Source organism: Brucella sp. NBRC 12950 (assembly GCF_030268145.1).
Taxonomy (GTDB): domain Bacteria; phylum Pseudomonadota; class Alphaproteobacteria; order Rhizobiales; family Rhizobiaceae; genus Brucella.
Genome location: NZ_BSQC01000022.1, coordinates 1 through 46822, shown reverse-complemented (window position 1 = coordinate 46822; position 46822 = coordinate 1). Strand labels below are relative to the sequence as shown.

Sequence of the window (46822 nt, the reverse complement as noted above, 5' to 3'; positions counted from 1 at the left end):
GAGAACCCGCTTTCACGTTTGCATGAAGTTCTCAGCTGAGAACCCGCTTTCACGTTTGCATGAAGTTCTCAGCTGAGAACCCGCTTTCACGTTTGCATGAAGTTCTCAGCTGAGAACCCGCTTTCACGTTTGCATGAAGTTCTCAGCTGAGAACCCGCTTTCACGTCTAGCAAGATTTGAGCCGAATATAGCGCTTTTCCTCGGACATGTACTTAAAGATCGATAGCATTCCGCTTCAGTGCATTCCCCCCTCTTGCTGAATCGGCGTTGTTGGAATAGCAATTTCTTTAGCTGGTACCGTTGGCGAGTCCTAATGGCATGAATGTCCAACGGCAGTGGAAGATTAATTACCGAAGTCCAGCCTTTGAGAGAGGTATCGTCACATTGAGGGCTGAAAACTTAAGTGCCGTTCGGCACTTTGTGTTTTCATTGCATGAACTAGCAGTGATTTCAGACGCATTCAAAACGGTTCTGCGATCAGCTTTAAGGTGATTTAAAAGGTTGGGGGCAGTGGGTGAAGGCGCGTTACTTGTCCTATCCATGAATTCCGCGGGGAAATTCGCTTTGGGTAAAAATCCTATCTCCACTCGCGCACTGAGGCATTCAACGCTGGTCTGTCTTTCCGAATTGTTGCACTTTAAAGCGCGTTAATTAGAGCGGCGATTCTAGTCAGCTGACACGTTAGCGTTTTTAACGTCTGGGGGCATTCTTGAAAATTGAATTACTGCACAAATACAAGTCCATCTCGCCTTTTGAGCCTGTCGATTTACCACCCTTTGCGGTGATCGTGGGTTTGAACGGGACGGGAAAGTCACAACTGCTAGAAGCTATTCAACACCAAATCGTAAATTGTGATTTGTTAGCGGATTCCGATGGACCTCAGGGCACCGAGGGCCACCCGGGGGTGGTGAAGCTAACAAATTCGTCACTTACTCTACATTCAGAAATGTTTGATAGCGCAAACTCTAGGGGCACTAGATTGTCCGAGGAGGTTTTCAATGCGCATCGAAACACAGTATTTCAACGAATTCCCACAGGGTTAGTCAGTACTTTCAAAGGTGTGCTCCCGGGGAACGAGATTCTCTCAGATATATTTGGCTTATCGCGAGAAAAACTATTGTTGGGGGAGGGTGGAACACCTCTCGAAGACCACGTCTTGCGCCAGCGAACTCAGGCGTTAGACCAACTCAATCAATTGCTATCTGAAAGCTTTTTCATTCAAGGACATCAGGCTGCCCAGCAGGCGATAAAGCGTTTCATTTCCCACAATGATACCGAAGCACGTTTAATAACGTACGAGGAGGCCGCAAACTTCGGTTCTTGGGGTGATCATGCTCTGTTCAATGCTCAATTGCCGATGCTATTCGCAGGATATCGCACTCAGCGTAATGCTAACAAGCGATTGAGTGCCCACAAAGATAGACCTGCAAACGCGAACTGGCTGGATCAAGAACAGTTCACCAAAGAGTTTGGAATTCCACCTTGGGATGAGCTCTCCGCGATTATGGCTGCGCTTGGCCTGAACTATCAAATGGCTGCTCCTGGTGAGCGCGACATCGATCCAGTAACGCTGTACTTCGAGAAAATTGACGACCCTCACACTCACGTAAAATTCGCTTCACTCTCAGCTGGGGAAAAGGTTCTCACCATCCTCGCTATAGCATTATTAAACGTACATCCGTTCAGAGCAGCGGTTCAAAGGCCTCAGTTGCTTTTATTGGACGAGATTGATGCATCTCTGCACCCGGGCGTTCTCAATGAATGGATGCGGACAATCCAAGAAAAGGTTGTTGGAGATATGGGGATACCTTGCGTCATGACAACCCATTCACCTATCACAGTCGCCCTCACTCCTGATGGCTCCCTTTTCGAAATGAAACGCAACGATGTTCCGTTGCAGCAAATTGCCAAGCATGAAGCATTAAACAAGTTGACCGTGGGTTTACCGTCCATGGAAGTGGAGTTCACAAAGCGTCGACAGATCTTTGTGGAAGCGGATGTTGATGCTCAGGCATATGATCGGTTGCATACGTTGATGAAAGCTGAGTTACAGCTCTCGTGTTCGCTAAATTTTCTTTCAACCGGAATAGTTAATAAAGCTGGTGTAGAGCAGGGTACCGGCTGCTCGGCGGTCGAAAAGGTTGTTGGACAGTTGGCCGGTTATGGCAATCTCTCGACATTCGGACTGCTCGATTGGGATGGAAGTAGAGAGGACATCGACCGTATACACGTGCTTGGACATAACAGTCATTATGCGTTTGACAACGTAATTCTGAATCCGCTTTTAATTGGGGCGCTTCTTATCAGAAGGAACTCGCCGCCAGCTGAGAACTTACCAAAGTTTGTTGATATTGGAAAATATGACCAATCACTCCTTCAGAATATAGCGAACTCGGTCCAATCCAAAATTGCTTATCCGGCAGGAGCTTCCACTGGCCAAACTCAAACGCATTTTCATTGCGGGATTGAAATTCTTACGCATGAGGCCTTCTGTCTATCCAATGGGCACAAAATTGAAGAAGCAATCAAGGCTGCGTTTCCATCGCTAAAGGCATTCTCACAGAGAGGGAAATTGGCTCTCGCCGTTATCGAAGGTATTATATCTGATTATCCGGGTTTGTGTCCCAAGCCGATTGTCGAAGCGTTTCAGAAACTGGCGAATGCAACCCCGGCACCATAGCAGCACCTTCTCCTTGAAGCACGGAGCAGTACAGTCACCTCTGTCTGCTCCAAGCGTTTCTCGTTTTGCTACAACAGCCGTGACGCCCGTCCGCTGCGCCGCTTGGCATCGTTATAGTAATCGGATGCCTGCTGCACAGAGCGATGGCGCGATTGTTCCATGGCTTCCGGAAGAGGAACACCGCGATTGGCCGCTTCCGTGAGATAGCCGGAGCGCAAACCATGAGCGGAAAACTCCTCCGGCTTAAGCCCTGCCATTTGCGCACGCTGCTTGACGATCCGGTTGATGGCGCTGGGTTCGAGCGCTCGTAGAGAAACATTGCCCCAACGATCGATTTTGCGAAACACACTGCCATTTTCGATCTTTGCCGCTTCCAGCCAGCGGTTAAGGGCTTCGACGGGCCGGCCGGTCAGATAGACGGTTTCATCGTGATCGGTACCACTGGTTTTGGTGCGTCCGAGATGGATGCCGAGCGAGGGGAGGGAGGAACCATCTTCGTCAGCGACAGGCACCTGTTTGACAAGCTGTTCTACGCGCAAGCCGGCGACTTCGCTGCGCCTGCGCCCGCCCGAGGCAAAGGCCACCATCAGGATAGCTCGGTCGCGCAAAGCGGTCAGATCCTCGCCGGAACAGGTCGCGAGCAACTTGCTCAGAATATCGCCGGTAATGGCATTGGCGCTCTTGCGGCTGCGCGGCCGGTTGATGGCGCGCACCGCGAGGCGGATTGCCGATTTGACGGACGGCGATGAAAACGATCCTCCCAGACCGCGCCAGCGGGTCAGCGTCGACCAGTTGGCGAGACGACGACGGACCGTTGCCGGTGCATGCGGCCCGGATACACGCAGAAAGCCTTGTTGGCGTAGTTCATCTTCCACGTCGGCCGGCATGCCGTGACTGGGTTCGATCTCGCGTTGCTCTGGCCGCCACAGATGATGAGCGACAAACTTCAGCACTAGGGCTTCAGGTGCCGGGAAGGGGAGGGGGCTGCCGGTTGCAGCCATTGACCAGGCTTCGAGATAGGCCAGATCCGAAGTCAGCGCGCGCAGGGTGTTTTCGCCCATGCCTTCATTGACCAGATGGCGCAGGGTTTCGATATCCTGATCGGTCAAAATGCCGGCCAGCATGTCGCGGCGGTTCGTCGGTAAGACAGCGGCAATCGTGTCGAGTGTTTCTGCCCGGCTCTGAACATTCAAAGACATGGGGTGCAGTTTTGTCATTGCGTCACGCTTCCTAATTCAAAACTTGCGGAAATTCCGTATATTACGGAAAACGGAAGTTAATCATGACATCCACAGTAACGGCAGCAACTGTTTCGAAGAATTTTGGCGCCTACCAGGACGCCGCTGTGCGCGATCCGATTATCATTACCAAGAACGGTCGTCCACGTACCGTTCTGCTCGCCTACGAGGACTATCTGCGTCTAATGCGGCGCGAGCGCCGCGTGGAATTAACCGCTACGCTGACCGACGATGATCTCTCGGCTGTTGAAGTTGCCTCGATGGAGGCGGGCCTTGAACATCTCGATCGCGAACTGAACGAAAAATAGCATGATTCCAAGTGGGCCCAAGGTTGGTTTGATCTTCAGATACACCTATTTGTGGCACTGGCAGTTCGAGCAGGGACGGGAGGAGGGCGACAAGGATCGCCCTTTACTGGTTATGGCTATCACGACAACACTGGAAGACGGATCTCCAGTCGTCAGGGTTTTGCCGATTACCGATACGCCACCGCAACGGGCTGACGAAGCAATCGAAATTCCCGCCGCTACCAAGCGCCGTCTTGGTCTGGACGATGAGCGCTCCTGGATGGTGCTGAGCGAAAGTAATCGCTTTGTATGGCCGGCCGGGACCGGATCCGCGTCCGGTCGATGGTGAAACAGGCTATTACGGTCCGGTACCACCGGCGCTGTTTGCTGAGATCCGGCAACGTTTTGTCGCGCTCGCTCGCAGTGCCCGTCACCGGCAAACGCATCGCTCTGAATAGGTTTTCGCGCGTCTTTTTCGTCCGTTTAAACAGCTGCTCTTTGCCCGGACATTTACCGATTTGCGGCTTCAAATCGATCACCTCCGATAACCTATACTTATCGGAGGTGATTAACAAGCATGGTTAATGTCGCAGTAACGATACTTACGGGATGATTCAATTTAATGTGGTAGAAATTTATCCGTTATTTCAATCATTAACGGACTTCCAATTCAGTTCGTAGCGCGTAAACCGTAACTGGCCGCTACGCGTCAGAGCGCCTTTGTCGACCATATCCTGCAGATCGCGGGTGGCAGTAGCGCGCGAGGTTTTTGTCATGGCCAGATAATTGTCGGCGCTTAAGCCACCAACAAAACCTTCGGGCCCGGCTTCAAACAACCGCGCCACAACCTTCTTCTGGCGTGGATTGAGTTCACCACGAAACCGATCATAAAAATGCGCTTTGGCGATATAGAAGCGCACCCGGTGCAGGGTGAGCTGTTGCGCTGCCAGCACGGTTTGCCCAAACCAAAGCAGCCATTCTGTCACATCAAGGGTGCGCTGATGCCGTTCCAGTTGTGTGTAATAGGCTTTGCGGTTCTGCTCGATGGCAAAACTGAGCAGGATCAGACTGGGCTGGCCCAGCGATTGTGCGAGTCCTTTTTCGGCCAATGCCCGGCCAAGACGCCCATTGCCGTCTTCAAAGGGGTGAATGCTTTCAAACCAGATATGGCTGAGTGCAGACCTGGTCAGGGCGGGGAGGGAAGATGCGCCATTGGGTGCCGTCTCATTGAACCAGGCAATGAAGCGGTTCATTTCGACCGGCACCTGTTCTGATGGTGGCGCTTCAAAATGAATCGTCGGAAGGTCCAGATTTCCGGAGACGATCTGCATTGCGTCAGTATGCGTTCGATAAGCACCAATGGTTTCAAGATGCCGGTTGGTGAAGGTATCTCTGAAATGAGGATCGACTACGGCCCCGGATATCGCGTTTATTTCATGCGCCGGGGGCCAGTAATAATTGTGCTGCTTTCGGGTGGTGATAAAAGCAGCCAGAAGCAGGATATCGTGCTAGCAAAGTCTATTGCTGCGCAATGGAAGGAGTGATAACGATGGAAGTGCAATTCAGACGATATGACGCGGCGAATTATCTGAAGGACGAGGATGACATTGCAGCCTATCTTCATGCTGTGATGGAAGACGGCGATCCCGGATTGATCGCGGCGGCTCTTGGAGATATAGCCCGCGCCCGCAATCTTAGCCAGCTCGCCCGAGATGTAGGAATGAGCCGTCAAGGGCTGGATAAAGCTTTATCCGGCGATGGTAATCCGAGTCTCGCAACGGTGATGAAGGTCGCCAATTCTCTCGGGCTGCGGTTTTCCCTGCAAACTGCGGGCACATCTGCCGAGCATTAAAGCGGGATGATGGCGTTTCTGCTGGCAAGCAGATTGCAGGTCATTCTCACGTCCAGGGAAACTTATTCGTCAGCTTTAGTGCCGCTGTAGCACCGGTTCATCCCGACTGATACAACCTTGATTGCGCTGGCTGTTTCTTTAGCGACCAGCCTGCTGAAACAGCAGCCTCAATCAGACCACGAACGCCCACAATTGATTGGAATGAACGACCTGACGTGCCCCCGAACTTCTGGAGCATATCTCGCCGCTGGCTGGGTCCACATATTACTGACCGGCAAATATCTCTGGACTAAGGAAGAAGCGGCTTAGAGTGTAATTACGCCCCCAACCTGAGCCAACCCCACTCTAGGCGGCAGAGATTTGGCTACCCGACATGACGTGAATCGGGCACAAGCCGTTCTGGGGAATGTCGCATCACGAACGGTGCCTACATATCGGCTTCGCAAGCTACTGGTACTCATGAGAGTGGTTTGATTTTACTGGCGATAACGATGCCTTGGATTTGCTGCTGGAGGGCTTCACGGCGTTTAGCGATGATAGCCCGGACAGAAACTTCGCGGATTTCATTTACTGGTTCAATGGCGAGAGCATGGCGGAATTTCTGATCGAACAAGCAAACCAAAAGCTATCGCTGCCGAGATCTCAGAAGCAGCAATCAGTGAACCAGAAGCCGCAGCGCTAAGTTTTCAATCACGAACTGTTGCTTCCCCTAGGATGTCCAAGCTTATAAGAGAGTACCGCAATTATAGCCTTGGGCCGTTGCAAGCGTTATTGGGTAGTTTGAATAAGGAACATGCCACTCTGAGGGCTCCCATAATTTCAAAGGGTTAGAATTTAACTAAACGGGACGGAAGTTCGTATTCTTTCAAGGCGAAATGATATCGTCCTGTCTAATGAAACGCAGCACCGTTTTCTATGCTGCTACCAAGTCTTTGACGAGTTGGCTCACCACACCCCTAAGCCACCGGTGCGCCGGATCGTGACGATATCGGACATGCCACGCCATCTCGACCGGGAACGTTCCGAGGTCGACAGGCGCTTCGACCACCTTCAGTCGGGGGTCACGTTCAAGGCTGCGGCAGATCAGCCGCGGCAGTGTCGCGCAGTAGTCGGTGACAGCGACCATTTCAGGGACCGCCAGGAAATGTGTGACGGACACAGCAACCTCGCGCTTGAGGTTTTGCTGCCCTAAAGCCTGGAACAGGCCTGCGCGGATTCGACCAGGCGGCAACACATTGACGTGTTTCAGGCTCTCATAAATGTCCCGCGTCAGGTTCGTTCTCACATCCGGGTGATCGTGACGTACGATACAGGCAAGGCTGTCGTCCATTAGGTGCTGAACCACCAAGTTGTCCGGCGGGTCGATGACCCTTCCCAGCACCATTGCGGTAGTCCCTGACACTACGCCGGTCTCGGCTAGATCATTGCCAAAGGGGGTCATTCGAAGCTTGATCCCGGGGGCTTGCTCGCGCAGCCTGGCCACCAACGCTGGCATCACGACCAGTTCTACATAGCTGTTCGGCGCGATCAGGAAGAGGCGCTCAGCGCTTGCCGGATCGAAATCTTGCTGGTGGACGATCAGATCATCGAGCTGCGCCAACGCCGTCTCGATTGTCGGCGCGATTTCCTCGGCAAGCTGAGTAGGCCTGATACCGTAACGTTCCCGGATGAACAGGGGATCTTTCAGCATGTCGCGAAGGCGGTTCAGCGAATTTGACAGCGCAGGTTGGGTGATGCCGAGACGGCTGGCAGCGCGGGTGACGCTCCGCTCCTCCATGAGCGCCAGGAACACTGGCAAAAGGTTCAGATCGTATTTCATCCAGATATAATCACACGTGAATATCTAAAATCCAACAAGTAAATTTCTCAAATATCTTTCCAGATGACATGATCATTTCATCGAAAGGCCAGCAGCGCTGATCGACAATCCAGGCCGATCCGGCCGCCATCATCAAAGGATAAGACGATGAAAGTTCTTATGGTACTGACTTCGCACGATACGCTCGGCGACACCGGCCGCAAGACCGGATTCTGGCTCGAGGAACTGGCAGCTCCCTATTACGTCTTCAAAGACGCCGGCGCCGAGATCACGCTTGCTTCGCCGAAGGGCGGCCAGCCGCCGCTCGACCCGAAGAGCGACGAACCGATGTTCCAGACCGAGCTGACGGCTCGTTTCAAGGCAGACGCCGACGCTAACGCTCAGCTCGCCCAGACCGTGCGCCTCGACAGCGTCGACCAGAAGGATTTTGACACGGTCTTCTATCCCGGCGGTCATGGGCCAATGTGGGACCTGGCTGAAGACAAGAACTCTATCGCGCTCATCGAATCCTTCATCGCCGCCGGCAAGACCATCGCGCTTGTCTGCCATGCTCCGGGCGTGCTGCGCCATGTCAAGAATGCCGATGGCACCCCCTTTGCGACAGGCCGGTACCTAACTGGCTTCACCAACACCGAAGAAGACGGCGTCGGCCTGACCAAGGTCGTGCCTTTCCTAGTCGAGGACGTGCTCATCGCCCAAGGAGCCGTATTCTCCAAGGTGAAGGACTGGGGCGTTCACACGGTCGTCGATGGCCAACTCATCACCGGGCAGAACCCGGGATCTTCCGCCGAGGCCGCCGAAGCTCTGCTCACAGCCTTGAGCCAGACGCGGGTCCGGGCAACTTGATCACTCAGCATCGCGGGCGGCGGCCGCGGACGGCGGTCGGCCACCCGAAAATCGGATATCGAAATGATCAGCCTCACACCAACGCTCTCGTCTGCGCATGCCCGCCAGATGATCGAGACATCAAAATCAAAGGCGAACGAGTTGAATGTCGCATGCTCGATCGCAGTCATTGGTCCGGACGGCTACCTGTTTTCCTTCGAGCGCCAGGCCGGAGCCATGTCGGGATCCGTTGAACTGGCGATCAACAAAGCGTTCACTGCTCAGATCCTCAACAACGGGACTGACAGACTGAGCGTGTTGGCACAGCCAGGAGCGGAGCTCTTCGGAATTCAGCATTCCCACAATGGTCGCGTCGTCGTGTTCGGGGGAGGCATCCCTACCCAATTCCAGGGGCAGGCGATCGGCGCGATCGGCGTTATCGGTGGTACCGTCGCATAAGACGTGGCCATCGCGGAGGCCGGCGGGGTTTCGCCAAACCAATATTTATGAAGCGATTTGACGCTTTCATCGCGCCACCTGATATAAAACCGTCGCGCATCTTGGGCCGTCGATCCTTCAATCTGGCGAAGGCGAACCGTGAAATTTTGTCATGTCACAAAGCTAAGCAACAGATATGACTGGATAATTTGCAATCTTCCTAAAAAAGTAGCCTGCTCACACAATGCATACGTATGCAGAAAGATGCTCATTATTATGCGATGAAAACGTGCAGCTCATGCGATACATCGAATTGAGGTTACGGCAGGAACTCAAAAGAAATCTGATAAAACAGTTAGTTAGCAAAAATTTATCTGAAATCAAGCGGCTCTGGACATGTGCATAGAATGCAAATAACGTATGCAAAGGAGGAGGGTCGTATTGGTTTTGCTTGCTTCATTATCACGAGAACAACCGGGACAGACAACGGCCCCTGACGAGCATAAAAATTATACTTTGGGAGAGAGAGTATGAAAGCTACCATTGTCACAGCATCTATTGCCTTACTGTGTGCTAGCGCCACAGCAGTTGTTGCGGAAACCAATCCTGACATTATTTCTGATGCCCGGAAGTACGTCGAAAACGCGATCCGCGTCGACGGCCCATGGAACGGACCCGCGTCCTCTCCGCCGGTTGCGTCAGATAAGACGATCACAATCATCTCATGCCATCAGGCATCTAACTGCGCCGTTGACGCAGCCGGTGCCCTGGAAGCTGCGACCAAGGCGGGGTGGAAGGCAACAATTGTTGATGGAAAAGGCGATCCCGCAATCTACAACGCCGCCATACGCACTGCTGTGAACTCCGGAACGGACGGAATACTGACAATTGCCATTGCACCCCAGCTTATCCGGGATGGCTTAAGATATGCCCACGAACGCGGAATCCCCGTCGTCAACGGCGCGGAAATCGCGTCAAAAGATGATCTTTTCGCTGCCAGCGTCGATCGGGAATTTGCAGCACAGGGCGAACAGCTCGGAAAGTGGATGATCGCCGACAGCGGTGGGAAGGCGAAAGCAGTACTGCTGCGCGCTGACGAATTTCAGGCAGTGGTTATCCGCCAGACCAACGTCCGGAAAGCACTGGACGCCTGTGCAGACTGCAAAGTTCTGGATTCGGTAAATCTGACTGTCGCCCAGGGGGCCAATCCCTCTTACATCCAGCAGCTCGTTCAAAGTCTGACGGCACGATTCAGCGATGACCTCAACTACATTGTTGCCCCCTACGGGACAATTGACGGACTTGTCGTTCCTGCGTTGAGAGCTGCCGGGCGAAGCGACGTCAAAGTCGTTGGCTATGACGGCAATGCGCAACAGGTTCAGCTGTGCCGCTCGGGTCAGGTCGGAGCTGTCGCAGTCACGATGCTGTCATGGGCCGGGTGGGCTGGTGTTGATCAGCTGAACCGCGTCTTTAATAAGTCTGAACCGCAGCCGCAGAATATTCCTGCCTTTCTTGCAGTCCGGGAAACCTGCAAAGAGGGCCTCGCGGAGCAGGCATACAGCCTGGATTTTCGCGACCACTACCTGCAGATCTGGGGCAAAAAATGATGAGGCCCGCGACCGGCGCTGTGGGTGCGCTCCTGCATGCTCAGAACGTTAGTAAGTCTTTCGGGGCGACACAGGCATTGAGCGCGTTTTCGATGTCAGTGATGCCAGGAGAAATCCACGCTCTCATCGGCGAAAACGGTGCTGGAAAATCCACGTTTATCAAAATTCTCGCGGGAATCTACCAGCCGGATGCAGGCACCCTCCGGTTTGCTCCCAAAGAGACCGAACGCGCCGATATTGCCTTCATTCATCAGGATCTCGGACTGATATCCTCTATGACTGTCGCTGAGAATATTGTTCTGGGCGCCGGCTATCCCAAAAGGCATGGCCTTATAAACTGGAGTACTGCCAGCAGAACAGCGGAAACCAGCCTGCGACAGCTGGGCGTTGAACTTGACCCGCGCAGAGAGGTTGCCGATCTCAGCGTCGCTGAACGAGCCCTTGTCGCCATCGCGCGGGCGCTTACGCGTAACGCCCGCTTACTTGTTCTCGACGAACCCACTGCAACTCTGCCCGGCCGCGACGTCGATCTTCTGTTCAAAGTGCTGCGCCATCTCAGCGCGCACGGAATCGGAATGATTTATGTCAGCCATCGGCTGCGAGAAGTCCTTGCGATCGCCAGCCAGGTTACTGTGGTTCGTGATGGTTTGTGTCATCATTCAGGACCTACGGCGGGTATGTCCGAAGCGGACCTTATCTCGCTGATGTCAGCCAGAAGTGACCAGGTGATCGAAGAGCGGAATTTCAGTCCGGACGGTTCACCACCAGTTCTCACCTTGCGGAACATCACATCTGATGGTGGACTACGTGGTGTTGATCTTCATGTTAACCGTGGGGAAATTGTTGGGTGTGTCGGACTGCGAGGTGCGGGTCAGGAAGAGCTTTCAAAAGCGCTATTCGGACTTTCGGGGCCCAGGGGCCGGATTGAGTTTGACGGCAGAGCTTATCGTCCCGTCTCCCCCGCCTCATCCATGAAGCAGGGCATTGTTCTCGTGAGTGGCGATCGTACACTTACCACGGCGGGAACCATGAACCTCACGGAGAACCTGTTTCTTAACCCCCGGACATCCTCCCTGCCTAGCTTTTTGCGCTCGCGGCGGCGGGAAAAAGAAACAGCGAATGACGTGATACAGAAATATGGGGTGAAACCTGCTGACCCGGATGCATTCATATCGGATTTGTCCGGCGGGAATGCCCAGAAACTGGTTGTTGCACGGGGTTTCGATGCCGGCCCTAAACTGGTCATCCTCGACGAACCAACGGCCGGTGTGGATATGCCGACTCGCAGCGCCCTTTATTCCCTTATGCGCCGTAAGGCCAGGGAAGAAGGCGTAAGCTTTCTTCTTACCTCGTCAGATCACGATGAGGTGGCCGCAGTCTGCGACCGAATATACGTGTTCGCCAATGGAAAGATCGGGCGAGAGCTCGAATGCGGACCGTTCGATCCCGAAACGCTGGCTCAGCTTACCCACGAGGTTGCCCGATGACATCTGTTCCACTTAATACAAAACAAAACGCTCAGACGACCATCAAAACACTGGAAGTGTTTCTCGCTCGTTATGGCCTGGTTCTCATCGTTCTGGCGCTGCTTGGTACTTTCGCGGTGTTGCGTCCTGATACCTATCTTACAGTCCGCAATCTACTGTCGATCGCAAGCTCGCAGGCAATTGTCGCATTGCTCTCACTCGCTATCCTGGGTGTGCTCATCGTCGGGGAGTTCGACCTTTCCTTTGCAGCGCTGATGGGCCTTTGTCAGGTCCTGATCATCGGAATCGTGTCACAGGCGACGTTGCCGTGGGCAACGATTGCAGCTGGCCTCATCCTTGTCGGCTGTGCAGTCGGGCTCTTTAATGCGTTTCTCATCCGCAAACTGTATGTCAGTTCATTTGTGGCGACCATGGGTCTGGCCACTATCCTTGGCGGTATCGGCATGGGCTATTCCGGGGGCGCCATTCTCACCGGAAATCTGCCGGATTCCTTTTATTCATTTGGTCAGGGAAGCCTGCTGGGGATAGATTTCCCGGTCTGGTATGTCGTTATTGTAGCGATCGCCCTTTACATTCTTTTTGAGCACACTGTCGTTGGACGGCATATGCGTGCTGTTGGTGACAACCGCGCGGCGGCGCGCCTGATCGGCATCAACATTTCCAGAGTCGTTGCAATTGCCTTTGTGCTGGCAGGCGGGATTTCTGCGTTTGCAGCAGTCGTGAGTGGAAGTCAGCTTGGCTCCGGACAGCCAATGATCGCGATGGGGTATCTGCTCCCGGCCTATGCCGGAGCATTTCTTGGCCTGACAACGATTACACCAGGCAGGTTCAATGTCTGGGGCACTTTGGTTGGTGTTTTTCTGCTGGGCGCCGGCGTCAGTGGGTTACAGCAGCTCGGTTTTGCTCCATGGGTTCAGGATCTATTCAACGGCGCGATGCTGCTGATTGCGGTGTCGCTGTCCGGTTTTCTCAACAAAAGCCACAGGCGCAGAGCACTGTAACCCCGACAGCTAATCCGCAAGAGAGTGTTAATTTATGTCAAAGAAAATTCATCCGACCCGAATTACGGGTTATGCGGATCGTCTTAGCGCACGCGCGGGCGAAGAACTTACATTCTATGTTAGCACTGCCGAAAGCGCATTCAAAGCCGAGGTATGGCGAATTCAGAGTATTGATGACCGGGAGGGCGCTCCCGGGCGAAAACTCCACCCGGTTGATGCCCGGATAGCGGCCGATTATCCCGGACGGCACCAGAAATCGAAAATTGGCTCATTCCTCACCTTTGAGGACACAGCTGGCAGGCTGGCGCAGGAAAGCAGCACAATCTGCTTTTCGTTCCTGCCGACATTCGTGCAAAGTGACGTGCCCCAGACGCTGTTGTCTGTCGAAGCCGTTGAAGAGCTTGCGCTCCGTCTGCATCATGCCAAACTTCAGCTGGTTCTGAATGGCACCGTTGTCCAGGAAATTGACACCGACATTGAAAACCACCGCTGGTATACGGTCGTTTTGCGCGTTGAGGCAAGTCTGATCAAACTTTACCTTGGCGGCCATTCGCGAATAGGTTATTCACGACAGACTATAGTCCGGAGCTATTCCCATACTGAGCGCGTGTTCAAATCAAAAGCTCATCGCTCCGTCACGGTTGCTGCCACACAGACGCTGGCAGGCGTGAAAAACCATTTTACCGGGAAAATCGCGGAACTGGTTTTTGCAACCGGGAAAGTTAACGAAGGGCTGGCGGACCGTATTTGTCAGGGAGAATCTGCTAAAAATGCGCTTGGGACTGCCGTGTGGGCGGCATGGGCCTGGGGAGCCAGGCCGGCATCCTTTACGATATCATGCCTGATTGAAGGCGGGCCGCCCGCGAGGCTTGTGAACGCGCCCATGCGTGCTGTCACCGGGCCGCGCTGGAGCGGACGATATCATCACTACCGTCTGGCTGAAGATGAGTATGATGCAATTCACTTTCGTGCTGATATGGTTGTCGGTGGTGACTGGCAAAAGAGCCTTGTACTTCCGGTCGCTAAAGAGTGGGCGAGCGGTGTTTATGCACTGCGCGTGAGGGACAATGAGTCTGAAGACTGGATTCCGTTTTATGTGCGTCCCGCACTCGACGGTGCGAAAGCGAAAATAGCTTTTCTGGCACCTACAAATACATATCTCGCATATGGAAATGAAACCAATTCGCTCAGCGAGATTGGCGTCGCTGAGTTATCGCTCATGAAAAATGATGCAGTCGAGCCTCAGGCAGCAGATGAGTATGTCGCAGCCCATCCTGAGCTTGGTCTGTCGATCTACGATAATCATCTCGATGGCTTTGGTGTTGCTTATGCATCGCGACTGCGTCCGCTTCTCAACTTCCGTCCGTTTCACCGTAACTGGCTTAACAGTTCTTACCGCCATTTTGCGGCGGACTTTTATTTACTGGACTGGATGACTGAGCTTGGCTTCGAATATGATGTCCTGACCGACGAGGATCTTCATCTTGAAGGCCGTCAGGCGCTGGAAGATTATAACGTTGTTCTGACGGGATCACATCCGGAATATGTTTCTGAACGGATGCTGGATGCTGTCCAGGAATATATTTCTGATGGTGGAAATCTGATGTACCTCGGCGGCAACGGATTCTACTGGACAACGACCTTCCATCCGGAGGACAGCGCGTTGATCGAAGTGCGTCGGGGCAACACTGGCGCGCGCAACTGGACGTCACCTCCGGGCGAAACGGTACATGCTTTCAGTGGTGAGATGGGCGGTATATGGCGTGTCAAAGGGCGCAGCCCGCATCGACTTACAGGAATTGGTATGGGTGCCGTAGGCTGGGGTCGAGCGTCACCCTACCGGATCGCCGATTCCGCGCGTTCCGGTCCGCGCTCCTGGATTTTTGAAGGGGTTTCCGACATGATCATCGGAGAAGAGGGCCTCATGCTGGGTGGTGCAGCGGGCGATGAAATAGATCATACTGACATTTTACAGGGAACGCCGGTTCAGACGGAGGTGCTTGCCTCTTCGATCGGGCACAGCGATTACTTTCAGCCTGTCATTGAGGATTACACAAATATGTTGCCAATGCAGGGCGGTTCGACGAATCCGCTGGTACGGGCCGATCTCACCTGGCTTGACACGCCGGATGGGGGCTCGGTCTTTTCGGTCGGTTCAATTTGCTGGATTGGATGTTTGCCAGTCGGGAATTATAAAAACGGGGTCTCAAAAATTACTGAAAATGTTCTTCGGCGGATGTCCGGAATATCGGTTTAAAGCAGCTCCTTCTGCTGGCGTGTCATGCCGTCAGGGATCCGTGCGGTTCCCCGTATGACAAACTCTCCGGCCACAGTGATCCGCCGGGGAGATTGCGACGGATCCCGTACGAAATCGCTGATTATACCGATTGTCAGATCTACCATTGGTGCAACTGGCTGGGCATAAGTAGTAAGATCATAGCAGGGGAGTCGTGCCTGTGCCATGTCGTCGAAACCAATGATCGAAAGATCATTCGGTATATTCAGTCCAAATTCGTAGCGCGCGACGTCAAGGCAGATAATTGCGGTTGAATCATTGGCGCAGAATATGGCGTCAGGGCGATCTTTTCTCTTCATCAGGGTCCGCATCGCTGACGCTGTTGTGTGGATATTATAATCCCCTTGCGCTCGCAGGGGGGTAGGCAGACCGGCATTTAAAACTGCGCGCGTAAAACCGCGCTCCCGATCGTAACTCCCAACGGAATGCTCGTGTCCAGCCATGAAGGCCAAGCGGCGGTGTCCGCCGCGAACGAGAAAATTTCCTATTGTTTCGCCGGCCCGCTCGTTCTCACCGAGTACAACAGAAACGTTCGTATCCTGGAGTGATGGGTTGAACATTATTATAGGAACACCCACCAGCTGGCACTCACTGGCTTGTAATGGAGTCAGACCTGTGGAACCCAGGATTACCGCTTCAACCTGATACTGTAACACTTGCTCCAGCAAAAACGGCGAACTAGAACCATGAGGCGCAGTAAACAACAGCACCTGATAACCCTGATCCTGCAACCTTTGTGTGAGCGTCTCGATCAGTTCCGCATTGTAAGGATTGTGCATAGGTGCGATTGTTACGGCCACTAGACCAGAGCGGCGTCTTATCAGTGAACGGGCAATCGCGTTTGGTCTGTAACCCAGTTCGTTTGCGGCTTTCATCACCCGTTTGCGTAACTCAGAAGATACGCTTGCACCTTCAGTAAAAACGCGGCTCACGGCTGACTGGGACGTCCCGGCGCGAGAGGCGACATCATTTGCTGTCGGCCGTTTCTTTACGATGTTGGTCTGACCAGCCAAGAATGTTACTCTCGTTTACATGTTTCGCAATTAAGTAAACTGCGTTTACCAGTTGGATATCGTGCCGTCGACCGCTTATGATAAGGATGATCTCAAAACATGCCAAGATGTTTTAGGTCTCTTTCCCCCCCTGATTTCTGCCAATCATTCCAAATGACTACGGTCTCACCGCGTAGTGAAGCGAGTAATGGGTACCCCCGGCAAATTGCCGGGGTTTTCTGCATTCGGGGATAGGATTACTTGCGCTTTGCAACTGGCACGTAATCGCGTTCTGGAGCACCAGTATAGAGCTGGCGCGGACGACCGATCTTCTGCTGTGGATCTTCGATCATTTCCTTCCACTGAGCGACCCAGCCGACGGTGCGGGCGAGGGCGAACAGAACCGTAAACATTTCGGTTGGGAAGCCGAGAGCCTTCAGCGTGATGCCGGAGTAGAAGTCGATGTTTGGATAGAGCTTCTTTTCGATGAAATATTCATCGGTCAGAGCGATCTTTTCGAGTTCCAGAGCAACGTCGAGAAGCGGATCGTCCTTGATGCCGAGTTCGCCGAGAACTTCATGGCAGGTCTTCTGCATGATCTTGGCGCGCGGATCGTAGTTCTTGTAAACGCGATGGCCGAAGCCCATCAGACGGAACGGATCGTTCTTGTCCTTGGCGCGTGCAATGAATTCTGGAATGCGGTCAACAGAACCGATTTCAGCCAGCATGTTGAGCGCTGCTTCATTTGCGCCGCCATGTGCAGGGCCCCAGAGGCAGGCAACGCCAGCAGCGATACATGCAAATGGGTTTGCGCCTGACGAACCAGCGAGACGAACAGTCGATGTCGAAGCGTTCTGTTCGTGGTCAGCGTGCAGAATGAAGATGCGGTCCATGGCGCGTGCCAGAACCGGATTGACCTTGTAATCTTCGCAAGGAACGCCAAAGCACATGTGCAGGAAGTTCGACGCGAAATCGAGGTCGTTCTTCGGATACATGAATGGCTGGCCGATGTGGTACTTATAGGCCATTGCAGCGAGCGTAGGCAGCTTGGCGATCAGACGGATCGAAGCAACCATGCGCTGATGCGGATCAGTGATGTCGGTCGAGTCGTGATAGAATGCTGACATTGCGCCGACGCAGCCGACGATGACAGCCATTGGATGCGCGTCACGACGGAAGCCGGTGAAGAACTTCGTCATCTGCTCGTGGATCATCGTGTGACGGGTCACGCGGTAATCGAAATCGGCCTTCTGGGTTGCTGTAGGCAGTTCACCGTAAAGCAGCAGGTAGCAGGTTTCGAGGAAGTCGCCATGTTCAGCAAGCTGATCAATCGGATAGCCACGATACAGCAGCACGCCTTCATCGCCGTCGATATAGGTGATCTTGGATTCGCAAGAAGCGGTCGAAGTGAAACCTGGATCGTAAGTGAAAGCGTGGGCGTTCTTATAAAGTGGACCGATGTCGACGACGTCCGGCCCGACAGTGCCTTGTCGTACAGGCAGGTCGAACGTTTTGCCGTAGAGGGTAAAGCTAGCTGTCTTATCTGACACCGTGTTTCCTTCTTATTCACTCGGAGATTAAAAGGCGTTGAGCCCAGGCAATCCTCGTCAAATTCGGGCAGAACCGCGGGTCAATTTCCTTGTTTGCTTCCTGGATATTCAGATGAATTGATCTTACTGATCGACTGATGATAGCAGTCGCAGGCGATTCCTTATCAATTAGAGGTAGCTTTTGCAAACTTCTCATTGAAAATCATGGGTTATATTGTCTGCATTTTCAGACTGATCTCGGAGTTATCGGCATAAGCCTCCCAGATTCATAAAATAATTCCATGTGAGTTTGGCCCAATCTCGTAGTACCTGACCGACCGAAAGAAAAGCAAAGATGACGACCGTTTGAAACCGCCATTGTCAGAGTGTGACTTTCCTGAATTCAGCCGGCAGAAGACGTACTGACGTTCAGTGGACCGCAGTATGTTGTGGTCGTGATGCCCAGTCGCTGTAATCCGCGCTGGACGTCTTGGCAATCCATGAACAAAGACCAGAGCGACCCTGTTCGGTAGTTTTCAATCATCGCGATGATAGGTCCCTGATTAATTGCGAGATGTGTTTTCGCTTCCCAGCTTCCATCCGGCCGAAATGCGTCTACGAACCCAAAATCCTTGAAAAGAGCACCGCCCTTATAGCCCAAAAAAGCGCGCAGTGCTTGTCCGGCTTCGGCAGGCAGAAAAGGAAAGCTGGACAAAGCGGCGGTCGGGGCGAGTATCCCGCTATCGGTTGCTGGACAATTCACGGAATACCCTGAAGGCGTATCACAGGCTGTTAAGCCCCAACCGTGCTGACCATATCCCGTGTATCGGTTTGGGTTATGCAGGCAATGCAGGTAATTTATCTGACTATGGGCCCGAGCCTGCTGTTCATAGTTCATATTGGAATCAACAAGACCACGCGGATCCAGGCAGCAAAACGAATATTGTGAGAGAAACAGCGGCCCGCCAAACGGCACACCAACGGGTAAAACTGTGTTGTAATACTGCTGGCCATTGAGAAAATTTCCCTCATTGGTCCATCCGGAATGAAATGCTTCGGCAGGAATTTCAAAGTTTTTCGATCCTGCAGCAAGAATGTAGACGATCAAAGCCTCATTCCACCCGGTAATCGGCATATTCATCTTCCATCCGTACTTTGGGCTCCAATGCCAGTACAGTGAGGGACGTTTGCGAGAGCGGACATACCAGTTCCACTCCACGCTGTCGCAGAGAGAGGTGATCATGGTGCGGATTTGACGTTCTGCAGGATCATCATTTGTGAAGAAAGAGCGTGAGCAGATCAGGCCTTGGAGCAGGAGCCCTGTTTCGACAAGATCGCCACCATCGTCGTAGCGCGAAAACGAGCGTACATTAAGCGATCTGTGTGCTACAAAATGAGGAAAAGCACCGTGAAACCGGTCGATTTTCTGCAGCGATCTGAGCATTTGTAGTGTTCTTGCAACAGCGTCTGACCGGGTTATCCAGCCCTTGGAAATCGCAACAAGGATTGCGAGGAATCCAAATCCACATCCTCCCAGCGATATGATGCCATTCGGTGACGAACCGTTGAGGCGCAGGCGGTCATAAGCAAGTCCGCTCGAAGGATCACTGGCATCCAGAAAATATCGGACTGATCGGCGCTGTACGACGTCGAGAAGCTGTTCTGTGCTCAGGTTTGCTGCGTGTTGCAGGCAGAAATGTTTCGGGCCGGGTTCGCCTTGGCGATCCCGTGTGAGGTCATCGGTCAACAAGAATCAGGGCCCTGCAGCAAGTCGGTCTGAGCGCCTAACAACAGCATGAACAAGTCTCCATTATGGCTGCGCCAGAATCGAAACAAGAAATCTCACGAGTGATTCCGGAAACAGGGTTTCTCCAGTCGCTGACCATTCGTGTAGGAAATTTCCGGGCGGCAAGACGTGGCTTTGCAGCCCGGTTTTGGCTCAAGCGGCGATTCTTCGGTCGTAACTGCCAATCAATGTGTCCAGGAGTTTTTCCTCTTCCCGTGTGAGATCTGAAAGAGGAGCGCGGACACCGCCCGCGTGGAAGCCCTGGAGACGAACACCGGCTTTAATGGCTGCCACAGCATATCCTTTGTTGCGGTTGCGCAGTGCCATGAAGGGGTAAAAGAAATCGTTCAGGATGCGCTCACAGGTTTGCCGTTCTTGGTTCCGCAGAGCCTGATAAAACTCCACAGCGAGACCAGGGACGAAATTGAAGACTGCAGAAGAATAGGTCGTGAAGCCCGCACCGAGGTAAGCTTCAGCAAAAAGTTCGGCCGTCGGCATGCCGCCGAGATAGGTGAGGCGGGTTCCCATTTTCGCTGTGATCTGCCGTACCAGTGCAATATCCCCGACGCCGTCTTTGAAGCCAACGAGATTAGGGCAAGCGTCGCACAAACGTGCAAGGGTGTCGGGTTGTAAAACCGCATTGTCCCGATTGTAAACCATCACGCCGATTCCAACTGCCTGGCAGATGCGCCGTACGTGTTGATAAAGGCCTTCCTGCGGCGCATCGATGAGATAATGAGGTAATAGCAAAATGCCGTCAGCGCCGGCTTTTTCTGCGGATTTTGCGATTTCGATCGCAATTTCGGTGCCATAACCACAGCCCGAAACAATGGCAGTGTCGCTGCTCGTTGTTGCTTCTTTCGCTGCGGTAACGATCGCAGGTATTTCATCCGGACGAAGAGAAAAGAATTCCCCCGTGCCTCCGGCTGCAAACAGGACGGGTGCATCGAAGCCTGAAAGCCATTCGACATGCTCTTTGTAGCTCTCTGCCGCAAAAAGCCCTTCTGAATCGAAATGTGTTACAGGAAAAGAAAGCAGGCCCGAGCCGAGTTTCTGCTTGATAAGTTGCGGGTCCATTAAAATACTCCTCAGACGTGGCGGAAGAAAATTAACCTGCTTAATTCACATAAGTCAACATGTCATATTATGACGCGGTGAATGTGGTACGATTTCTGGCTGAATTCGCCTGCTGTTGTCAGGAATTGATTTTTTGAACCTGGTGGGTACGGGTGAGATGGCACTACCACGGCGAAGGCTGGCACTACAGATTGGCTCGGCTGCATGGTCCTGACGCTGTTCTGCTCAAACCAGGATGTCATAGCAACTGGAGCTGGTTGCTCGGGGATTAAGAAAACCAGTTCTGTGATTGGGCAGGCTGCGAAAGGGTCGACCGAGCATATCGTTCGTGGCGATAGTGATGGTACTGCGGCACTGTTTAATGAGGTGACTTTCTAACGTGGTTTTTCGGCATTCTGCGTTGTAATCCCGACTTCGGGATCCAGGCGACATGAGCCCAGGGCGAGCAGATCGGGATGTAGTGCCTGAACGTCGATGGCGCGGGCGATCGGAGAACAGCACCCTGCCTGCGATCGAAATTGCCCCCGCTCATGACAATTTGGCATCGGTGGCGGCTTTCAAGTGCAATGGCAATTGAAGGCGCGTTCGTGATGATTGTAAGACTGCAGTCGATAGGAAGTGCTTCGATAACGGACAGATTTTTTTGGCAAGAATCGATGAAAGCAGTTCGTTGACCGGCGACTATGCGTGTGGCATGTCGAGCCAAATCGTTCTTTTGAGCGGTGAACAGTGGGTTACTGTTGAAGATTGTATTGTTTTTTCGTGTGAGCCTTACACTCCACCATACACGCGGCGGCATATTCCATTCTGCGCAAAATCCCCGAGATCCGGCGGATTCCGAGGGGTGAGATTGTTTGAAAATGAAACTTTGTCAGGATGAGCGCCAGGCGACTTCTGATCGTCTGACGCCGTGCATCAATAGTATTGACCACCAACCGTCCCCGCGGGTTCCGTGTGACCGCTTCTTTCCATAGGTAAACAGCGCTCATTTAGCTTGTGGCTGCCTGGCAGTCTCATCAACAGAACATGTAACCACAGCGCGCGAACGCTGAAACGCGCGAAGACCTTGGACAAGCGTAGATGAACTCCCCACCGCTGTTTCAGTTACCTAGAAAAAAGGTCTCATCGGCAGCATTCTTGCTCATGGCGTTGTTCGATCAACCTCTCTGCGGCAAGAGTGGTATCATCACTCTCCGTCTGCGGGCTTGTTGGCAAGTGCCCTTTCAGGCGTACCCGCAAAACCGCGATAGCGGCGATGACTGCGAATGAGGTGGGCTTGCATCGCCTCGCGGGCCTGTTCGACATTGCGAGAGCTGATTGCATCGCAGATGGCACGATGTTCAACGATCGTGTGGTCAATATAAGAATCTGTGATGAGTGCCGGGTTTATCTCGCGCGAAAATGCAGGCTGAGGCATCAACTGATCGCTCATCAACTTGAAAAATTCAATAAATGCAGTGTTGTTGGTGGCCTCAGCGATCGATTTATGAAACTCATAATCGAGTCTGTCGAGCTCAGCAGGATCGTGGCGCAACTTTTCGAATTCGCTGAGCGATTTCCAGATCGTGTCTTCCTGGGCCCAGGAGTGACGGGAAGCGGCGAGGCCTGCGGCATGAACTTCAAAGGCCATGCGCAATTCAAGTAAATCCATAAAAGATGCCCCCGTGTGGACAGATGCCAGTGCATCTTCCATGGTCTGGGGAGCCGGTTTCGCGGATGGTTGCAGAACGAAAACGCCAGCACCATGCTTACTTTCAACGATTCCTTCCGAGCGCAGGACTGCAATTGCCTCGCGGATAACGGTCCTGCTGACGCCAAATTCCAGAGCGAGATCTTCGATACGGGGAAGTTTACTGTCCTTCACAATCGAACCGTCCGCTATCCGGCGCTTCAGGGTACTAATTGTACGGCTCGTTAATGTTTCCACAGGTCTTCCCTCTACGTAATTCAATGCCAGGCGGTGCGATCACCCTCCGAAAGAAGATAATATCTCTTAAGTGGAAATTCAACAATATCAACCCCTATCTTGATTTTCGGCAGTCTGGCTATCGGAATAGGCGGGAAAGCGATTGTGCGCACAAAAGCGTCGAAACTCACTTACAACCGGAGTCTTCGTTTTCTTCCGACAGAGAAACACATCCAGTCGCCATAGCCATTGATTATCAGTGCAGATAATTCGGCCGCTAAAAAAGTCCACCGGTTTTTGTGCAATTCCCTGATGCAAACAGTGCTAATGCAGGCGGACGTTCCTCAAATTCACCGTGAGTGGCGTTTGGCCCTTGCATTACATGGCGAAAAAAGTAGTATTACCAATATGAAAGAGATAAGATGAAAAGAATAATGAGGCTTATCTCATAGGTGCACGGCTTTTAGGAGGGCCACACTCATGGATATGGATCCGAAATCGCTCTTGCCGCAAACGGCCCGCAATTTCCTTCAGTTTATTGACGGGAACTGGACAAAGGGTCGCCCGGACGGAGAACTCGTCCGCAAGAGTCCGGCGCATGGAACGAATGTCACTGTTATCCAGTCTGGATCAAGATTTGATACAGACTGTGGCGTTGCCGCGGCGCGCTCGGCGTTTGACGACGGACGATGGTCCTCACTTCCCTCTTCAATCCGTGCTGAGAAGCTCAGGGAGGTTGCAGGACTAATACGAAAGAATGCCGAAGAGCTGGCGATTCTGGAGACGCTTGAGGCGGGCAAACCCATTAGCCAGTCCAGGGGTGAAATAGCAGCAGCAGCCGGAATATGGGATTATGCCGCCGGCCTTGCTCAGGTTTTACATGGAGACAGCTTCAATAATCTCGGTTCCGATCTCTTCGGCATGGTGTTGCGAGAGCCGATTGGTGTGGTTGGGGTAATCACCCCCTGGAACTATCCATTTTTCATTTTGTCTGAAAGGTTGCCGTTTATTCTTGCATCTGGCTGCACAGCTGTTGTTAAGCCAAGCGAGATGACATCGGCGACGACGCTAAGGCTGGCTGAACTTATCGTAGAGGCTGGTATCCCTGATGGCGTTGTAAATGTGGTAACGGGTCCAGGAAGCGTTGTCGGGCAGGCACTCGTGGACCATCAAGATGTCGACATGATATCATTTACGGGCTCCACTCACGTTGGACGTTCCGCAATTGTGGCATCGGCGCAGAATATTAAAAAAGTCAGTCTTGAGCTTGGCGGGAAAAACCCTCAGATCGTTTTTGCAGATGCAGATCTCGAAGCGGCGGCCGATGGGCTGGTTCACGGCATGGTTTATAATGCTGGGCAGACCTGTGTGTCGGGAAGCCGCTTTATTTGTGAGAAGGGCATTGGGGATGTCCTGAAGGAAAAAGTTCTTAGAAAACTCGCTCGTGTAAAAACGGGCGATCCGCTCGACCCTGAAGTTCAGGTTGGCGCGATCATCAGCGCCAAGCAACGAGATCAGATTATGTCTCACATCTCGGATGCCCAGGCGGAAGGAGCGTGTCTGGATACGGGCGGAAAAAGCCTGGATGGCCCCGGTTTTTTCATCGAACCTACATTGTTTTCGAACATACGTTCAGACATGGCAATTAATCGCGCCGAGGTTTTCGGACCGGTGGCGAGCATTATGGAGTTTGAAAGTGCAGATGAGGCGGTTAGGATCGCTAATGACAGCGAATACGGTCTTTCGGCCGGTGTGTGGGTAGGTAACCTGACTACCGCTTTTGAAACCATTCGCAAAATTAAAGCGGGACGTGTCTGGGTCAATACTTTTCTGACCGGGGGGCCTGAGATGCCTATTGGCGGTTACAAACAGTCCGGGACGGGCCGTGAGACCGGGAAATATGGCGTTGAAGAGTATACCGAGGTTAAATCGGTCCATATCGATATGGGTGCTCGAAAGCCATGGGTGAAATAGTGATGACGCAGGGCAACTTCGACTATATTGTAATAGGTGCGGGATCAGCAGGCTGCACGATCGCCTCGCGGCTCAGTGAGGATCATCGCAACAGAGTGTTACTGATTGAGGCGGGAAAGAAAGACCGCGACCCGTTCATTCATCTCCCGGTGGGCTTCGCCAAGATGACAGAGGGGCCTCTGACCTGGGGATACTCGACTGAGCCGGTCGCTCATGCCAATAACCGTGTTCTTGTTTACCCTCAGGGTAAGGTCCTTGGAGGCGGAAGTTCGATCAACGCTATGGTTTATACCCGTGGCTGCCTAGACGACTATGATCGCTGGGCTGATGTTGAGGGATGTACGGGCTGGAGCGGTGAAGATGTCCTTCCTTACTTTATACGCTCAGAATCCAATGTCCGCTACTCGCGTCCGCATCACGGAGATAGCGGGCCGTTGTCAGTAAGTGACAACAGTCATATTAGCCCGATGACACGCGTTTTTGTAAAAGCGGCGCAGCAGGCGGGATTGCCGTACAACGCTGATTTCAACGGTGCGCAGCAGGCGGGGTGTGGATTTTATCAGACGACGACCCGAAACGGCCGCAGATGCAGTGCGGCTGTTGGCTATCTCAAGCCCGCCCTCGACAGGACGAACCTACAACTGCTCACGCAATGTGTTGTTCGTCGTGTTCTCTTCGAAGACCGGCGCGCCGTCGGTGTCGAGTATGAAGTCGATGGCAGAATTGAACAGGCCCGCGCTTCGGGTGAAATTGTCATTACGAGCGGAGCGATCGGTTCTCCGAAATTGCTGATGCTCTCTGGCATCGGTCCCGTTGGAGAACTGGCGCATCACGGCATTCCGGTGCTGAAGGATGCAGCTGCCGTAGGCGGCAATCTGCAGGATCATATGGACGTCGATATTGTCGCGGAATTAAGGGGGCCTTTTTCCTACGACAAATATAAGAAGCCGCACTGGAAGCTTTGGGCAGGGATGGAATATCTGATGTTTCGTCGCGGCCCCGTATCCTCCAATATTGTTGAGGGTGGTGCTTTCTGGTGGAGTGACAGGAAAGAGAAGACACCGGATCTTCAGTTTCATTTTCTTGCCGGAGCCGGAGTTGAAAAAGGCATTGGATCGGTTCCTGGGGGAAATGGTTGTACCCTGAATTCATACCATCTGCGCCCACGATCGCGGGGCTCTGTAAAGCTCGCGTCAAACGATCCGTCCGAGGCACCGAAGATCGATCTGAACTGTTTTTCCGATCCTTACGATCTTGAGCGCGGGATCGACGGCGTCAAGCTTAGCCTCAGCATTCTTTCGCAAAAGGCTTTTGAACCCTTTATTCGCCGCATTCATATGCCGGGTCATGATCTGCAAAGCCACGATGAGTTCGCGGATTTCGTTCGCAGTCATGCCCGGACGGCTTATCACCCGGTTGGCACGTGTCGAATGGGGGGCAGCGAAGCTTCAGTGGTTGATCCGGAGCTTCGGGTGCGCGGGGTCGAAGGACTCCGGGTATGTGATAGCTCGGTGATGCCAAGAATTGTTTCGTCGAACACCAATGCGCCGACTATTATGCTGGCTGAGAAAGCATCTGACTTAATTCTCGGCAAGGCAAATCGTCAGGCAGACCTGAAGCTGGTCAGTTAGGGTCGGGCGAAATTGTTGGATGAGCCCGGCCGGAGCGATCTTTTCCGGCCATCGTCTGATCTTCGGGGGATATTATCCCCCGAAGTGTCTTAGTTTTGGCGGCTGAGAAACGCTGCAGCTCTTTCTCCGATCATAATCGATGGCGCATTGGTGTTACCGGAGGTAAGGCTCGGCATAACCGAAGCGTCAGCCACTCTGAGACCAAGTATACCCCTGACGCGAAGCTCCGGGTCGAGCACAGAACCGCGATCGGTTTCCGCACCAATGCGACAGGTACCGGCAGGGTGAAGAGCGCCCTGGGCGTATCGGCGCGCATACTCCAGGAATTCGCTCCGCGTGCGAAGCGTCTTGTCGGGTAAATGTGATTTGCCGACCAAGCCCTGCAAGGCGTTCTGTGACATGATCTCACAGCCGAAACGGACAGCTTCCCCCATCGATTCAAGATCGTAGGGGTGGCTAAAATAATTGGGTGCGATTACAGGAGCCACTGTCGGATCGGCACTGCGTAACGAAACATAGCCGCGCGACCGGGGCCTCGTCAGGCAGGCATTGAGCGTGCAGCCATACCCGCCAGACAAGGGCGCGCCCTCTTCAACGCCACTTCCAGGAAGGAACACATACTGGATATCGGGAGTCGGTTGCGTGGGGTCGCCCCACCAGAAAGCACCAGCCTCCATGATATTTGAGGTAACCGGGCCTCGTTTGAAAAGCCCGTATTCCAGGGCGGCCAGACTCTTCCACCCGATCCTCTTGTAGCGATCGTAACTGTTCGGCCCGTTCATATGGTAGGTTAGATAGACATCCATATGGTCCTGAAGGTTCTGCCCGACGCCGGGAAGGTCGTGGACCACGTCTATGCCCACCGAGCGAAGCTGATCGGCGGGGCCGATGCCCGAGAGCATCAGAAGACGTGGTGAGTTGATCGCACCCGCGGATACGACAACCTCGCGCTGGGCATAGAGGGCATGTCGTTCGCCATTCCTGAGCACTTCGACACCTTTGGCGCGTCCTTTCTCGATAATCAGCCGGGTGACACGGGATTGGGTGAAGAGGCCGAAGTTCGGCCGCCTGCGGGCAGGATGTACGAAGGCCACTGCGGAACTGCAGCGTCTACCGTCGCGTGTTGTCGTCTGATAAAAGCCGCATCCCAGCTGATCTCCGCTATTGAAATCGGCGTTGTAAGGCAATCCGGCTTGCTGGCAGGCCTTCAGCCATGCTCGCGACAAAGGATGGATAAAAGCGGGGTCAGAAACACCGAGTGGTCCACCCTGCCCGTGTTCATCGTTGGCAAGGCGGTCGTTATGTTCGGACTTTGTAAAATAGGGCAGTACATCCTTGTAGCTCCAGCCGTCTGCCCCCAGATTTTGCCAGTTGTCGTAATCGTCTGGAATTCCGCGAACATAGAGCATCGCATTGACCGAAGAACCACCCCCTAGGACGCGTGCTTGGACCATCGAGTGTGTTTCTCGCGATGAGTTGGGCGATGGTTGCTGTAAGAAGCGTTGCAGCAGATCACCCTGAGCGGTTTTGTAAACAGTGACTGGAAGGTGAATATAGGGATGCCAGTCGCTAGGCCCTTCTTCAATCAAAGCCACGCGGTTTTCCGGGTTTTCACTCAGCCGCCCTGCAACGGCGCAGCCGGCTGAGCCGCCGCCCACGACAATATAATCGAATTCTTTCGTTTGCATCTCGTTCCCATTTTGCTTGCGAACCGGTTTACGGTCCTTAATTTCGCGTTCGATTCTGTTAGGAGATCATCTGCCAGACAGGATAAAGCTTATCACCCGATCACTTTCTAAATAAGTATGTTGACGCCCTGTGGTCAATATTATTAATGTGGTGAAAATAAATCACGAAGGGGATGCATCACACCCTTGATGCACACAGAAATATAGGGATTAGTCTCATGAGAGCAGATGCACGCGTTCGTTTCGGCCGGAGTGGCTTGTCGGTCACCCGTATGGGTTTTGGAGCGGCACCTATCGGTAATTTTTTGAAGCCCGTGTCGAATGAAGAGGCTGATGCCATGGTATCAGAGGCGTGGCGGGCTGGTTTGCGTATCTTTGATACGGCGCCGCTTTATGGTCACGGGCTGAGTGAACATCGGTGCGGACATAGCTTGTTCAGCTATCCACGCGATGAGTTTGTTCTTTCGACAAAGGTTGGCTATCGGTTGCGCAGTGCCGGCACGCGCCAGGTTGTTAGCGGGTCATGGATCGATGCAGGGCGTTTTGAAAGATATTACGACTACAGTTATGACGGAACAATGCGCTCCATCGAAGATAGTCTCAACCGGTTGCTCACTCCTTATATCGATGTTGCGCTCATTCACGACGCTGATGAGTACAATCATGGCCCGGACGGTGCGAAAGTCCGGTTTTGCGAAGCTATGAACGGTGCCTATAAAGCCCTTGCGAAATTGCGGGAAGAGGGCGTGGTTAAAGCCATTGGCTTTGGTGTAAACGAATGGCAGGTCTGTCATAAAGCCCTTGAACAGGGTGACTTTGACTGTTTTCTTCTCGCGGGACGTTATACGCTTCTTGAACAGGAGGCGCTGGACGCATTCCTGCCGCTGTGCGAGGCGCGTGATGCATCGATCATTCTGGGCGGTGGCTACAACAGCGGCATCCTTGCGACGGGAGCTGTTGCCGGTGCAAAATATAATTATGCGCCTGCTCCGACGGAAATCATGCAGCGTGTAGCGCGCATAGAAACTCTATGCCAGCAATATAATGTTCCACTGGCTGCGGCAGCTCTGCAGTTTCCATTGGCACACCCTGCCGTCGCGACGATCGTGCCGGGCACACGCAATGTGGCGCAGCTCAAGCAAAACCTCGATCTCATCAATTATGTAATCCCGGCAGGATTCTGGAATGACCTGAAGGCACATGGTCTTATCCGCACGGATGCGCCGGTTCCGCAGGAAGCGGTGGCAGTATGAGCATTGGAATTCCAGGTTTACGGGGGACCGATCACATCGGACTGACGGTTCCGGATATTGATCAGGCCATTTCATTTTTTTGTCATGTGATTGGCGGCGAGCTGATCTACCAAACTGGGACATTCGAAGACAGCCTTGGTTCATTCATGGTGGATTACCTTAATGTTCACGCAAGGGCACGCATCAAAGCTGTTGCGTTCATCCGGTGCGGGGACGGTTGCAACTATGAACTCTTTGAATATTGGTCTCCCGACCAACAATTGACCGCGCCCAAAAACAGCGATGTCGGCGGCCATCATTTGGGGTTTTATGTCGACGATATAAACGAGGGTGTCGCTCATCTGCATAAACACAATGTTCGCGTGCTTGGCGAACCTGTTCAGGAGACAGAGGGGCCGGGCGCTGGCGAAAGCTGGGTTTATTTTCTTTCGCCCTGGGGCTTGCAGATGGAACTGATTTCCTATCCGGACGGAAAGGCATATCAGCGGTCCGTCGGGCGCGTTTTGTGGCAGCCGGATCGCCTTTCGTAATCAACTAAGCAGGCCGCGTAAATGCAACGCTGGGAGTTGAAGCAACTGCGCGCGCTGGCATGCGTGGACTAGTCGGATTCTCTGTCAAAACCTGGTGAGAGTCTTGAGTCAACATATGAATTGACTCTTATTCATCCTATCTCTTTTTGGTATTGACATATAAAAAGCATGTCATACGATGACTAGGTAAACGATAAAAGGGGAAAAGCTTATGAAACCTGTATGGACTGCGGATGAAGTGCGCGCTGCCGCTGATGGCGATCTGGAAACGCTCCAGAATTTGCTGACGCGGCGGCAATTGCTCGGTGGCATGGCACTGGGTGCGGGAGTTTTGGCCTTGGGACCGTTCATTCCATCGACCGCGAGGGCAGCGGTCGGCGGCAATCTGAATCTGATGACATGGGAAGGCTACGACCTGCACAATGAGCTGAAAGAATGGCGGGACAAGAATAATGTCAAGGTCAATCTGAGCACTATTACAATGCAGGACGACGTTCAGGCGAAGTTTATCGGGGGGAGTCCGGTGCCCATCGATCTGACAGAATATAATCAAGGCTATGACCGCTTATACGCGGATGAGCTGAAAATTATCCGACCCGTCGAGGTCGACAAAGTGCCCAATTACAATAAGCGCGATATTTTCCCGGGCTTCTATCAGACCGAGCGTTGGTATCGCGATGGAGTGCAATGGGGTATCCCCTGGGTGTGGGGTCTGAACTCGCTGGTATATAACCCAGCAATGATGGATAAGCCAACTTCCTATCGCGATCTCCTTGATCCGAAGCTGAACGGAAAAATCTGCATTGTTGACGAAGTGACCGGGACCTGGCCGATCGCAGCAGTTCTCGCGGGGCATGGTGATGTCTATCCCAACCTGACTCAGGAACAGCTGGCTGAAAGTTTCGAGGTTCTGCGAGAATTCAGGGCGGCATCGAAGACCTTTGCTGCGTCGAACGGTGATCTGGTCTCTCTGTTTGCAAGCGGTGAGGTGGTGGCTTGTCTGAACTGCTGGTCCGGAATTACAGTTGAAACCGCAAAGCAGGGCGTGGAGACTGCCTATACTGTTCCAAAAGAAGGCGCGATCATGTGGTCAGATGCCTGGTTTACGCCTGCGGTTGCAAAGAACATCGACACTGCGCATGCGTTCATGAACGAATCGCTTACTCCCGCAGCGCAGGCATCAATCGCAAAAACAGCGGTGGCCGGCTGCGTAAACAGAAACGCCGTGGCTCTGATGGATGAACAGACCCGTAGCCTTTTCGATTATGACGACCTGGATTCGGTGTTTAAGTCAGCGCCGCTGTTTGGGATCCCACCACGGCAATCGGATCAGTTCGCGACCTACGACGACTGGGTGAAAGCCTATGAGGACCTGAAGGCCGGTCTGTAATTATCATGACTCTTTGGCGGGAAGGCCAGCGGCCTCCTGCCTCTGCGGCAGTCGCCTCACGCCGACCGCCGTTTTCATCTGAGATAGAAGAAATCTGACTATCTCGCAGAGAGTTCCTTCCGATGTGGCGGAAATATGCGAAATCTGGATGCTAAATCTGTCACTGGCCTGGTACTTGCCAGCCCGGCGGCCATTTTTACAATCATATTCTTTCTGGTGCCAGCAGTGCTGTTATTTGTTTACAGCTTCTGGCTCTCGAAGTCTTTCACGCTGATCCCGGCGATGACGCTTGAGAACTACACGCGCGCGCTCATGAACCCCGGCTTCTATACGGTGCTTTTCAGCAGTCTCAAAATCGGGGTGCTGACGGCGATCGTCGCCATTGGGCTAAGTTTTCCAGTGGCTATGTACATTGTGTATCGCTCCACCAGCAACACGGTACTATATCTGATCCTTGCGTCATGGCTTTCGAGCTATCTGGTCCGGATCTATGGCTGGCGCATGATCTTGGGTTCAAAGGGGCTGATCAATACGTCGCTTCTGGAGCTGGGCGTAATTAAAGAGCCGCTCGAATTCATCCTGTACAACTCTACGGCCGTGATAATTGCACTAGTCCATGTCTATATTCCGGTAGCGTTGCTCCTGCTTGTTTCGGCTTTGAGAGATGTTAAATCAGATTATCTCGATGCAGCGCGTGATCTGGGAGCCAGTGGCTTTCTCGTCTTTACGAAAGTGATCATGCCTATGATCCATCGGGGATTTATCAGTGCTTTTATGTTCACACTGATCCTTGCTGCTGGCGATTTCGTGACGCCGCAGCTGCTTGGTGGCCGGGACGGAACGACAGTCGGTGTATTCATTTCCAATCAGTTTCGTCAGACGGGAAACTGGCCATTCGGCGCGGCGATGGCGTTTATCGCTTTTTTCGCTTTCGCGGTCATTTATGTCCTTCTTGTACAGGGTCTTCGACTGGCAGGACTGGCTCCCTTCAAGCATAGCAAGAGGTAGATCATGCTTCGATTATATGTTGGTCTGTTTCTCTTTATGCTCTTTGCACCCATCGTGTTGATAGGACTGTTCAGCTTCAATGGTAGCGAAGCACTGACGTTTCCGATCGAGAGTCTGAGTCTGCGCTGGTACCAGGCAATGTTCAGCGACCCTCAGTTGCTGAATGCTTTCAAAAACAGCCTGATTGTGGGTGTTGCGACAACTGTTATTACCACGATCCTGGGCTCTATGACCGCCATCGGACTCGCGAGAGTTTCAGGGCGCACCAAGACGGTGCTCAGTCTTCTTACGTTTTTTCCGATTGCTCTGCCTGGTCTTTTCGTCGGTATCGCCCTGCTTATCATGATCGCCCAGTTTGGAATTCAACGGTCCCTGATAACGGTTACCCTTGCGCATGTGCTGATAACAATTCCATTCTTTGTAGAATCGAGCCGCTCGCGGCTGGAGTATTTTGATTTGTCACTGGAGGAGGCAGCAAGAGACCTGGGCGCTGGCCCCTTAACCGCGTTCCGTCTTGTAACGCTGCCAATTATTGCGCCCACCTTGCTTGGCGCAGCAATTCTGTCTTTTGCAATATCGTTTGACGAAGTGATCATCACGATTTTCGTCAGCGGCAACGAGAGTACTTTACCGCTCTTTATCTGGTCCATGATGCGCCGCTCGGTGACACCGCTGATCAATGCCGCCTCGATGCTCGCGCTGGGTTCGATCCTCATTACGATTGTCGGGCTTGGGATTCTGCTCTGGTGGCAGAGAAAGCGGACTCTGTTGCAACGTTCCCGAAATTTTGAGGTTTGAGGAAATGGTCTCTCACGTTGTTGAGCTGAACAATATTCAGAAATATTTTGGCGAGTTACATGTCCTGAAGGATATAGAGCTTAAGGTCAAAGCTGGCGAAATAGTGACACTGCTTGGGCCAAGTGGGTGTGGCAAGACGACCTTGATGCGTCTTGTTGCAGGCTTCGAGAATGCTACTTCGGGCGATATCATCATCGATGGGAACCGTGTCGTTAAGACACCCCCAGAAAAACGCCCAGTCAACATGGTTTTTCAACGATATGCGCTGTTTCCGCATCTGGATGTATTCGACAACATTGCCTTTGGTTTGCGCCTTAAAAAGTGCCCCGAGAGTGAAGTACGCTCGACTGTACGCAAAATGCTGGACCTGGTTCAGTTGGGTGACTTTGCTGACCGGTGGATTGGCCAGCTGAGCGGCGGACAGGCTCAGCGTGTGGCGCTGGCTCGTGCTCTAGCCAACCAGCCAGCAGTCTTGTTGCTCGATGAGCCGCTGGCGGCACTCGATCTTAAAATCCGGCAATATATGGTGACAGAACTCAAGCGTATTCATCAGGAGACTGGGACCACATTTCTTTATGTAACGCACGACCAGGACGAAGCGATGATGCTTTCGGATCGCATCGTTCTCATGAACAAGGGGCGCATCGAACAGATTGGTAGTCCGGAGGAGATGTATGCAGCCCCCCGAACATTGTTCTGTGCAAAATTTCTTGGTGACACCAATATTATTCCTTGTCAGCTCAGAGAGCGTAAGGGAGATGAATGCATTATGGAAACGCCAGGTGGGAGTCTTCATTGCGAGAGATTTTCGGTGGTGCGTGAAAATGCTACCTGTCTGGCACTAAGACCGGAAGCCATCTCTGTCCATAGTGAATTAAGCGGTGTGAGCAGCGACGAGGACTCCCTTGAGGGAGTCGTCACTGATCTCATGTTTATTGGCAGTCGGATCCTTTACACCGTGCGGGTCGCCGATACACTCGAGTTGCGCTGCCAGGAACACCGGCCTGTTGGAGGACAACACTTTAAACCCGGAGACTACGTTTATCTGAAGTGGAAGAAACAAGCTGCAATCGCGCTCGCTGATCTGAGCTGAGAGAATGAAATGCGATCCTCACTGAAATGAGGTTCAGGACGTAACCTGGTTCTGTCCCGTCGCATACTTTGCGACGAAAGACTGCGCCAGAAACGGGAGTTCGGAATGGAAGTCTATTTTGATAAGACCTATGCCCGCGGGTTCGGTACTTACCCATTGAAGGGATCAGATTTGCAGCAGGCTGTGTCGCATGCATTGCATACTGGTTATCGGGCGTTCGATACAGCGCAGATGTACGAAAACGAGCACGATCTTGGTGTGGCGCTCGCAGTGTCTGGCATCGACCGGGGCGATTTGCTGATTACGACAAAGGTCCATCCCGATCATTACAAACGAGACGATTTCTTTCGATCGCTTGAGCGGAGCCTCTCGTCGCTTCGTCTTGATCAGTTGGATGTTGTCCTGTTGCACTGGCCACCAATCGGCGGGGAGATTGCGCCCTCGCTCAGGTTGCTGGCAGAAGCAAAAAAGCAGGGTTTGACGAAACACATAGGGGTTTCGAACTTTACCTCCACGATGCTGCGTCAGGCAAAACAGATTATCGATGAGAGAATTGTCGTAAATCAGGTCGAGTTTCACCCATTGCTCGACCAGTCTTCGCTTCTGAATGCCTCCAGAGAGACCGGCATTCGTCTGGCATCCTATTGTTCTGTTGCGCGAGGCGAAATACTGAAATATCCGCTTTTGGCAGAGATCGGGAAAAAATATGGCAAGAGCCCTGTGCAGGTGGCGTTACGCTGGATATTGCAGAAGGGTGTCTCGATCAACACGATGTCGACCAATCCCGATAACATCAAAGCCAATTTTGATATTGAGAATTTCGTACTCAATGAAGCGGAAATGGACAGCATTGATTGCCTGAACCGGGCGAACTATCGAATTGTTTATAAGGGAATTGTCCCTTGGGTCCCGGAGTGGGATTGATAAACCGCAGCGTTTAGGCTCTTTCGGGTCCGGTCTGTCGTTGAAGAATTCCGATAGACCAGACCCGGGGACCGCTTATTTCCCGGATGCATGCTCAACGAAATCATGCCGCCTGCAGGAGGGCAATTCGTAGGTTCCCGGGTCTGGTGCATCTTGTCACCGGGCGGGGAAATAATGCTTTTATTGTACTGATGCTCAGCTCTTTGGGTGGGATCTCCGAGGACGACCCTATTCAGATCGCAGTGCAGAGCCGGTTTCCCTTTTTCTGTTCTGTCGATTCAAGCATTGCAGCGATTTCCGCATCGCAGGCATGAGGCCATCACGTACTGATTTATATCGATTGTGCCCGAACGCAGAGCCCAATCATGATTTTTTGCGCCATTGTCCAGCTGTGGGAAAGGTCGATTGGCAGTTGTCTGGTTTGTTTGCGCAGGCCAGCCGTGCGACGTGAAACGCAGGACCATAGCTAATTCTATAGAGATATGATCAATAATAGACAGAAAAAACCAACAATAACAACAAACAGCGCAATTAAAGATAATATCACTATAATTCGTGTTGACAGGTGATATGATTATAGTGTGTTTTGCTGGTAATACTCCTGGCAACCACACAGGCTGCAGGGAACCCTGGTCGGAGAAAGATTTACAATGACGAAAGACGGTATGCTGGTTCGGGTGGGTGTCGATATTGGCGGAACATTTACTGATGTTGCAATGGAGGTCGGTGACAGTCTGCATTCAACGAAGGTGTTGACAGACTATTCGTTTCCAGAGGAAGCGATCGTCAGAGGTCTTCGGGATGTATGTGAATCTGCCGCTCTTGGCATGCATGAAATTGACACAATAATTCACGGCACCACGCTTGCGACCAATGCATTAATTGAAAGACGTGGTGCCAAAACCGCCTTTATCACCACAAAGGGGTTCCGGGACGTCATCGAAATGCGTACCGAGAGCCGGTTTGAGCAATATGATCTCAATATCACTTTGCCAGCGCCACTGGTCGCACGAAATGAACGGTTTGTTGTGGATGAGCGAATTGGTCCGGACGGCTGCGTTCTCAGGCCCATCAACGATGAAGCGGTAGATGCTTTGTGCCGCCAAATCGTCGATGCCGGTTATGAAAGCGTCGCCGTCGGTTTCATACACTCCTATTTGAACCCAATTCACGAGACGCGCGTTCGGGAACGCTTGCACGCGATAAAGCCGGACATTGCGGTCTCATTGTCGTGTGAGGTGTCGCCACAAATGCGCGAATTCCAGCGCTTCAACACCGTCTGTGCGAATGCTTTCGTGAAACCGCTAATCGCATCCTATCTCAATCGGCTGGTTGGTCGTCTCTCACAGGAAGGTGCGTCCTGCCCGGTTTTTATGATCCACTCCGGCGGCGGGATCATCAGCGTCGAAAGCGCTATCGAATTCCCTGTTCGCCTGCTCGAGTCAGGACCAGCAGGTGGCGCGATCTTTGCCGCGCACGTGGCCACACGCTTTGGGCTGGATCGTGTGGTCTCCTATGACATGGGCGGGACGACCGCAAAGATCTGCCTGATCGAAAACCAGGTGCCCAAAACGTCGAAAACCTTCGAAGTTGCGCGCACCTATCGTTTCAAGAAAGGCAGTGGCATGCCAATTTCAATACCGGTTATCGAAATGGTTGAAATTGGGGCGGGCGGCGGCTCGATTGCCAGTGTTGATGGTATGCGGCAGATCCGGGTGGGGCCTCATAGTGCAGGATCAGAGCCCGGTCCGGCCTGTTATGGGCGCGGAGGCAACAATCCGACAGTGACTGATGCTGATCTTTTGCTCGGGCGTCTGGATCCGGATACATTTGCCGGCGGCGCCATCAAACTGTCGGTGCAGGCCTCTCAGGACGCCATGCATAAGGACGTCGGGACGAAACTTGGCCTGGATGCGACGACGTCCTCTTTTGGCGTCAGTGAAGTCGTCGATGAAAACATGAGTAACGCTGCACGTATGCATGCGGTGGAGAACGGTAAAGAGCTGGGAGACTTTACCATGATTGCGTTTGGTGGCGCTGCACCGCTTCATGCCGCGCGCCTGTGCGAGAAGCTCGGAATTGATGCTTTGCTGGTACCTCCGGGTGCAGGCGTCGGTTCGGCGATTGGCTTCCTGCGTGCGCCTTTCGGCTTCGAAAGTGTGCGCAGCGCTCATACCAGATTAAGCCGTTTTGATGCTAGCTTCATCAACGGTGTCATTCGTGACCTGGCGGAAGAGGCAGTATCCTTTGTCCATTCCGGTGCACCTGACACCGACCCGCAACTCGAATGTACCGCATATATGCGCTATGTCGGGCAGGGCTGGGAAGTGCCGGTGAGTGTCGAAGTCCGTGACTATGACGGAAGCGACGCGGCAAAGTTCCGGAAGGATTTTGAAGAGCACTACCGGAGTTTCTTTGGCCGGACAATTGACAGTCTGGACGTGGAAATCGTCAGCTGGTCACTGCGTGCCAGCTCACCTCTCGCAGCAACGCACCAAATTAGTTCCGGTCAGAAAGTGCGGCAGCTGAATGCCTCTGCCAGTCGTCACATGTTTGACGCCCAGAATGGGGCATTTCAGAGTGCGGCGGTTATTGCGCGCGCTGACATGAAGCCCGGCGACTGGATTGCCGGCCCTGCTGTCATAACCGAACGCGAAACATCGACCATCGTCACGGCGAGCCGTGAAGTGATTATGCAACCTGATGGTTGTCTGCTCGTACGTACAAAAGCGGCTTAAGGGAGCGCAATATGACCAGGAACACCCTATCCGACGTTCATATGCAGATCATGTGGAACCGTCTTATTTCCGTTGTTGAGGAGCAGGCGCTTACCCTGATCAGAACAGCGTTCAGTACAAGCGTTCGGGAGTCGGGCGATCTGTCAGCGGGCGTCTTTAACCGTTGCGGGGAAATGGTTGCACAGGCTGTGACGGGAACACCAGGGCACGTTAATGCGATGGCAGAGGCCGTTGGACATTTTATCCGTGATATCGGGGAGAATAACATTTTTGAGGGGGACGTTTATATTACGAACGATCCCTGGAAAGGGACGGGACATCTCCACGATTTCACCGTGGTGTCGCCTAGTTTCCGTGCCGGTAAACTGATCGGCTATTTCGCCTGCACGGCGCATGTGGTGGACGTGGGTGGTCGCGGTTTCGGGCCCGATGCCAACGAAGTCTACGAGGAGGGCATTTTTGTTCCCATTATGAAATTTGCCAGTCGCGGAGAGGTCAATCTCGATCTGGTAAATATTATCCGCAACAATGTGCGTGAAAGCGATCAGGTAGTTGGTGATGTTTATTCCCTGGCTGCGTGCAACGAGATCGGACAGCGTCGTCTTATGGAGATGATGAATGAATTCCAGATGGATGATCTCGAAGAGCTGGCAGTGTTCATTTTCAAACGAAGTTACGATGCGACGCTTGAAAGCATTGCGGCACTGCCCGCGGGTTCTTACAAGAACTCCATGCGTGTCGACGGCTACGATGCACCCATAGATATTGTTGTTCGCCTCGATATTGCGACCGATCATATTGTTGCCGATTTCGCAGGCACTTCTGCACCGAGTGCAAAAGGTATAAATTGTCCGCTGATTTATTCTGCGGCTTATGCTTGTTATGCGATTAAGTGCGCAATTGCGCCGGAGATTCCCAACAATCACGCTTCGCTGAAACCATTCAAGATTGTTGCGCCGGACGATTGCATTCTGAATGCGCAGCGGCCAGCGCCCGTCTCGGTGCGCCATGTCCTCGGTCATCTGGTTCCTGATGCAGTCCTTGGCGCGATCCATAAAATGCTTCCCGGCCATGTGCCGGCTGAGGGCTCAGGCGCACTTTGGAATCTGCACATTAGCGCAAGGCCACTGACCGGTGAGAAACGCCCTGCCGATGGAGGGCAGCGGGCGGAAGTGTTGCTCTTCAACAGTGGTGGGATGGGCGCACGTCCCGGATTAGATGGCCCCAGCGCAACGGCGTTTCCAAGCGGTGTGCAGTCGATGTCCATTGAAGCCACCGAACATGTTGGTCCCGTTATCTTCTGGCGCAAAGAACTTCGCGACGGCTCGGGGGGAGCGGGCAAATTTCGTGGAGGTCTGGGGCAGGTGGTGGAAATATCGCCCACACCGGGCCACGAAATTTACTTCAACGCAATGTTTGATCGCGTGGATAACGCGCCTCGCGGTCGTGAAGGCGGTGAAGATGGCGCCCCGGGCGTCGTGCGGCTTGACGACGGAACTATTCTGTCCGCCAAAGGCCGTCAGCATGTCCCGGCCGGGCGTCGTCTCATCCTCGAGCTGCCAGGCGGTGGCGGTTACGGCGCCGCCTCTGGCCGGGCTCCAAGTCTGACCAAACAGGACCTTGATTTCGATTATGTCCGGCCAGTTATGTGACAGCAGACGTTTCCCAAAAGGATGAGTTGATTATGAGCTATGAAAATCATCGTGCTGCCGCTATCAAGGCATCGCCCAGTATGGCTATTGCGATGGCCGCAAAAAAGCTGCGCTCAGAAGGGCGTGATATCGTGGACCTGTCACTAGGCGAGCCTGATTTTGAGCCGCCGCGCCATGTTGGGGAGGCTGCTTGCAAAGCAATAAGAGACGGTGGCATTCGCTATGGTGCCGCAGCCGGTAGCGAAGCGCTCAGGAGCGCAATTGCGTGCAAATTCAGGCGTGACAACGGGGTCACATACGGATCTGACGAGATAACGATCGCCAATGGAGCAAAACAGATCTTGTTTGATGCCTTTCTTGCAACGCTGGAAGCCGGAGATGAAGTCATCATTCCGACGCCCTGCTGGGTATCTTATGGCGATATAGTTTCGTTGCACGGAGGAAAGCCGGTATACGTGGAAAGCGGACCGCAGACCGGCTTTAAAATTGACGCGCCGATGCTTGAACGGGCGATCACGCCAAACACCCGGTGGCTGATGCTGAATTCTCCGTCTAACCCGACCGGCGCGATCTACACCGAGGATGAATATCGCGCACTCGAACAGATTCTGTCCCGGCATGAACGTATTCTGATCCTTTCGGACGAAATCTATGAACACATTCTTCTGGGTGATCAGCCATTCGTTTCCTTTGCAAGCGCGTGCCCGTTGCTCCGTGAACGAACACTAGTTGTGAATGGCGTCTCCAAAGCCTATGCAATGACCGGCTGGCGGCTCGGCTACGCCGCCGGACCTAAAGCTTTGATTGCCAGTTTAAATAAAATGCAATCACAAAGTGTTACCTCGGTTTGCACAGTGGCACAGGCAGCTGCTCTTGCTGCTCTCGAAGGTGATCAGTCGTTCGTGACGCAGGCGGCGGCAACCTTTGCGAGGCGGGCGGCCCTTGTTGCGCAGCTGCTTGCCGACATACCAGAGTTGATTTTTCAGCCGCCGGCAGGGGCGTTTTATGCATTTATCGGTGTTCATAAGCTCATCGGTAAGCGGACAGCAACTGGCCTGGTGCTGACAGATGATACCGCGATCGCAGCACATCTTCTCAATGATTTCGGGTTGTCGAGTGTGCCCGGCGTGGCATTTGGAGCGCCTTCATTCATCCGCCTTTCGATCGCAGCGTCTGATGAAGACCTTGCCCAAGCCTGTGATCGTCTGGCCAGAATGGTTGCATCGCTGAACGCCTGACCGCGCGCACTAGTGTATCAGCCTGCCGCAGGCGGCGGTGTTTATGCACCGCCGCCTTTTGCTGTGCCAGCTAAAGTTTGTTCGACTCCCCGTTGATACCCATCCGCTCCGGACAGACAGGCAACAAGTCAGCCGAGCGCGTGTCCTGCAAGGGTTTCGATGGCCTGTACCAGGCCAGAATGATCATCATTTTCTTTTCCCTGGGCGGCGATGCTGTTGAACAGTTGCTGGCAGGATGCAGTGTTGGGCAACGACACGCCGATGGCCTGGGCTGCCTCCAGCGCCAGCGCCAGATCTTTCTGATGCAGCCGGATGCGGAAGCCGGGTTTGAATGATCGGCTGATCATTCGCTCGCCATGTACCTCAAGGATACGCGATGATGCGAATCCGCCTAAAAGGGCAGAACGCACCTTTGACGGATCGCAGCCGGCCTTGCTTGCAAAAACCAGTGCTTCTGCAACCGCTTCGATGTTCATGGCAACAATCATCTGGTTGGCGATTTTGCAAATCTGGCCGGCACCGCTCCTGGAGCCCACTAGTGTAATATTTTTGCCCATAAGTTCGAACAGCGGCTTCATTTTTTCGAAAGTCTCTGCCGAACCGCCCACCATAATAGTCAGCGATGCCGCTTTGGCACCAATTTCACCGCCTGAAACGGGTGCATCGAGATAGGCGCATCCACGCTGTCTGAATTGCTCTGCAAAACGTTCTGTTGCAGCAGGACTGATCGAACTCATGTCAATGACCGTTGCACCCTGTCGGATACCTTCTATCACGCCGCCATCACCCAGCAGAACGCGTTCGACATCCGGCGTGTTAGGCAACATCGTGATAATCACGTCGCTTTGCCTGGCGGCGTCTGCGGGCGAGCTCGCCACGGTGACCGATGTAGAGTCGAGGCTTTCGGGCAGCGGGGATTTGTTAAGTGATGTTATCACTTTGTATCCGGCTTTGCAGAGATTACTTGCCATTGGCGCGCCCATAACGCCCAGACCTATGAAAGAAATAATCATTCTCACGTCCTTTTCTCTTATTAATGATGGTGCGGCTTTATTTCACAAGATATTATCTAATTGACGCATTATTGTACATGTCATATGGTCACATGGTTAGTTACGCAAGAGGAAGGATCAGCCCGGTGGGAAATTTGGTTAACCCGCTTAAAATTGCCTTGGCAGAAGGCCGGCTGCAAATTGGTCTCTGGAGCTCCCTGGGCAGCACGGTGGCGACAGAGGTTCTGGCGGGGGCTGGGTATGACTGGTTGCTCATCGATGCAGAACACAGCCCGAACGACTTGCTCAGTGTATTAGCGCAACATCAGGCTGCTGCCGCATTTAGTTGTGAAATTGTTGTACGGGTACCATGCAGCGATCCGGTTTTGATCAAACAGATACTTGACCTTGGCATTCGCTCTCTGTTGTTTCCGAATGTACAGAGCGTTGAAGAAGCAACTGCGATCGTGGCGGCAACACGCTACCCACCACATGGAATCAGAGGGTATTCAGCAGCGCAGCGCGCTAACAATTATGGTCGGGTGAAAAACTACCATTTGCGGGCAGCAGAGGAAATATTTCTCGCGGTGCAAATAGAGTCAGCTGCGGCAGTGGAGGCCGCGCATACAATTGCTGGAATCGACGGCGTTGATGCAATTTTTGTGGGTCCGGGCGACCTTTCCGCAGATATGGGTAACATTGGTAATCCGCTTGCAGATAGGGTCCAGCAGGCAATCAGAAGCGTTTTGTCTGCCAACGGTTTGGCTGCTACCGGCATTCTTGCACCACAGACCGGAGACGCGCGCCGATATATTGAATGGGGTGCGACAATGGTCGCGGTCGGCAGCGATTTAGGCTTGTTGGTGAAAAACGCCGATATGCTTGCCCGTGAATTCCGCCAGGCTATTTGAGGCCTGATCCCTGGCCGATGCGTCGACCGGGGCAGTGTGGCAGGCGACCGTTCTGCAGAAATTTGGACATGGAGAAATAAACTATGGCGATTTTGTACAACAGAATTCTGCTGACTGGCGCGGTGGGCGGCCTTGGCCGTGAATTGCGTCCATTTCTGCGGGACAGATGCAATCATTTAAGGCTGAGCGCACGTCAGGACATCGCTATCGAAGCCGATAAGGAGGAGGTGGCGGTTCTGGATCTTGCGGATTTCGACAAGGTTTTGGAAGCGACCCGCAATGTCGACGCCATTGTTCATATGGGAGGAGTTTCAAAAGAGAACACTTTCGAAAATATTGTCCAGGGCAATATTGTTGGCCTTTATAATGTTTATGAGGCTGCGCGGCGTAACAAAGTCAGACGCATCGTTTGGGGAAGTTCAGTGCATGCAGTAGGCTTCCATAAAAGAACCGATGTCCTTGAAACCGATTGCAGCACCCGCCCGGACAGTCTTTACGGTGTGTCTAAGGTGTTCGGTGAGGGGCTGGCGCAGTATTACTTCGATAAATTCAAGCTCGAAAGTGTTTCCATTCGGATCGGCTCCAGTTTTCCGGAAGTTACCGACTGGCGAATGCTCTCGACCTGGCTGAGCTACAACGATCTCAAACATCTGGTTGAGCGCTGTCTGCTTGTTCCGAAAGTTGATCATACCATCGTTTTTGGGTGTTCCGACAATGACCAGAGTTTCTGGAATAACAGCAAGGTTGCTTACCTTGGCTATCGACCGAAAGACAATGCAGAGGATCAGCGTTCAAAGCTTGAGGAAACTGTTGCGAAGCCCGCCGCTGACGATGGCGCCATTTCCTACCAGGGTGGTGCTTTCGTCACTGCTGGTCATTTTGAAGAACAATGAGTTGCGAAATGCAGACTTCTACACTCGGTAAACTTGCCGTTGTCCCCACTCGCACATCCTACGATGTTGTTATCGTCGGTGGCGCTGTAAGCGGTAGTTCGACGGCGTACTTTCTGGCGATGAACCCGGATTTTAAAGGTTCGGTTCTGGTTGTCGAAAAGGACTCAACCTATAAACAGTGCGCTACGACACTTTCGACGAGCGCGATCCGCCAGCAATACTCGAACGCGATCAACGTTAAGATTTCACAATACGGTGTCGAGTTTCTGAAGAACTTTCGGGAAAATGTTCAGGTGGACGACGACGCTCCTGAAATAGGATTTCATGAGAACGGCTATCTGTTCCTTGCGACTGAGGCTGGAATGAACACTATTCGGGAGAATGTCGCGCTGCAGAAGGAGAACGGCGCCGATACTGTGCTGCTCAATCCCGGCGAGATTCGGTCACAGTTTCCATTTATCAATGTGGAAGATCTTGCGGGTGGGAGTTGGGGTCGTACGGGTGAAGGCTGGTTTGACAGCTATGGATTGCTACAGGGGTTTCGCCGCCGGGCGCGTTCACTCGGGGTTGAATATGTCGATAACGAAGTTGTTGACATAAGTCGTACGAACAACCGGATCACAGATGTGACGCTAAAGACGGGTGAGCGGATTCACTGCGGAGCGATCGTTAATGCAGCGGGCAATTTCGGCCCGCACATAGCGCGCCTCGCAGGTTTGGAAATTCCGGTTGAGCCACGCAGGCGCAGTATATTTATTTTCTCGTGTCCAACGCCAATCCTGCAAAAAATGCCCAATGTCATTGATCCCTCCGGTGTCTTCTGTCGTCCGGAAGGAAAGATGTTTTTGTCCGGCGGTGTTCCAGATGTGGATATTGCAGTTGATCCGAACGATTTTGATGTAGCCTATAATGAATTCGATGAGCAGATATGGCCACACATGGCGCATCGTATTCCGCAATTCGAAGCCATTCGGATGGAAAATTGCTGGGCAGGCCATTACGACTACAACACGCTCGATCACAATGCGATCGTCGGACCGCATGACGAAGTGCAGAATTTTCATTTCGCAAATGGCTTTAGTGGCCATGGTTTGCAACAGTCGCCGGCCATTGGGCGTGGTCTGAGTGAACTCCTGACTTATGGTGCTTTTCAAAGTCTGGACCTTTCGCCTCTTGGATACGGTCGCATTGCGCGTAATGAGCCATTTCTTGAGAAGGCCGTGATCTGATGCACCGTAAGGAGTAAACTGGATGGATCCGCGCCTGTTTTTGCATAGTCTGTTCGATGCTGCTCTTGCAGCCGCAGATCCTCTGATCCAGACCGCAAGATTCCTGCCGCAGTTACCCGAGGGCCGAGTAGTGGTAGTCGGGGCTGGCAAGGCTGCTGCCAAAATGGCACGCGCGATTGAACTGGCGTGGCCTGAGGCGGACCTCTCGGGACTTGTGATTACGCGCTATGGCCATCATTTTCCCTGCGAGAAAATCGAGGTTATAGAGGCCGCTCATCCTGTACCCGATCAAGCCGGACAGTTGGCTGCGAAACGAATAATAGAAGCCGTGTCGGGATTGACGGAGCGTGATCTCGTCGTTGTGCTTATTTCCGGAGGTGGTTCGTCGCTACTGAGTTTGCCCGCTCCGTTGGTTTCTCTCGCAGACAAACGTAACATCAATGCCGCCTTGCTTAAATCCGGGGCAGCCATTGGAGATATGAACTGTGTGCGCAAACACCTATCTGCCATCAAAGGTGGCCGACTGGGGTTGGCAATCTTCCCGGCGCAATGCCTAACGTTACTTGTATCGGACGTCCCCGGGGATTTTCCAGACATTATCGCCTCGGGGCCGACATTTGGCGAAGCAAAACAGCCCACAGATGCATTGGGCATTTTACAGGACTATGGCATTGTTGTTCCACCAAACGTGCTGCGTCATCTTCATTCGAATGATGCAATTTGTCCATCTCCGGACGACCCTCGCTTCGCTCATGCGCGATGGCACATGATTGCCACCCCTCTGATGGCGCTGGAAGCCGCTGCTAATACTGCACGTCAACAAGGTGTTACGCCAATTATACTTGGAGATAATCTTGAAGGGCCGGCTGACAGGTTGGGCAGAGAGCACGCACTGTTAGCGCAGGAATACAAAGGCCGCGGCCCAGTTGTCTTTTTGTCAGGCGGCGAGACAGTTGTCAGGGTCACAGGAAACGGAAGGGGCGGCCGTAACGTTGAATACCTGCTGTCACTGTGTCACCATCTTGATGCCAGCAACGTGTTCGCTCTGGCGGCAGATTCTGACGGCATTGACGGTATGGAAGATGTGGCTGGGGCTTTCATCGCGCCCGACACTAAGCAGCGGGCCGCTTTGTTGGGAATGAAGACATCAGATTACCTCCAACGGAACGATGCACACAGTTTCTTTGAACGACTGCGGGATCAGATTATTACCGGCCCAACCCTGACGAATGTCAATGACTTCAGAGCTATACTTATCGTGTAGTCGTGTAATTCGCTGGCAGACGCCCGAGGCGCAAGTCTGCCAGCTTGCGTTCTGTCGATCAGATTGTTGCAGTTACGATGATCTCAACAAGCATTCCTGCCTTTGCCATTCGTGCTTGGCCAGTCGAGCGTGCGGGTGCATGCTCCTTGATGATCCACTGATCCCACACTGTATTAACCTCGTCAAAATCTCTTAGATCGTCTAGCCAAAGAATTGTATTCAGAATTTTGGTCTTGTCAGTGCCGGCAAGTTCGAGAAGTCTGTCTATTTTCTGCAGGATTTCCCTCGTCTGCTGCGCGGCGGTTTCGCCGGGTGTCCCAACCTGTCCTGTCAGGTATACAATCCCGTTATGCCTGACGGCATGGTGAATACGGGTGTCGAACTCATAACGCTTAATCTCATCCATTGCACTTCTCCAGCTATCGATATAACGCAGGTGAAATGACTACATGACTCAAGAGAGATGATCTTTCAAGAATTTTCTTACTAAGTCATATTATGACATGTTGACGTTGAGCGAGCGTTTGTTTAAATGCACAGACTTAAGAGTTTTAAAATCTGCGAGATAGCGTGCATTCCATCAACGCTATTCGCCCTTTCAATCGGAGCCGTTTCTTTGAAGGGGCTTCTATCGGATTAAGCTAAAAGCGGGTGATTATATGAAGGCAGTTGTCGCAGTAAAACGGGTTGTAGATTACAACGTAAAGATCCGTGTTAAGGGAGATGGTTCGGGCGTTGAGCTTGCAAACGTCAAGATGTCGATGAACCCTTTTGACGAGATCGCGGTTGAAGAAGC

The 46822-nt window shown here is 52.9% G+C and carries 38 protein-coding genes and 3 pseudogenes; 29 read left to right on the top strand and 12 right to left on the bottom strand.

Annotated features, from left to right (window positions below; all coding sequences use genetic code 11):
* Positions 1-709: 709 nt before the first annotated feature.
* Entirely contained in the window at positions 710-2680 is a 1971-nt protein-coding gene (locus tag QSJ70_RS25670; RefSeq protein ID WP_285540853.1) for an AAA family ATPase, read from the top strand.
* Between the two features lie 68 nt (positions 2681-2748).
* Here QSJ70_RS25670 and QSJ70_RS25665 read toward each other — a convergent pair whose 3' ends face one another.
* Positions 2749-3879: a site-specific integrase gene (locus tag QSJ70_RS25665; RefSeq protein ID WP_502871724.1), complete on the bottom strand. Its 1131-nt coding sequence runs from the start codon at positions 3877-3879 to the stop codon at positions 2749-2751.
* Positions 3880-3962: 83 nt separating this feature from the next.
* On the opposite strand from QSJ70_RS25665, the gene QSJ70_RS25660 reads away from it, so the two are divergent.
* Both QSJ70_RS25660 and QSJ70_RS25655 read left to right on the top strand, forming a co-directional pair.
* The gene (locus QSJ70_RS25660) at positions 3963-4226 is read left to right on the top strand and encodes a type II toxin-antitoxin system Phd/YefM family antitoxin (RefSeq protein WP_285540849.1); all 264 of its coding nucleotides are present in this window, start codon (positions 3963-3965) and stop codon (positions 4224-4226) included.
* Between the two features lies 1 nt (position 4227).
* Positions 4228-4663: pseudogene (locus QSJ70_RS25655) on the top strand (plasmid maintenance toxin (PemK-like)).
* Between the two features lie 189 nt (positions 4664-4852).
* Here the strand turns inward: QSJ70_RS25655 and QSJ70_RS25650 are convergent.
* A pseudogene (locus QSJ70_RS25650) lies at positions 4853-5584 on the bottom strand (Fic family protein); the annotation flags it as partial.
* On the opposite strand from QSJ70_RS25650, the gene QSJ70_RS25645 reads away from it, so the two are divergent.
* The 3 genes from QSJ70_RS25645 (at position 5546) to QSJ70_RS25635 (ending at position 6739) form a co-directional block, all read left to right on the top strand.
* Positions 5546-5749 carry a type II toxin-antitoxin system RelE/ParE family toxin gene (locus QSJ70_RS25645; RefSeq protein WP_285540878.1) on the top strand — a complete coding sequence of 68 codons (204 nt, stop codon included), beginning with the start codon at positions 5546-5548 and terminating at the stop codon, positions 5747-5749. The pseudogene QSJ70_RS25650 and the gene QSJ70_RS25645 overlap by 39 nt on opposite strands.
* 5 nt (positions 5750-5754) lie before the next feature.
* Entirely contained in the window at positions 5755-6057 is a 303-nt protein-coding gene (locus tag QSJ70_RS25640) for an addiction module antidote protein (protein ID WP_285540847.1), read from the top strand.
* Between the two features lie 496 nt (positions 6058-6553).
* Positions 6554-6739, top strand: coding sequence for a hypothetical protein (locus tag QSJ70_RS25635; RefSeq protein ID WP_285540845.1), 186 nt, complete (start codon positions 6554-6556; stop codon positions 6737-6739).
* Between the two features lie 231 nt (positions 6740-6970).
* Here QSJ70_RS25635 and QSJ70_RS25630 read toward each other — a convergent pair whose 3' ends face one another.
* Positions 6971-7876, bottom strand: a complete 906-nt coding sequence (locus tag QSJ70_RS25630) for a LysR family transcriptional regulator (protein ID WP_285540843.1) — start codon at positions 7874-7876, stop codon at positions 6971-6973.
* Between the two features lie 147 nt (positions 7877-8023).
* Between QSJ70_RS25630 and QSJ70_RS25625 the strand changes: the two genes are divergently transcribed.
* The 6 genes from QSJ70_RS25625 (at position 8024) to QSJ70_RS25600 (ending at position 15491) form a co-directional block, all read left to right on the top strand.
* Positions 8024-8722 carry a type 1 glutamine amidotransferase domain-containing protein gene (locus QSJ70_RS25625; protein ID WP_285540842.1) on the top strand — a complete coding sequence of 233 codons (699 nt, stop codon included), beginning with the start codon at positions 8024-8026 and terminating at the stop codon, positions 8720-8722.
* Between the two features lie 63 nt (positions 8723-8785).
* The gene (locus QSJ70_RS25620) at positions 8786-9160 is read left to right on the top strand and encodes a GlcG/HbpS family heme-binding protein (RefSeq protein ID WP_285540840.1); all 375 of its coding nucleotides are present in this window, start codon (positions 8786-8788) and stop codon (positions 9158-9160) included.
* A gap of 509 nt (positions 9161-9669) precedes the next feature.
* The gene (locus QSJ70_RS25615) at positions 9670-10746 is read left to right on the top strand and encodes a substrate-binding domain-containing protein (RefSeq protein WP_285540838.1); all 1077 of its coding nucleotides are present in this window, start codon (positions 9670-9672) and stop codon (positions 10744-10746) included.
* A complete protein-coding gene (locus QSJ70_RS25610; RefSeq protein ID WP_285540836.1) occupies positions 10743-12233 on the top strand; it encodes a sugar ABC transporter ATP-binding protein in 1491 nt (496 codons plus the stop codon). The genes QSJ70_RS25615 and QSJ70_RS25610 overlap by 4 nt, the downstream gene beginning before the upstream one ends.
* Entirely contained in the window at positions 12230-13234 is a 1005-nt protein-coding gene (locus QSJ70_RS25605; protein WP_285540834.1) for an ABC transporter permease, read from the top strand. The genes QSJ70_RS25610 and QSJ70_RS25605 overlap by 4 nt, the downstream gene beginning before the upstream one ends.
* Positions 13235-13268: 34 nt before the next feature.
* The gene (locus QSJ70_RS25600) at positions 13269-15491 is read left to right on the top strand and encodes a N,N-dimethylformamidase beta subunit family domain-containing protein (RefSeq protein ID WP_285540832.1); all 2223 of its coding nucleotides are present in this window, start codon (positions 13269-13271) and stop codon (positions 15489-15491) included.
* Here QSJ70_RS25600 and QSJ70_RS25595 read toward each other — a convergent pair.
* The 6 genes from QSJ70_RS25595 to QSJ70_RS25575 form a co-directional block, all read right to left on the bottom strand.
* Positions 15488-16543 carry a LacI family DNA-binding transcriptional regulator gene (locus QSJ70_RS25595; RefSeq protein ID WP_285540829.1) on the bottom strand — a complete coding sequence of 352 codons (1056 nt, stop codon included), beginning with the start codon at positions 16541-16543 and terminating at the stop codon, positions 15488-15490. The two genes, QSJ70_RS25600 and QSJ70_RS25595, sit on opposite strands and share 4 nt — an antisense overlap.
* Positions 16544-16779: 236 nt before the next feature.
* Positions 16780-18072, bottom strand: a complete 1293-nt coding sequence (gene gltA, locus QSJ70_RS25590) for a citrate synthase (protein WP_285540827.1) — start codon at positions 18070-18072, stop codon at positions 16780-16782.
* Between the two features lie 382 nt (positions 18073-18454).
* Complete coding sequence (locus tag QSJ70_RS25585; protein WP_285540825.1) at positions 18455-19798, bottom strand: glucoamylase family protein; 1344 nt, start codon at positions 19796-19798, stop codon at positions 18455-18457.
* 192 nt (positions 19799-19990) lie between these two features.
* Complete coding sequence (gene kdgD / locus QSJ70_RS25580; protein ID WP_285540823.1) at positions 19991-20914, bottom strand: 5-dehydro-4-deoxyglucarate dehydratase; 924 nt, start codon at positions 20912-20914, stop codon at positions 19991-19993.
* A 358-nt stretch (positions 20915-21272) separates the two neighbouring features.
* Entirely contained in the window at positions 21273-21713 is a 441-nt protein-coding gene (locus QSJ70_RS27730; RefSeq protein ID WP_352231031.1) for a DeoR/GlpR family DNA-binding transcription regulator, read from the bottom strand.
* Between the two features lie 387 nt (positions 21714-22100).
* The gene (locus QSJ70_RS25575; RefSeq protein ID WP_285540821.1) at positions 22101-22841 is read right to left on the bottom strand and encodes a FadR/GntR family transcriptional regulator; all 741 of its coding nucleotides are present in this window, start codon (positions 22839-22841) and stop codon (positions 22101-22103) included.
* A 459-nt stretch (positions 22842-23300) separates the two neighbouring features.
* Here QSJ70_RS25575 and QSJ70_RS25570 point away from each other — a divergent pair, with 459 nt between their 5' ends.
* Together QSJ70_RS25570 and QSJ70_RS25565 are read left to right on the top strand one after the other, a co-directional pair.
* Positions 23301-24794 (top strand): aldehyde dehydrogenase family protein, encoded by a 1494-nt coding sequence (locus tag QSJ70_RS25570; protein WP_285540817.1) that lies wholly within the window; start codon positions 23301-23303, stop codon positions 24792-24794.
* Positions 24782-26425 carry a GMC family oxidoreductase gene (locus QSJ70_RS25565; protein WP_285540815.1) on the top strand — a complete coding sequence of 548 codons (1644 nt, stop codon included), beginning with the start codon at positions 24782-24784 and terminating at the stop codon, positions 26423-26425. Before QSJ70_RS25570 ends, QSJ70_RS25565 begins: the two co-directional genes overlap by 13 nt.
* An 89-nt stretch (positions 26426-26514) precedes the next feature.
* Here QSJ70_RS25565 and QSJ70_RS25560 read toward each other — a convergent pair whose 3' ends face one another.
* On the bottom strand, positions 26515-28113 hold the full coding sequence (locus tag QSJ70_RS25560; RefSeq protein ID WP_285540813.1) for a GMC family oxidoreductase: 1599 nt from the start codon (positions 28111-28113) through the stop codon (positions 26515-26517).
* A gap of 218 nt (positions 28114-28331) precedes the next feature.
* Between QSJ70_RS25560 and QSJ70_RS25555 the strand changes: the two genes are divergently transcribed.
* From QSJ70_RS25555 to QSJ70_RS25510, 10 genes are all read left to right on the top strand, one after another.
* Positions 28332-29366: an aldo/keto reductase gene (locus QSJ70_RS25555; RefSeq protein WP_285540811.1), complete on the top strand. Its 1035-nt coding sequence runs from the start codon at positions 28332-28334 to the stop codon at positions 29364-29366.
* A complete protein-coding gene (locus QSJ70_RS25550; protein ID WP_285540808.1) occupies positions 29363-29896 on the top strand; it encodes a VOC family protein in 534 nt (177 codons plus the stop codon). Before QSJ70_RS25555 ends, QSJ70_RS25550 begins: the two co-directional genes overlap by 4 nt.
* A 211-nt stretch (positions 29897-30107) precedes the next feature.
* Positions 30108-31286: an ABC transporter substrate-binding protein gene (locus tag QSJ70_RS25545; protein WP_285540806.1), complete on the top strand. Its 1179-nt coding sequence runs from the start codon at positions 30108-30110 to the stop codon at positions 31284-31286.
* 135 nt (positions 31287-31421) lie between these two features.
* Positions 31422-32294 carry an ABC transporter permease gene (locus QSJ70_RS25540; RefSeq protein WP_285540804.1) on the top strand — a complete coding sequence of 291 codons (873 nt, stop codon included), beginning with the start codon at positions 31422-31424 and terminating at the stop codon, positions 32292-32294.
* A gap of 3 nt (positions 32295-32297) precedes the next feature.
* Complete coding sequence (locus QSJ70_RS25535; protein WP_285540802.1) at positions 32298-33092, top strand: ABC transporter permease; 795 nt, start codon at positions 32298-32300, stop codon at positions 33090-33092.
* A 4-nt stretch (positions 33093-33096) separates the two neighbouring features.
* Positions 33097-34185, top strand: a complete 1089-nt coding sequence (locus tag QSJ70_RS25530; protein WP_285540800.1) for an ABC transporter ATP-binding protein — start codon at positions 33097-33099, stop codon at positions 34183-34185.
* Between the two features lie 105 nt (positions 34186-34290).
* Positions 34291-35109: an aldo/keto reductase gene (locus QSJ70_RS25525; RefSeq protein ID WP_285540798.1), complete on the top strand. Its 819-nt coding sequence runs from the start codon at positions 34291-34293 to the stop codon at positions 35107-35109.
* A 650-nt stretch (positions 35110-35759) separates the two neighbouring features.
* Positions 35760-37847: a hydantoinase/oxoprolinase family protein gene (locus tag QSJ70_RS25520; protein ID WP_285540796.1), complete on the top strand. Its 2088-nt coding sequence runs from the start codon at positions 35760-35762 to the stop codon at positions 37845-37847.
* A gap of 11 nt (positions 37848-37858) precedes the next feature.
* A complete protein-coding gene (locus QSJ70_RS25515; RefSeq protein WP_285540794.1) occupies positions 37859-39499 on the top strand; it encodes a hydantoinase B/oxoprolinase family protein in 1641 nt (546 codons plus the stop codon).
* 32 nt (positions 39500-39531) lie between these two features.
* Positions 39532-40737 carry a pyridoxal phosphate-dependent aminotransferase gene (locus tag QSJ70_RS25510; protein ID WP_285540792.1) on the top strand — a complete coding sequence of 402 codons (1206 nt, stop codon included), beginning with the start codon at positions 39532-39534 and terminating at the stop codon, positions 40735-40737.
* Between the two features lie 128 nt (positions 40738-40865).
* Here the strand turns inward: QSJ70_RS25510 and QSJ70_RS25505 are convergent, their stop codons facing one another.
* Positions 40866-41750, bottom strand: a complete 885-nt coding sequence (locus QSJ70_RS25505; RefSeq protein ID WP_285540789.1) for a 2-hydroxy-3-oxopropionate reductase — start codon at positions 41748-41750, stop codon at positions 40866-40868.
* A gap of 125 nt (positions 41751-41875) precedes the next feature.
* Between QSJ70_RS25505 and QSJ70_RS25500 the strand changes: the two genes are divergently transcribed.
* From QSJ70_RS25500 to QSJ70_RS25485, 4 genes are all read left to right on the top strand, one after another.
* Complete coding sequence (locus QSJ70_RS25500; protein ID WP_285540877.1) at positions 41876-42640, top strand: HpcH/HpaI aldolase family protein; 765 nt, start codon at positions 41876-41878, stop codon at positions 42638-42640.
* A gap of 83 nt (positions 42641-42723) precedes the next feature.
* A complete protein-coding gene (locus QSJ70_RS25495) occupies positions 42724-43533 on the top strand; it encodes an NAD-dependent epimerase/dehydratase family protein (RefSeq protein ID WP_285540787.1) in 810 nt (269 codons plus the stop codon).
* 8 nt (positions 43534-43541) lie between these two features.
* The gene (locus tag QSJ70_RS25490) at positions 43542-44762 is read left to right on the top strand and encodes an NAD(P)/FAD-dependent oxidoreductase (RefSeq protein ID WP_285540785.1); all 1221 of its coding nucleotides are present in this window, start codon (positions 43542-43544) and stop codon (positions 44760-44762) included.
* Between the two features lie 22 nt (positions 44763-44784).
* A complete protein-coding gene (locus tag QSJ70_RS25485; protein WP_285540783.1) occupies positions 44785-46026 on the top strand; it encodes a glycerate kinase type-2 family protein in 1242 nt (413 codons plus the stop codon).
* Positions 46027-46084: 58 nt separating this feature from the next.
* Here QSJ70_RS25485 and QSJ70_RS25480 read toward each other — a convergent pair whose 3' ends face one another.
* On the bottom strand, positions 46085-46432 hold the full coding sequence (locus QSJ70_RS25480; RefSeq protein WP_285540781.1) for a RidA family protein: 348 nt from the start codon (positions 46430-46432) through the stop codon (positions 46085-46087).
* A 253-nt stretch (positions 46433-46685) separates the two neighbouring features.
* Between QSJ70_RS25480 and QSJ70_RS25475 the strand changes: the two are divergent.
* Positions 46686-46822 (top strand): annotated as a pseudogene (locus QSJ70_RS25475) (electron transfer flavoprotein subunit beta/FixA family protein); the annotation flags it as partial.

Bases quoted from the DNA above. Each gene is read 5' to 3' on its own strand.
- QSJ70_RS25665 (WP_502871724.1), bottom strand. From the start codon at position 3,879: ATGTCTTTGAATGTTCAGAGCCGGGCAGAAACACTCGACACGATTGCC.
- QSJ70_RS25660 (WP_285540849.1), top strand. From the start codon at position 3,963: ATGACATCCACAGTAACGGCAGCAACTGTTTCGAAGAATTTTGGCGCC.
- QSJ70_RS25645 (WP_285540878.1), top strand. From the start codon at position 5,546: ATGCGTTCGATAAGCACCAATGGTTTCAAGATGCCGGTTGGTGAAGGT.
- QSJ70_RS25640 (WP_285540847.1), top strand. From the start codon at position 5,755: ATGGAAGTGCAATTCAGACGATATGACGCGGCGAATTATCTGAAGGAC.
- QSJ70_RS25630 (WP_285540843.1), bottom strand. From the start codon at position 7,876: ATGAAATACGATCTGAACCTTTTGCCAGTGTTCCTGGCGCTCATGGAG.
- QSJ70_RS25625 (WP_285540842.1), top strand. From the start codon at position 8,024: ATGAAAGTTCTTATGGTACTGACTTCGCACGATACGCTCGGCGACACC.
- QSJ70_RS25620 (WP_285540840.1), top strand. From the start codon at position 8,786: ATGATCAGCCTCACACCAACGCTCTCGTCTGCGCATGCCCGCCAGATG.
- QSJ70_RS25615 (WP_285540838.1), top strand. From the start codon at position 9,670: ATGAAAGCTACCATTGTCACAGCATCTATTGCCTTACTGTGTGCTAGC.
- QSJ70_RS25610 (WP_285540836.1), top strand. From the start codon at position 10,743: ATGATGAGGCCCGCGACCGGCGCTGTGGGTGCGCTCCTGCATGCTCAG.
- QSJ70_RS25605 (WP_285540834.1), top strand. From the start codon at position 12,230: ATGACATCTGTTCCACTTAATACAAAACAAAACGCTCAGACGACCATC.
- QSJ70_RS25600 (WP_285540832.1), top strand. From the start codon at position 13,269: ATGTCAAAGAAAATTCATCCGACCCGAATTACGGGTTATGCGGATCGT.
- kdgD (WP_285540823.1), bottom strand. From the start codon at position 20,914: ATGGACCCGCAACTTATCAAGCAGAAACTCGGCTCGGGCCTGCTTTCT.
- QSJ70_RS27730 (WP_352231031.1), bottom strand. From the start codon at position 21,713: ATGCCGCCGCGTGTATGGTGGAGTGTAAGGCTCACACGAAAAAACAAT.
- QSJ70_RS25570 (WP_285540817.1), top strand. From the start codon at position 23,301: ATGGATATGGATCCGAAATCGCTCTTGCCGCAAACGGCCCGCAATTTC.
- QSJ70_RS25565 (WP_285540815.1), top strand. From the start codon at position 24,782: ATGGGTGAAATAGTGATGACGCAGGGCAACTTCGACTATATTGTAATA.
- QSJ70_RS25560 (WP_285540813.1), bottom strand. From the start codon at position 28,113: ATGCAAACGAAAGAATTCGATTATATTGTCGTGGGCGGCGGCTCAGCC.
- QSJ70_RS25555 (WP_285540811.1), top strand. From the start codon at position 28,332: ATGAGAGCAGATGCACGCGTTCGTTTCGGCCGGAGTGGCTTGTCGGTC.
- QSJ70_RS25550 (WP_285540808.1), top strand. From the start codon at position 29,363: ATGAGCATTGGAATTCCAGGTTTACGGGGGACCGATCACATCGGACTG.
- QSJ70_RS25545 (WP_285540806.1), top strand. From the start codon at position 30,108: ATGAAACCTGTATGGACTGCGGATGAAGTGCGCGCTGCCGCTGATGGC.
- QSJ70_RS25540 (WP_285540804.1), top strand. From the start codon at position 31,422: ATGCGAAATCTGGATGCTAAATCTGTCACTGGCCTGGTACTTGCCAGC.
- QSJ70_RS25535 (WP_285540802.1), top strand. From the start codon at position 32,298: ATGCTTCGATTATATGTTGGTCTGTTTCTCTTTATGCTCTTTGCACCC.
- QSJ70_RS25530 (WP_285540800.1), top strand. From the start codon at position 33,097: ATGGTCTCTCACGTTGTTGAGCTGAACAATATTCAGAAATATTTTGGC.
- QSJ70_RS25525 (WP_285540798.1), top strand. From the start codon at position 34,291: ATGGAAGTCTATTTTGATAAGACCTATGCCCGCGGGTTCGGTACTTAC.
- QSJ70_RS25520 (WP_285540796.1), top strand. From the start codon at position 35,760: ATGACGAAAGACGGTATGCTGGTTCGGGTGGGTGTCGATATTGGCGGA.
- QSJ70_RS25515 (WP_285540794.1), top strand. From the start codon at position 37,859: ATGACCAGGAACACCCTATCCGACGTTCATATGCAGATCATGTGGAAC.
- QSJ70_RS25510 (WP_285540792.1), top strand. From the start codon at position 39,532: ATGAGCTATGAAAATCATCGTGCTGCCGCTATCAAGGCATCGCCCAGT.
- QSJ70_RS25505 (WP_285540789.1), bottom strand. From the start codon at position 41,750: ATGATTATTTCTTTCATAGGTCTGGGCGTTATGGGCGCGCCAATGGCA.
- QSJ70_RS25495 (WP_285540787.1), top strand. From the start codon at position 42,724: ATGGCGATTTTGTACAACAGAATTCTGCTGACTGGCGCGGTGGGCGGC.
- QSJ70_RS25490 (WP_285540785.1), top strand. From the start codon at position 43,542: ATGCAGACTTCTACACTCGGTAAACTTGCCGTTGTCCCCACTCGCACA.
- QSJ70_RS25485 (WP_285540783.1), top strand. From the start codon at position 44,785: ATGGATCCGCGCCTGTTTTTGCATAGTCTGTTCGATGCTGCTCTTGCA.
- QSJ70_RS25480 (WP_285540781.1), bottom strand. From the start codon at position 46,432: ATGGATGAGATTAAGCGTTATGAGTTCGACACCCGTATTCACCATGCC.